Origin of the sequence: Shewanella cutis (assembly GCF_022410515.1) — a bacterium.
Lineage (GTDB): Bacteria > Pseudomonadota > Gammaproteobacteria > Enterobacterales > Shewanellaceae > Shewanella > Shewanella cutis.
In genome coordinates this window covers 1-50,482 of record NZ_JACSDI010000025.1, presented here as the reverse complement: position 1 = coordinate 50,482, position 50,482 = coordinate 1, and the positions used below count along the sequence as shown (strand labels likewise).

Sequence of the window (50,482 nt, the reverse complement as noted above, 5' to 3'; positions counted from 1 at the left end):
CTTCAGCTTTCGCGTTACCGCTCAGCGGGTCAGGGCTGCGTATTATACGCATTTCCCGTGTCGCGTCAAGGCGTTTTTGCAAACTTCTTGGCGCTTTCGAATCAACTGCACATTTTGCATTTGATTCGCACTGAAACCGCGTTAGCTTTCGCTGTCTGCCGTGTCAGTGGATGCGCATTATAGGCAGCTGAACTTTTTGTGCAAGCGCTTTTTGCAGGTTTTTATGATTATTTTTCAAATAGATTTTTACACCCAAGCTAAGCACAACCTACACACTTGTTATACCCAAAGTTATCCACAAACGCTGAATTTATGTGCAAAATAAATCTAACTACCAGCCTTTATTGAGTAAACGAGTGAGCACTACTGATGAAGAAGGGGTAAATGAGGAGTTCTATATTATCAAGCAAGATGAGGACAATTGGTGTTAGCCGCTACTTTATACTTATTGAGATATAAAGTAGCGTAACGCGATGCACTTATATGTACCTATATATGTGCTTATATAGGTACTTAACTTGCGCTCCACAGAAGCTGTCCACAATCGGTAAGATCGTACCCTCCTAAAAGGGCCGCCATTTGCCGCGTATGTCCACTACTTAACATAGTAAACAACTGTTGAAGTTGCCTACGGAAGTAAATACTTTGCGGCATAACAAAGTCGAAGGACTCCTTTATCAGTGGAACAAAACTTAAACCACTTTCTAAAGCAACTGACTGACAACCAAAACCAATATCGGCATCTCCGCGAGCAATATAGCCAGCGAGCTCGCGCTCGCTATAAGCAGTGAGCACAACATTGAGCTGATCTAAACGTGCCCCTTGCTTTAATAACCACTGTTCTAGATGTTGCTGACTCCCCGCACCACCTTGGCGACTCACCCAGCGCCACGGCAAGGTGAGGACTTTATCCTCTTCTTGGCATCCGTGGTGCATATCGGGACGCATGATCAAGCCTTGTTGACGGGAGTAACCATGGACCATTATCCATTGTTGATGATTGTTATAACCTTTAAGCAGCGCCGGATGACGGATATTTCTATCTTCCATACTTCCCCAATGCAAAGTGCACACGTCAGCATAGCCCTTTGCCAATAACTCCAACCCCAAACGTGAACCAGTGGCACTGTAGCTGATTAGCTCGCGACTACCGACCTGCGCCATTAAGCGAGCCACTAACATAGATAGCAAGGGATCATCACTACCGGTGATCAATAGTCGGTCAGTTAACATGCCACTGTGGCAGGAATCCATCACCCAACGATCAATCAGTACCTTAGGGAATAACCATTTACCTGTGATCTTAGTTGCTGGCAAAATCCGGTCGTTCGCCATCGCGTAGACTTTCTTCTCATTAAGATCCAAATACTCAGCAACCTGCTTAGCGCTCATGTAAATCAATTCACTTGCGGATGTCATCTTTTACCCTTGTATTCCTATCTTTTATGAGTCCAATCGTTACCATTATTAAGGTTGTTATTTGCTTGGACTGGTATTCACATCAAATTCGAGATTTTCACTACCGTGATAGACCAAAAAGTGGCGTCCTTTCGCTCGGGCAATAATGGTAATGCCAAGATTTTGCGCAAGCTCTAAACCCATTTGCGTCACACCACTACGCGACAGCAATACGGGTATCCCCATTTTGGCGACCTTAATCACCATCTCAGAGGTTAGCCGCCCCGTGGTGTAAAAGATTTTGTTATCACCTCGATCCTGCGCTAACCACATATCACCTGCTAAAGTGTCCACCGCATTATGACGCCCAACATCTTCTACAAAGGCGAGGATTTGGTCGGCCTCACAGACACCGCAGCCGTGAACAGCACCCGCATTTTTGTAGGTATCATTATATTCATTGATGTTTTTGAGCAAACTGTAGAGCGTACTTTGTTTAAGGCTTGGTCTCGGGAGCTGAATATCCTCTAAATCTTGCATAAAACTGCCATAGACTGTCCCTTGTCCACAGCCTGAGGTTACGGTTTTTTCTGATAATTTTTTATCAATATCAGCAGTTTGCTCGCGTGTTAATACCGCGGCAGAATTGACCCCCCAATCAACAATCACTGACTCTAATTGGCTAACATCAGAAATAAATCCTTGATTTTTAAGATAACCAAGCGCTAATGACTCAGGCTTTGCCCCTAATGTCATCAAGGTCACAATAGGGCGCCAGTTAAGGTAAACCGTTAAAGGGCGCTCACAGGCAACATGTTTATCAATCACCTCTCCCGTCTCATCCACCGCTTTGACTGCGATGGTTAACGGTACTTCGGCCTGAGTTTTAACAAAGGTAAAGCTTCGCTTGGGCTGCGAAGGGCTGTCCTTGGGTTGAATCTGCTGAGGAATATTCGAACTGTTATCAGAAATCATACTGTTACCGCTTTACGAGTGATGGTCCCAGCATAGCAATATTTATACCTAGGTATGAAACTCAGGATAAAATGCGTGATCCGTCGCAATCCTAAATATTTCGCTGAGCCGAAATGTCCCAGACAAAATATCCACTCAGACAAAATGTCTCGCTTTTACCCCTATTTTGATGATCCACTTCAAACTAATTCACCCCATTTAATGGCATCAATATTGCAGAGACCTTTTATCACGAGAAGCAGGGGAATAAGAGCTGCGAGCTAAGGTTCCCCTAACGGCTGAAACGGAGAGACAATGCAACATACCACTAGTGTTTGGCCTATGTATGTTTCCCTCAAAAAAGTAGAGAAACAAATAGGCCGTTGGACCTCAGTACAATGGGAAATCGATCATTTGCTTCCCGCAACCCACGAAGCCCCAGAAGGCGCAACCCTAGTACTGCTCGAATTGCATAAGGATGAACGCGCCAGTTACCGCATCAACCTCGACATGGATAATACTATGTTGTTCTTAGTCTGCGATGAGATGGCTGACGGGACTTGGGTACCCGCGTTACTTTCAGCAGATCAAAATGTTGCCGCAGGCTGCCTTGAAGGTAACACTCCAGTTATTAATATACTTATGCCTGAAGCGATCGCCTGCTGGATTGAAGCCTTTATCACCCAATACGGTGAAGTTGAAATCGCTGCTTATCGTCGTAAGCATGTCGATCACCGTAAAAATCAAGGCCCTAGCCACGACCCATTGCGGAGGGACTAATGGCAGATTCAACCCCGAAGGCAAACGGCTTTTTTAGCCGTTGGAGCCAACGTCGTGAGCAAGTGGCAGCTGAAGAGGCGGCAGTAAAAACGCAAACGACGGCAGAGGAACTCACTGAAGACAAGGCAGAAGAAGTCACACAAGAGCCTGTCGCAGTACAAGAATCCCAAGCTTCGCTCACTCGAACTGATGAAGATCCTAATCGCATCCTCACCGCAGAGGATCTCCCCAATCCAGACGAGATTGAGATTGGTGGCAGTTTCGCTAAATTTATGGGTGCAAATGTTGACCCCGCAGCTAAAACAGCAGCGCTACGAGCCTTGTGGAAACAACCTCATTTCAATGAGATAGATGGTCTTTTGGAATATGCGCTCGACTACAGCAATCAGCCTAAGCTGACACCCGAGGTCTCCGCCGAGTTAGCCCAAAAAGTATTCCGCTTTATCACCAAAGACAGTGAAGAGTCAGAAGAAGATCCGACCTCAAGGCCAGAGGATGCGGTGATGAGCGCTGAAAATACAATAGAATCAAAAAACAGTGATGTCGAAAGCCAATTAGCTACCACGCAGATTGCGGACAATTTGGATGGGGAGGCTGATGACCTACCCCAAAATGCACCAGAGCCGTTAGCTCAGATGCAAAAGCCAGTTGTTTAACGTCAGTTTAGCTAATTTTTATGTCCACAACTTTGGTATGTGAATTGCTGTACTAAGGAATAAAACTTAGATAAAAGCAGAAAAGGCAATAACTTAGTGTCACACCACCGCCTAAATCTGCAGTAAAACAGCTTTAAAAGAGCAGCCAAAGTACTGTTCAGGAACGCAATGTGAGCACTCATTTGATGACCAATCAAACCCAGCTTGCGCTAAAACAAGCGCGGCAAAATGTGTTAGCCCAAACGCAGATTTTACAAAATCTGATCCCACCAACAGTGAGTTATACCACTGAAGGAACAGTGCTAATTATCGGCCCAGAAGATCTTGCACGCCTCGCTGCGGACAAATTGTCCACTATGGCGAGTCGAGTGATTTTGGCTAACGAAGCCATTACCAGCCAAGACGAAACACACCTTGAGCGCGTGATGGCAGCGGCGACGGATGTCGAAAGCTACTACAACAAACTCATTGGCATTAAAGGATTTTTAGGTCAATTCCAAGTTAGCGTTGAGCATCAAAATGGCGCCGCGGAACTGAGTCTGGTGGCGATTCGTAAACCGCATTTTGACATGGTACTCGATTTAAGCAGCACCCCTTGCTTAAATCTTGAAATGCTACCACCGGGTTATTTCTATGTCGGCCAAGACGAAGCGAAACTTGCCGAAGCGCTGGAGCAACTGCCTGAACTTGTTGGCAAGTTTGATAAACCTCGTTATGTCAAAATTAATGCGGATCTGTGTGCCCATGACCGCAATGGTATCAACGGTTGTAACCGTTGCCTCAACTTCTGTCCAGCAGATGCAATTAGCAGCGTCGCGAAGAAAATTGAGGTTGATCCTTACCTGTGTCATGGCGCCGGAAGCTGTGCTAGCGCCTGTCCAACGGGAGCCATTAGTTATGACTTACCAACGCCACAGGCTCTGCATTCTTACCTGAATAAAATGATTAGTCGTTACCGCGAACAAGCGCAAACAGCGCCCGTGATCCTATTTCACGACAACGCGGTTGGCGCAGGTTTTATCAACGACGACTTAGCGGGGGATGTATTACCAGTCGCCCTTGAAGAAATCACCGTTGCCAGTATCGACCATTGGTTAGCGGCATTGGCTTGGGGCGCCCGCCAAGTGTTAGTTCTCAATACTGAGGCAACAGCCCCCACGCTTACGCAAATGCTGAAAGGTGAACTTGCCTTAGCAAACAGTATATTAGATGAAATGGGTCAGCCTCAGCGGCTCAGTCTTATCGACCCAAGTATGCTGGCCAATTTAGAACCCGTGCTCGACATTAGCCTCGATTGGCCAGTGATAGTGCCCGGAGCCTTTGCTTCATCCACTAAACGTAACACCTTGTTTGAAGCGATTGACCATCTGAACAGCCAAGCGGGCGAAATCAATACTTGTTTAAGTATCAACAACGTTCCCTACGGCAAAGTCAGTGTCAATGTCGAAAAATGCACTCTCTGTATGTCCTGCGTGGCGATTTGCCCGACCATGGCATTACAAGATGGTGGCGACAAACCTGCACTACACTTTATTGAACAAAACTGTGTGCAGTGTGGCCTATGCGAGTCTGCTTGCCCTGAAAAAGTCATCAGTCTCACGCCACAAATTAACTTTGACAAAGCTGCTCGTCAGCAACAACACACCCTGAAAGAAGAAGCCCCCTTCGAATGTATTCGCTGCGGCTCTCCTTTTGCGACCCAATCTATGGTGCATCGGATGCTGGATATGGTCGGCGCGCACAGTGCATTTTCAACCAATATTGAACGCTTGAAAATGTGCGGCGACTGCCGGGTAAAAGACATGTTTGAAGACATTCTTCAAGATCCTGAAAAGCAACTGCGATAAGAGATCCGCTATGACCGAATCAGTAAGACAAGTATCAGAAAACGATCAGTTGAGAGCCGATATCTATCAACTGTTGGCCGCCCTATTGCGTCGCCATCCTAGCCCAGAGCTGCTGCAATTTTTGGCCAATCTTGAAATCGATGCCAATGAAGACAATGAGATGACCAAGGCTTGGTTATCTCTGCAACTGGCGGCAAAACAGTTCACCAGTGAACAATTAGAGGATGAATATTTTGCGTTATTCCTCGGCGTAGGTTGCGGCGAAATCCTGCCCTATGGCAGTTGGTTTATGACAGGCTCATTAATGGATAAGCCACTGGCTCTGCTGCGCCAAGACTTGATGCAACTCGGTTTTGAGCGCGAAGAAAACGTTAAAGAGCCTGAAGATCATGTGGCTGCGCTGTGCGAAGTCATGGGCATATTGATCCTTGAAGCCCCAGGTTATCGCCAACTGGCATTTTACCAACGCCATATGGGCAGTTGGATCCAGCGCTTCTGTGACAATTTAGCAAAAGCACCAAGCGCCGCCTTTTATGCCACTGTCGCCCAGCTCGCTAAAGCATTTTTCGAAATGGAAGCAGCAGAGTTTGAACAGCTCAGTTTAGATATTCCCGTTAATTGCCCAGGCAGTGCAGAGCTACAGCCTGCCGCGAGTGATGTAAAAAAACAAACGGAATTAATGAACTAACAGGCAGCTTGCGATGAGCATCTGTATGCCTATCGCATATAAGTTTGATAGGCAGAGGTGGACTTAACGTTCACCTCTGCCACAAAAAGGAAGCCTAAGCTTCCACAGTAACCGAGGTGGTTTGGGTACAAATCACCTCACTCAGTAACACAAGGAGACACTATGAAGAAGCAAGCTTCCGACATGGGCCGTCGTCAACTGCTCAAAGCTTTGGCTCTTGGCAGTGCGGCTGGCGCAGTCGCGACGGTGAGTGGCCAAGCATTGGCTGCCACACCCACTGTTGCCCCAAGCGAACCTAAGAGTGACAACTACCGCGAAACCGACCATATCCGTAATTACTATGCGTCGTTGAACAACTAACCAGAGGAGTGTGTGTGATGCGATTAACCCGCAAAACAGACCAAGTTGTCGAGCCTAAAGCGCCCGCCCTCGGTCTCAATCGTCGCCAATTTTTAAAATCCGCAGGTCTTGCCACGGGCGGAATTGCTGCGGCTTCAATGCTTGGCACAGGCATGATGCGTAAAGCAGAAGCTAAAGATATTCCCCACAATGCACCGACTGAAGTCAAACGTACCATTTGTTCTCACTGCGCAGTAGGTTGCGGTGTGTATGCAGAAGTACAAAACGGTGTGTGGACAGGTCAAGAACCCGCTTTCGACCATCCATTCAACCAAGGCGGTCACTGTGCTAAAGGTGCTGCGCTGCGTGAACATGGCCATGGTGAAAAACGCCTGAAATACCCAATGAAGTTAGAAGGCGGTAAGTGGAAGAAGATCTCTTGGGATCAAGCCATCAATGAAGTGGGCGATAAAATGATGGCGATTCGTCAAGAATCAGGTCCAGATTCTATCTACTTCATGGGTAGTGCTAAGTTTTCTAACGAACAGGCTTATTTATATCGCAAATTTGCGGCATTGTGGGGCACTAACAACGTCGACCACTCAGCCCGTATTTGTCACTCTACCACGGTAGCCGGTGTTGCAAACACTTGGGGCTACGGTGCGCAAACCAACTCGATTAACGATATTCGCAACTCTAAGTGCATCATGTTTATTGGGGCAAACCCAAGTGAAGCTCACCCAGTTGCAATGCAACATATTCTGATTGGTAAAGAGCGCGGCGCCAAGATTATTGTCGTCGATCCTCGTTTCACCCGTACTGCAGCGAAATCTGACGAGTACGTGCATATCCGCCCAGGTACTGATATTCCGTTTATCTATGGTCTGTTATGGCACATTTTTGAAAATGGCTGGGAAGATAAAGAATTTATCAAACATCGTGTTTACGGTATGGAACGTATCCGCGAAGAAGTGAAAAAATTTACCCCAGAAGAAGTCGAAAACGTGGTGGGCGTGCCTAAGGCACAAATGTATCGCGTCGCTAAGATGATGGCCGAAACAAAACCCGGCACCATTATTTGGTGTATGGGTGGTACTCAGCACCATATCGGTAACGCGAACACCCGCTCATACTGCATGTTACAATTAGCATTAGGTAATATGGGGGTTTCGGGCGGCGGAACTAACATTTTCCGTGGTCACGACAACGTCCAAGGTGCAACGGACTTTGGTCTATTATTCGACAACTTACCCGGTTACTACGGGTTAACTTCTGGCGCTTGGGCACACTGGGCAAACGTGTGGGATTTGGATCCTAAATGGATTACAAGCCGTTTCGACCAAGGTGAGTACTTAGGTCAAGCACCACAAACCTCAACTGGCATCCCATGCTCTCGCTGGCACGACGGTGTGTTAGAAGATAAAACCAAGATCGCGCAAAAGGATAATATCCGTTTAGCGTTCTTCTGGGGCCAATCTGTCAACACCGAAACCCGCGGCCGCGAAGTGCGCGAAGCGCTGAACAAGTTAGATACGGTGGTGGTGGTCGACCCAATCCCAACCATGGCTGGTGTAATGCACCAACGTAAAGATGGTGTGTATCTGCTACCTGCTGCCACCCAGTTTGAAACCTACGGTTCTATCTCTGCAACCAACCGCTCAGTTCAGTGGCGCTCGAAAGTGATTGAGCCGCTGTTTGAATCACTGCCAGACCACGTGATTATGTGCAAACTCGCTAAAAAAGTGGGTATTGATAAAGAGCTGTTCAAGCATATTAAAGTCAATGGTGAAGAGCCATTGATTGAAGATATTACCCGCGAATTTAACAAAGGGATGTGGACAATCGGCTATACAGGCCAAAGCCCTGAGCGTTTAAAAATGCACCAAGAAAACTGGGGCACTTTTAATGCTGATAGCTTAGAAGCACCAGGCGGCCCAGCCAAAGGTGAAACCTATGGTTTACCTTGGCCATGTTGGGGCACGCCAGAGATGAAACACCCAGGCACCCAAATTCTGTATAACGAAGCCAAGCATGTTAAAGATGGCGGTGGTAACTTCCGTGCTCGTTATGGTGTTGAGCACAATGGCGTAAACATTCTTGCAGAAGGAACTTACTCTAAGGGTAGTGAAATCCAAGATGGTTATCCCGAATTTACCGCTGACATGCTCAAGCAATTGGGATGGTGGGATGATTTAACCGAAGAAGAGAAAAAACACGCCGAAGGCAAAAACTGGAAAACAGATATTTCTGGCGGCATTCAACGTGTTGCAATTAAACACGGCTGTATCCCCTACGGTAACGCGAAAGCACGTTGTATCGTTTGGACATTCCCAGATGATATCCCGCGCCACCGCGAGCCGCTCTACACTCCTCGTCGTGACTTAGTCGCTAAATACCCAACCTACGAAGACCGTATGGTTGCACGTCTACCGACACTTTATAAGTCAATTCAGGACAAGGACTTTGCTAAAGACTTCCCACTGGCGCTCACATCGGGTCGTTTAGTGGAATACGAAGGTGGTGGCGAAGAATCTCGTTCTAACCCTTGGTTAGCTGAGCTACAGCAAGAAATGTTTATCGAAATGAACCCGGCAGACGCTGCTGACCGCGGTATCCGTGACGGTGACAATGTCTTTGTTCATAGCCCTGAAGGCGCCAAGATCACAGTGAAGGCAATGGTGACACCACGGGTTGTTCCGGGTGAATGTTTTATGCCGTACCACTTCGCAGGGGTATTTGAAGGTGAAAGCCTTGCGAAAAACTATCCAGAAGGCACAGTGCCTTACGTGATAGGCGAATCAGCAAACACCATTTTAACTTATGGCTATGACGTTGTGACTCAAATGCAAGAAACGAAGTCCAGCCTCTGCCAAATAAGCAAAGCCTAACCTACTTGATGAGGAGATAAGCCATTATGGCAGTCATGAAATTTCTATGTGACACCAAACGCTGCATCGAGTGTAACGGCTGCGTCACAGCATGTAAAAACGAAAACGACTCTGCACTAGAGTGGGGTATTCAACGTCGCCGCGTGGTGACAATTAACGATGGTCAACCAGGTGAAGCATCCATTTCAGTGGCTTGTATGCACTGTACCGATGCTCCTTGCATGGCCGTATGTCCGGCAGATTGTTTCTACCGTACTGACGATGGCATTGTGCTACACAACAAAGATACCTGTATCGGTTGTGGTTACTGCTTCTATGCCTGTCCGTTTGGTGCACCACAATTTCCGAAGAAAACTGCCTTCGGTAGCCGCGGTAAAATGGATAAGTGTACTTTCTGTGCCGGTGGCCCAGAAGAAACCTTCTCCGAAGCCGAGCATAAGAAATACGGTGCAAACCGTATTGCCGAAGGCAAGCTACCCATGTGTGCAGAGCTTTGTGCAACCAAAGCACTGCTTGCGGGTGACGCGGAAGTGGTATCAAACATCTACCGTCAACGTATGGCCTCTCGAGGCAATCCTAACGTGATTTGGGGCTATAACCCCAAGACCGGTGAGATTAACTAAGCAGAGTGAAGGTTAGGGAGTCATCCCTAACCTCTGGCAAGGAGTGAAAATGTTAAACAAACAGTTAAACAAATCACTGCGCAGTCTGTTTGCTCTGATGGTACTCGTGATGGGATTGGGACTAGGCTCAGTAATGAGCGCAAGCCCAGTACAGGCAAGTGATCAGCAATCGAGCCAACAACAGGCGAAAGCGCAAACCAGCGAAGCCGATCTGTGGCGCGCGGTAAAGTCAGGTGAAACTGGCTACACCACGGCCGAAGGCGTCGAAGCTGGAGTGTTGATTAACGTTGCCGGCAACCAAGGTAAAGAACTGAGAAATCAATATATCACCCCGATTATTGCCCTTGCGGTTACGGGTGTGTTTGGCGTTTTCTTACTGTTTTATCTGGTGAATGGCCCCTCAAAACTCAGCCACGGCTTTTCAGGCAAAATGGTTGTACGTTGGTCAAAAGCGGATTTATGGATCCACTGGATCATGGCAATTAGCTGTCTTGTGCTGATGTTTACCGGCTTAACCATTATGCTCGGTAAGCATGTCGTGCAAGAGTTGCTCGGGCCGAATATCTGGGCACCGCTGATCTATGGCAGTAAAACCGTGCACGACTGGGCTGGCCCTATCTTCATCATGTCGTGGATTGTCTGCGTGGTGAAATGGATGCCACTACAAACCTTTAAAATGTATGATCTTAAATGGTTCTTAGTGGTCGGTGGCTACATCAACTTTGGTCCATTCAAAGGTAAGCACCCTGACAGTGGTTTTGCTAACGCCGGTGAAAAAATGTGGTTCTGGACACTGACCCTATTCGGGTTATTTATCAGTGTTTCAGGCATGATGTTAGTGCTCCCCAGCTTAGACCTGCCCCGTGAAGCCTCAATGGCTGCGCTACTGATCCACTCGATCAGTGCCGTTATCCTGATAGCCTTTACGATTGTGCATATCTGGATGGCGACCGTACTCAGCGAAGGCGGTATGGAATGTATGAAGTCAGGCTATTGTGATGAGAACTGGGCAATCCAGCACCACAATTTGTGGTATGACGAAATCAAAGCCAACGGCAGCTTGCGTTATAAAGACTAACTAAAGCGATATGCTAAACCCGATAAAAACACCTCGCGCTGCGGGGTGTTTTTTTACCCAAAAACAAAAAACACATTATTAACAAGTGATTAATATCTCAATAAAAACAGCACTATTTTGCCATCTCAAACTAATAGCCAAACCATGAGCAAGTTAACGCTTTTGGACATGCGCGCCACCTTCTGTAGCCGCAAACTGTTCTAGATCAAATCCTACTCAATTTTTTCCTACTATATTGCCGTCACGCGCGATGATTAACGGCAAGCAAGATGATTTCATTATCTTTTTCACCTCTAATCTTCACTTTTTGATAACAAGCACCATCTCCTCGAAAAGTCGCGCCGTCCCAAAAACCATAACCCCTATTTCAGGAGTCAGCATGAAGCAACAACCTAGCGATTTATCTCGCCGTTCTTTGCTTAAAGCACTCACCGTTGGCAGCGTAGCCGGCGCAGCAATTGCCGCTACCGGCATCAGTGCAGCCCAAGCCAGCGAGAGCAGCAAGGTAACAACTAAAGAGCCTAAGGGTTACCACGAAACTGCGCACATTATCAGCTATTACGATAGCCTGCGTAGCTAATCTAGGAGAAGTCAGCGATGAAGTTAACTCGCAAGTCCGATGTCGCCCAAGTGGCTAACAAACCGACGTTAGGCATTAGCCGTCGTCAATTTATGAAGCAAGCAGGTATTGCTACAGGTGGTATTGCCGCCGCTTCTCTAATGGGTACTGGCATGATGCGCCGCGCAGAAGCCAAAGATGTGCCACATGATGCTCCAATCGAGATCAAACGTACTATTTGTAGTGCGTGTGCTGTCGGTTGTGGTCTGTATGCCGAAGTTCAAAACGGTGTGTGGACAGGTCAAGAGCCTGCATTCGATCACCCATTCAATGCCGGTGGCCACTGTGCTAAAGGTGCTGCGCTGCGTGAACACGGCCACGGTGAAAAACGCCTGAAATACCCAATGAAATTGGTTGATGGCAAGTGGAAAAAAATCTCTTGGGAAGACGCGATTAACGAAGTGGGCGACCAAATGCTCAACATTCGTAAAGAATCAGGCCCAGACTCTGTATACTTTATGGGTAGTGCTAAGTTCTCTAACGAAGGTTGTTATGCATACCGCAAACTGGCGGCCATGTGGGGCACCAACAACGTCGACCACTCTGCTCGTATTTGTCACTCTACCACGGTAGCTGGTGTTGCTAACACTTGGGGCTACGGTGCGCAAACTAACTCTTTCAACGACATTCAGAATGCCAATGCCATCTTCCTGATCGGTGCAAACCCTGCGGAAGCGCATCCGGTTTCAATGCAACATATTCTGATCGCCAAAGAGAAAAACAACGCGAAAATCATCGTTGTTGATCCACGTTTCTCTCGTACTGCAGCACACTCAGATCTGCACTGCGCGATTCGTCCAGGTACCGATATTCCGTTTATTTACGGTATGTTATGGCACATCTTCGAAAACGGTTGGGAAGACAAGACCTTTATCCAACAACGCGTATTCGAGATGGAAACCATTCGTGCAGAAGTGAAAAAATTCCCACCTAAAGAAGTGGCGAATATCACAGGCGTAAGCGAAGAAGTGGTTTATCAAGCCGCGAAACTGATGGCAGAAAACCGTCCAGGTACCGTTATTTGGTGTATGGGTGGTACTCAGCATCACGTGGGTAACGCTAACACCCGCGCATACTGTATTCTGCAATTAGCCTTAGGCAACATGGGCGTATCTGGCGGCGGTACTAACATTTTCCGTGGTCACGATAACGTTCAAGCAGCAACTGACTTAGGTCTGCTATTTGATAACTTACCAGGTTACTACGGTCTGACTACTGCGGCATGGGAACATTGGACTAACGTGTGGGAACTGGATATGGAGTGGATGAAGAGCCGCTTCGATCACGGAACCTACCTTGGTCGTGAGCCAATGACCACACCTGGTATGCCATGTTCACGCTGGTTTGACGGCGTTCTGCTTGAAAAAGATAAACTGGCACAGAAAGACAATATCCGCATGGCTTTCTTCTGGGGACAATCGGTTAACACTGGCACCCGCCAACGTGATGTCCGCGATGCCTTAGATAAATTAGATACGGTTGTGGTCGTGGATCCATTCCCAACCATCGCAGGTATCATGCACAGCCGTAAAAACGGCGTATACCTGTTACCAGCCTGTACTCAATTTGAAGCCTCTGGCGCAGTATCTAACTCAGGCCGTTCAATTCAGTGGCGTGAGCAGGTGATTCAGCCGCTATTCGAATCTAAAAACGATATCGAAATTATGTACATGCTTGCGAAAAAAGTGGGCATTTCTGAGCAATGGGCTAAGCGCTGGAACATCGCAGGCAATATGCCAGTGGTTGAGGATATCTCTCGCGAAATCAACCGCGGTATGTGGACTATCGGTTACACCGGTCAAAGCCCAGAGCGTATCAAACAGCACACCCAAAACTGGGGTACCTTTAGCAACAAGACGCTTGAAGCTGCAGGTGGTCCATGTAAAGGTGAAACCTATGGCTTACCTTGGCCATGTTGGGGCACACCAGAAGCTAAACACCCTGGTACCCAAATTCTGTATAACCAAGACAAGCACGTTAAAGACGGCGGCGGTAACTTCCGTGCCCGTTACGGCGTTGAATACAATGGTAAAAACCTGCTGGCAGAAGGTACCTTCTCCAAGGGCGCAGAAATCCAAGACGGTTACCCAGAATTCTCTGACAAACTGCTTAAGCAACTCGGTTGGTGGGATGATCTGACTGCAGAAGAAAAAGCGGCTGCAGAAGGTAAAAACTGGAAAACAGATTTGTCAGGCGGCATTGTGCGCGTGGCGATCAAGCACGGTTGTATTCCGTTTGGTAATGCGAAAGCCCGTTGTATTGTTTGGACTTTCCCAGACCAAGCCCCTGTACACCGCGAGCCAATTTATACAGCCCGCCGTGACTTAGTGGCTAAATACCCAACCTATGACGATATGCAAGTACATCGTCTACCAACACTGTATAAGACGCTCCAAGAGAACGACTTAAGCGGTAAATATCCATTAGTCATGACCTCTGGTCGTTTAGTGGAATACGAAGGTGGTGGTGAAGAATCTCGTTCTAACCCATGGCTAGCAGAGCTTCAACAGGAAATGTTCATTGAGATCAACCCTGCTGACGCTGCTGACCGAGCTATCCGCAACGGTGAGTTTGTATGGGTAGAAGGTGCTGAAGGCGGTCGTATCAAGGTACAAGCCATGGTGACGCCACGTGTAGCACCGGGTGTAACCTTTATGCCATACCACTTTGCGGGTGTGATGCACGGTGAAAGTTTAGCGGCTAACTATCCAGAAGGCACTGTGCCTTACGTTATCGGTGAATCCTGTAACACGGCACTGACCTATGGTTATGACCCTGTGACCCAAATGCAGGAAACCAAAGCGTCGCTCTGTCAGATCGTTAAAGCATAAGTGCAGCTTAAGCTAGGAGAATTGCCACTATGGCTACAATGAAATTTTTGTGTGATACCAAGCGCTGCATCGAATGTAACGGTTGTGTCACTGCTTGTAAAAACGAAAACGACTCCGCGCTCGAATGGGGTATCCAACGCCGCCGCGTCGTGACCATCAATGATGGTAAACCCGGTGAAGCGTCAATCTCTGTCGCTTGTATGCATTGTTCAGACGCGCCTTGTATGGCTGTTTGCCCAGCAAACTGCTTCTACAAAACCGAAGATGGCATCGTACTGCACGACAAAGATACCTGTATCGGTTGTGGTTACTGTTTGTATGCCTGTCCTTTTGGCGCACCACAGTTCCCACAAAAAGGGGCCTTTGGTAACCGCGGCAAGATGGACAAATGTACCTTCTGTGCTGGCGGCCCAGAAGAAACTCACTCAGAGGCAGAGCGCCAGAAGTACGGTTCAAACCGTATTGCTGAAGGCAAACTACCAATGTGTGCAGAACTATGTGCCACTAAAGCCCTGCTCGCTGGCGATGCTGAAGTTGTTTCTAACATCTTCCGTGAGCGCGTGGCTTACCGTGGTGCTAAAAACGCGGCTTGGAATTAATTCAGGTCACAGGATCTGTCCACAGACTTAGCTTGGCGCCTGCTGGCAGGCGCCACTAAGTGAGAGAGGATGTATGATGAACAAATGGTTCAAACACATAGGTTTAGCCATAGCACTGCTATTTAGTGCCGTGTGTCTAGCCAATGGTGGTGATGGACAGGCGATCCAACCTCAAGCCGCTGACGCCCAAATTTGGGCACAGCTGAAGGATGGCGCCACGGGATACACTGCCTCCCAAAGTGAGTTCCATGCGCAGCCGATCAATACCTATGATCTGCGCGTACTGGAACTGCGTAGCGACTGGTTAGCGCCCGCTTTAATGGCGGCGCTATTCGGCATGATCATTATCTTTGTCTTATTTATCAAGGTGAACGGCATCTCCAAGCTGCACCATGGTTTTTCAGGCAAGATGGTATATCGCTGGTCTAAGTTTGACGTTTCAATCCACTGGTTAGGTGCAATCCCTTGTTTGTTATTAATTTTAACAGGCTTGGTATTACTTGCTGGACGCTTCTTCTTCCAACCTTGGTTGGGTGAGGGTTTCTGGGCAGGCTTAGTCTATGGTGCCAAACAAGTCCACGACGTGATGGCCATTCCTTTCATGATCGGTTGGGCACTGATGACCGTCCTCTGGGCGAAGAACCAGCTGCCAAAAATGTACGATGTGAAGTGGTTTATGGTCGTTGGTGGTTACATCAACTTTGGTCCATTCAAAGGTAAGCACCCTGACGCAGGTTTTGCTAACGCCGGTGAGAAAATGTGGTTCTGGGCCTTTGCCCTGTTCGGGTTGATCATTTCAGCATCAGGTATGTTGTTACTGTTCCCAAATCTTTTCGAACCAAGCCGCACCTTAAGCTTAATCGCGCTGGTATTGCACTCTGTTAGTGCCATCGTGATCTGCGCTTTCTCTATCGTGCACATCTTTATGGCAACTGTGATGTCAGAAGGTGGTATGGAGTGTATGGTGTCTGGTTATTGTGATGAAAACTGGGCAACCCAACACCACAACCTGTGGTACGACGAAATCAAGGCCAACGGCACGTTACAATATAAAGAGTAACATACTCTGATAAAACAAAACCTCCACAGCAAACTGTGGAGGTTTTTTTATGGGTGGAGATTTTTAGTGCTAACTAAACCAATCGCTTAGAAGCGATACATCACGGAGACACCAATATTTCTTGGGTCAATAATCGCGGCATAACCGTCGGGATAACTGCGGCTTGCGGGTTCATTGACTGTCATTGCTTGCTCATCAAATAAGTTATTCACAAAGCCACTGACTCTCCAGCTATCTGTTTGATAATCAAGACTTACACGCGCAACCACATAATCACCCGCCACTCTAGATTCGGTATTATTGATATCCGCAAAATACTCACCAACATAGTTGCCTGAAAAACCGAAAGAGAACGCATCATTCATCCAATACTTGAATCCGGCATTAGCAGTAATGTGCGGGGCTGAGTTCAACTGATTACCGATAATGTCGCCATAGCTAGGATCGGCTTGTTTGATTTCACTATCGAGTAAACCTACGCCCGAAATAAACTGCCAGTTTTCCGTTAACATGGCGCTGAATTCGGCCTCAACCCCGTAGCTGACAGCTTTATCGATATTGGTAATTTTACGGGCGCTATTAGACGCTTGATAACCATCAAAATCGTTGTAAAAGAGGTTAGCACTTAAGTTAACATCGCCATTGGCAAATACGCTACGACTGCTCAGTTCATAGGTATTTACGAACTCCTCATCGTAATAGTAATACTCGCTTTCCACCAAAGACAGCGCGCCACCGCCAGAGTTATAACCACGACGAACGCTGGCCGCTAAGGTGGTATTATCATTCAGCGCGTATTGCAGCACTAACTTCGGCAGGGTAACGGTATTGGCGTCATCGAGTTTTTCCTCAAGTAGACTACCTTGATAGCGCATGTTGAAGTTACGCAATTGCTCTTCACGCATCACTCGGCCACCGACAGTAACCCAGAGCGAGTCGGCGAGCCCATAGGTGACTTCGCCATAAACGGACGAGGACTCTGTGCTATCGTCACCGCTATAGATTGAGCTACCCGTGCTACCAAAATCTTGGCTACGCTTGAAATAGGCTAATCCCACAAAACCGTTAAAATCCTTATCCTTAAGACCAAAGCTATATTTACCATCCACGGTATAACTCTTGTCCTTCATATCCACATATTGCTGAGCTGTGGCAAGGGCCTCATAGGATTCAAAGCCCCAGTTATAATCCATGTAGGCAACAAGCAGATCGAAGGCTTGCCCTTCTCCAAGCTCATAATCCACTTTTACAGAGTGAGTCGTCGATTTAGTCTCGATATAACGTTGGAAAATTGGCTTAAAAGCCCATGGGTTATCACCAGTAAAATAGTTACGCCCAGAGTCACCCTTTTCATCATTGTATGACAAGCTATAGAGTACTTTCAGATCTTCAATCGCACTCGGCTGCCACAAAAATTTGCCGCGCCAGCGATTAGTAATGAGCTCATTTTGATCAAAGGTGGCGGGATTTGTCGGGTATTCCAAACCTTTATTGTAGGTTTCGCCCGTGACATTTTGGCCACTCACCCTAAATGCCAATTCATCATCAAGGATCGGGCCTGAGAGCATCACTGCGCTGTCGATAAAGTTATCTTGATCGCGATAACCTACGCGAGCCGCGCCCTGCCAATCGAAGGTCGGATCTTCGGTTTTAATAAATACCGTACCGCCAATACTGTTACGGCCATTGATAGTCGATTGCGGGCCACGGAACACCTCAATTTGTTGGATATCCCACAACCCAGTATCACCGGTAAGATCAGCAACAAAAGGCTCCGCCACACCATCGACTAAGGTTGATACCCGCGCACGAGCCCCACCGGTGAAAGAGTTAAATCCTGAGGCCGAACCATTACCTGAAACCCCACGAATATCAGGCACAGAACCTGATAGCACTACCACGTTCGGCACCTCGGATAAGGCACTGGAGGTGGATTGATATTGGCCACTATCGAGAGTTTCCTTGTCGATCACAGAAATTGATGACGTCGTATCCTTAAGGCTACGCTCAATCTTCTCACCATAAACAGTAATTCTTTCAATCGGTTCTGAAGACTCAGCATCCGCAGCGGCATAAGCGGAAGATATTAGTAAACTCGAAACGATTGCGGCAATTGCACTTTTCTTAAACGCCCTGCATTCCATAACAACCTCGACGGCACTCATTGATAAAAAGGTATTAACTAAAAATGCCGACAATCTATATTAAAACAACCTTAATCACAATTGATAATCGATATCATTTACATTTCAAATTATTACTTTGTGATACGACGCATATTCATCAGGAATGGCATAAAAAACATGGGACATTAGGGGGCAAATGCGATGACTTTAGTGACAGATAAAGATAGTCGCAGAGCTTTATGAGTTTTTGGGATTTCCTTCACAATCATCTTTATGACTGTCAATACACTGTAGTATGAACTGTAACTATCAGCATTTTAATTATTAAAATCAATATGATGAAAACATACTGAACTTTAATTACATAACATATGACAACTGTTAGGCTATCCCATGCTAACAGGACACAAACAAAACCTTATAAAACATTAGATTAGCAATTATCACATTAAGAAAGCGCGTTGCAGAACGGTTAGCCAAGGAGCTAAACTAACCACTCATGTAATTCAATTACACCCTTCTTGATTTTATACCCCAGTAGGCCACCATGTTTAACAATGCCAAAACCAGCACATTGACGGCGCTGCCCTCAGTGTTTGCGAGTATTTTATTGATCATTATCGGTATTTCCTCCTATAGGGGTTTTACCGAACTCAATGACACTAATATAAAACTAGTAAACAATACCCAGCTCGCCGAAACCTTCACCAGTGTGCGTGAAGCTTTTTTTGAGTTGCGTTTAGCCACCTTAGTCCATAAAACTGACGCTATCAGCTTGCAGCAGCGCAATGTGCAGCAATTCGTTGCTAAACTCGATGAATTTAATACTGTTTTATGGGGCAAGATGCCAAAACTATCCGCACACTCTTGCCACAAATCGAGCAATATGTGCGTTTATATCAACAGGAGGTCGCTCTTGCCAAACAAACGGGCACTGAGCCTGAGCTCACTCCCGAACGCGCCGCATTGGGGCCAAAGGTCAGCAATCAAATCAATCAATTAGTTAAATTAATTACCCAACGCAATCACGAACTCGGCAAACAAGCAGAAGACAAAGTGAGCTCAACCGAGACCCTGCTGCTCGGACTCATCTTAGTCGCGATTATCGCCTCCCTACTCAGCGCTCTATTTATGAGCAAGCGTTTGGTCAATATCGTTAATCAGATCAAACGTGTTGTAGAGCATCTTGCCGATGGCGATCTTACCCACAAGACTCAGATCAGCGGTAATAACGAACTGTGCGCGTTAGGTGCCGATCTCGACCGAGTGATAGACCACCTGCGCCATATGATTTCTGATATAGCTCAAGCATCTGAGCACATGTCAGACCAAATTAGTCAGCTCAATGTGCAATCAAACGCCAATAGCCATGCATTGCAAACCCACGCCGTTGAAACCGACCAAGTCGTGACGGCCATGACCGAAATGAGCGCAACAGCCCATAACGTTGCTGGTGATGCTGCCTCTGCAGCCCAGTTTACTCAACAAGCGAATGAACAAGCCGATAAGTCGAAAAAAGCCGTGACACAAGCGGCTAGCACCGTAATAGCCCTTGTCGGCAAGGTCGATGTGGCCGCCGTAGCCATAAACGACATGAATGAAAACACCCGTCATATTGCCACTATCTTAAAAGTTATTGGTGATATCGCCGACCAAACCAACCTTCTCGCTCTAAACGCGGCTATTGAAGCCGCCCGCGCAGGTGAACAAGGAAGGGGCTTTGCCGTTGTAGCAGATGAAGTGCGTGCCCTCGCCGCCCGCACTCAAACGAGCACAGCAGAAATTAATCAGATGCTTGAGCGACTGCAAAGCGGCGCCAACTGTGCCGTTAACGCTATGGAGGAGACCAAGCAAAGCTGCCAGCAAGCGGCTGATACCACAACACTGGTAACGGAAAATCTAGAGACACTCACAACATATGTTTTTGATATAAATGGATTAAGTAATCAAATCGCCACCGCCGCCGAAGAACAAAGCGCCGTGACAGAAGAAATTAATCGCAACTTAAGCACCATCCGCGAAATGGTAGATGAACTAAATCAAAGCGGCAAAGCCACCCTCAATAGCGCCACATCCTTGGCCGCCACCAAGGAGCAACTGACAGGCGTGGTCTCACATTTTAAGCTGTAAACTGCATCATTAAATTGGGCTAATATGGCCTAATATCACAAGATATTAGGCCAAACTGTTTAAGATCAATTCATTAAGCCTTAAATAAACATCTAATAGCTTTCTTAAGCACCTATCTATAACCTAACCCATAAAGACTTAGCTGCTACACCAAAGCTATGACCAATATCCTAAAAACAAAGTCGATTTACCTCGCTATAGGCATGCTTATTGGAGTCGTTATTGGCTGTCTATCGCTATGGATAAGCAATTTGTTTATAGCGACAGCATCCATTCTTGGCTGGTTACTCATGGCCGGAGTGCCTTCCGCTAATAGTCACCCACTTCGAAAGTATCCTTCTTTATATTCATCAGCCTATTACCTATAGCTTGGGGAGTTTATACAACGGCCAATTAATCGCGCATTAACAGCCCGGATTTCGATCACAGGATAACTGGATGAGGTGATGACCGCACACCTTGGCAACAAAGTAGAGGCCACAACAGGAATTACTCCAATGCCTCTGTCTGTTTCTGCTGCGCTAAACTCGCCCAATACCCTGCCAACATCGCACCTGAGAGATTATGCCAAATTGAGAAAATGGCGCTGGGGACGGCGGCGAGTGGGCTAAAAAACTCGATAGATAAGGCAGTTGCAAGGCCGGAGTTTTGCAGCCCCACCTCAATCGAAATGGTTTTACACACTGTATGGTTAAAGCCGAGTCCCAAGCCATTATGCAGAAACACCGCGAGTAAAATCACAGGCCCCACCAGGGCAAATTGCCCCGCATTTAAAGCCACAATGATGCTAATTGCCATAACAATCGCCACGATCGAAATCAGCGGTAACGCGGGGGCAAGTTTAGCCACCTGCGGTTTAAAGAAGTGATTCAATACCACACCCACAGTCACTGGGATAAGCACGATTTTAACTAGGCTGAGTAACATATCCATCAACGGAATAGCGACCATCTCACCGATTAAGAGCTGAATAATCAAAGGAGTGAGCACTACCCCCGCTAAAGTGGATAGCGCCGTCATAGTAATAGATAAGGCGACATCGCCCTTAGCCAAATAGCAAATTACATTCGATGCCGTACCGCCCGCTACGCTCCCCACCAGCACCATGCCGATAGTCAGTTCCCTATCGAGCCCTAACAGCAAACTGATCGCGAGGGCGCTTAAGGGCATCAGAGTAAATTGCAAAATTAAGCCCGTGATAACAGCACGTTTCTGCTTGAATGCATTGGCAAAATCTTGTAAATCTAAGGTCAAGCCCATGGATAACATAATCACCACCAGCAGCGGTACTATGCTGGTTTTCAATCCGATAAACCATGCTGGCATGAGGTACGCTATTCCCGCTCCAATTAGAGCAAACAACGGAAACCAGCGGTTGATATTGAACATGACAAAACCTTTTATAAAGCCATTACCGCAGGGATAATGACAGCCAGACTCCTGCTGTACAAGCCAAAGCGTCCACAGACAAAAAACTCCAAGGTTCAAATTTCAATCTTTCGTTTTACTGTTTCAGTTAATCGCTCAAATTCAATAAGAAACAGCCAAAATCTCAGCAGATATGCATCCACAATCACTAAAACATGATCTGCTTAACAAAAAGCTAGTGATTTCCTTGTTAGGAAACCGTAACTTATAACCAGTTCACGTTTTATTTACTCCATTCGAGGTAGTCTAATTACGCTAGGTGGTCGTGAATTACCTAAAGCAATTACGGTGTTTACGGTTAGCACTCTCAGATAGGAATCGTTATGTCTTCAGTTATTCAAACGCTCAATGGCGCTATCGCAACGCCTTATCAAGCGAATATTACCGTCCCTAACTGGATGCTCAGCTCGATGGAACGAGTCATGCAGTATTATGTCGATAAGAATCTTCGCCTCGATACACTCTCCGCCGACATCATGCCCGCACCGGTCGAAGGTAAAAAGTACATGCTTTATGCCCATGTGCCCTTCTGCCATACCTTGTGTTCGTACTGTACCTTCCACCGTTTTATGTTTAAGGAAGACAAGGCGCGCGCTTACTTTATCTCCCTGCGTAAAGAGATGGAGATGGTCAAAGCCTTAGGCTATGACTTTGAATCTATGTACATTGGCGGCGGCACCACCACGGTATTAGAAGATGAACTCGCCCGCACCATTGAACACGCCAAGACGCTATTCCCAAATATTAAAGAAGTGTCCTGCGAGTCAGATCCGCAGCATTTAGACAGCCCAGGCTTTAAGCAACTTAAGGGTTTAGTGGATCGCATGTCTATCGGCGTACAGAGCTTTAACGACGATATTTTAAAAATGACCGACCGCCTCGAAAAATTCGGCACCGGCCAGCAAACCTTCGACAAGATTATGGCAGCTAAAGAGCTGTTCCCCATTATCAACGTCGACCTAATTTTTGGCTTCCGCGGCCAAACCGATGAAGTGATCCAGCACGACTTAGACATGGCCTCACGCCTCGACCCAAGACAGATCACCACCTATCCGCTGATGATTACGCACCAAACGCGTAAGAGTGTTAAAGGCAAGCTCGCCGCACCACAAGCAGATATGGCCAACCAGTACCGCCAAATCTTAAACAGTCTAAATGGTCAATATAATCAGTTGTCTGCATGGGCCTTTGGTAAAGCAAATGACGAAGGTTTTGATGAATATGTAATCGACTACGATGAGTATTTAGGGGTGGGTTCAGGCTCCTTTAGCTTTTTGAATGACACTTTATACGTTAACACCTTCTCGCTACGTAAATACCAAGAGCGGATCGCCGCCGGCAAGATGGGCGTCGAGCAACAGAAGAACTACAGCAAAAAAGATGTGATGCAATATCGCTTCCTGCTGGGAATGTTCTCCGGTCGCCTGTCGCGCAAATATTTCCGCGAAACCTTTGGCGTTAACTTAGACACAGCCCTGTTTAAGGAAATGACCTCGATGAAGCTGATTGGCGCCATCAAGAACGACCCCACCGATCCCGATAATCTGATCATCACAGATAACGGTAAGATGATGGGCCTGTTAATGATGAAAGAGTTCTACGCTGGCATGGATAACGTGCGCGCGCAATTGCGTAAACCGCTCAAACCCTGCGATATGTAAGCAAGAGTAAAACCACTAAAGGCCCTTTATGGGCCTTTTTGTTAAGGTGATTTCGCGCTACTCTTGCCTCGGTTTATTCGCATTCGTGACCAACCCAGTAATAAAGGAGTATTCGTTATGGGTTTTACTGAGCAAGAAAAACAAGCACTACTCGCCGTTAAGGGCGTTGGCCCGACTGTCATTAAACGCTTTGAAGAAATCGGTATTAGCTCACTTGCGCAGTTAGCCGAGCATGAGGTCGAGGATATCGCCAACCTCGTCGCCAGCATGTTGCGCACTACTTGTTGGAAAAACAGCCCGCAGGCACGCAACGCCATTGCCGCGGCCATTGAACTTGCCCGCCGCCAGTAATCTTATTATTTCTAATTCGTTGAGATATTTATGCCATCTTATTTTCGCATCTTAGCTTGCAGTATAACCGCGCCGCTATTTAGCACATCGGTTTTTGCCAACGACAGCAGTTTCGGTGATGCCAATGGTTCAATCACCCTTAAATATCAGCCGCATATCAGTATGGACAAAGAGTCACTCTTTATCAGCGAGGCCGAAATCAGGGTCGATTATGTGTTTACCAACACCAGTTCGCAGGATCTTATCGTCCCTATCGCCTTCCCCATGCCGCCGATGTTTTTTGGCTCCGCCGATCATAGCAGCATCGATAACTTCACCCTTAAAGTGAATGGCAAACCCCAGCCAACCGAGCACAGGCTCGTCGCTCAACTTGCCGATAAAACCGATATTTCTGCCGAGCTTAAAAAACTCGGCTGGGGTGTAGAGGAAGTCGCCTATTTTGCCGAATATGGCGAAGTCCCCAAGGGCAAACCTGCGCTCCCCAGTCAATGGTTGGATGAGGACCAAGAAATCGCCTTTACCCTAAGTGATTACTTTGTGTGGCAGCAAACCTTCCCTGCGGGCCAATCTGTCTCCATCAGCCACAGTTATACGCCGAGCCTCTCAACGGGCATCCCCGATACTGCCAATAGTATTATCGATACTTACACTGAACTTGCCTGTTTAGATGAAAGCACCAAACAAGGTATCAAGAAGCGCAATCTCGTCGTTAAACAAGACGGTGAAGATGTTGAATATGGCGTGGAATGGAGCCACCTTAGCTATATTTTGGTCACGGCCAATAACTGGCAAGGGGCGATTAAGGACTTCAAACTCACTATTAAAAAATCCCAGCCCACTGATCTCATTAGCCTGTGTTTTGATGGCGAGCTTAAAAAAACTGACCCACTCACCTTTGAATTCCAGCAAAAACAGTTCACGCCAAAGCAAGATCTCAGCATCCTGTTTATTCGTAAACCGAATTTTGAATAATCAAAAAAGAAGCCAGCTAGGTGCTGGCTTCTTTATAAATCACTGTTTTTAAGTTAAAAACTATAAGTCATACCTAACCAGTAACGGCGGCCATCTTCAATGTAGCCATATTCTTCTTGAGTGATTTCCTTATCGAAGGCGTTATAAATACCCGCGCTGAACTTAATGCTGTCGTTAACGCGATAGTTGGCCCCTAAATCTAACAGCGTATAGGACGGCGCAATCAAACTACGCGAAGAAGGACCTGTGGTCGGTTGGCTCTCTTCGCCACGGTAGTTAACCCGCAGCCAAGTATTTAAGTTATCTATCGGCTCATAGTTAACCGACAATTGTATTAAATGCTTAGGTAACTGATTCAATGGACTACCTTTGTAGGCACCCGTCTTTTGCTCTGAATCCGTGTAAGTGTAGTTACCTGTTAGAGCTAAGTTACTCAAGATCTTATAGTCGATACTCAGCTCCACCCCTTGAGTGACCGCCTCGTCTATATTCACATAAGTGGTGGGATCGGCGCCAAACTGGTTTGGTCCATCGGTACATTTCGTTGCAGGGCAAGCGACACGGGTGATCTTGTCCTTAAACTCGTTATAGAACACGCCAGCACTGGTGGTGATGGAATCGGTGAGATCGGTGTAAATGCCTAACTCATAGTTCACTGAGGTTTCGGGTTGTAAATCCGGGTTACCGTACATATTGCCGCCTCGGCTCACCTGCCCCCAATCGGGCACGGTTTGCCTCAGGCTCGGCGCCCTAAAGCCCGTCGACACACCGCCTTTTAAGGTAGTGTGTTCGGTCAGCCCCCATACCCCGTAAATCCGTGGGCTGAGGTGGTCACCAAAGTTTTCATCATCATCTAACCGCAGCCCTAAGGTTAAGGCAAAATCATCGACGATACGCCATTCATCCTCTGAGAACACTGACCATTGGCGGCGACTAATATCTTGTAAATCACTAACCTGATTGCCGGTTTCATCGGTGAGATCTTGATAATTGAAGGCAGCGCCAAAGGTTGCCGTATGACTTTCACCTAAGGTGGCAATCACACTGGTTTGAGCATCGGTATTTTTGATTTTCATCTTACGGGATTTGTTATCGTACACTTCGTGCTTGATATAAGTATCCGAGGTGCCAAAGTCCCAACGCCCAGTATGCGATAGCGAAATGGTGCTGTTTTCATACTCAGTTGTCGACGATGCTGGGCAGCCACCACGACCACAACTGGCACCCGGTGCCAATGGCGCAACGGTTTTACCCAAGGTGCTGTCCAGTTCTTGGTTGGCGGTGCCGACTTCCAACATAATGTCATGGTCTTGGTTAGGCGTGAGGGCAAATCTGGCGGTGAGATTATCCGCATCACGACCTCGGTAACCGCCATAGATATTATCTTCTTCACGTTGGGTATATTGGCCGTATAACTGCACGCCGAGCAGATCTTTAATCAAGCCACCGTTCGCAAAAAAGTTGCCTTGATACACATTGCCCGAGGCCGACTTCTCCTGCAAAGTGCTATCGAGGCGCAATTCCCCCTGCCACTCATTGGGGACTTTGCGAGTGATAATGTTGATCACCCCACCAATGGCGTCAGAGCCATAAAGCGATGACATGGGGCCACGAACAATTTCAATCCTATCGATTGCGGCGAGCGGCGGCGTCCAAGCACCTTCCACGCCAGGGCCATCACTGTTGGTGCGGGTCTCGCGGGAAGACTGGCGCTTACCATCAACTAAAATCAGCGTGTACTGGCTACCCATGCCCCGCAAACTAATATCACGCCGGTCTGCGCCACCAGTCACCACCACACCGGGCACTTCTAACATGGCGTCGGTTAAATCACGGTAAAAACGCGTATCGAGATCCTCACGGGTGATCACGCTGATAGAAGCGGGCGCGTCACGCACTTGCTGTTCAAAGCCCGATGCAGTGACGACAATCCTTTCCATCATCTTGTCTAGATCGGGTGCGGTATCTGCAAATGCGTAAGTTGCGGGCAGTAACAATGCAGCAGAAACCACCTGTGCGAGGATCTTTTTACGACGTAACAACATAACCAACGAGTCTCCCTTAACAGCCTTCTAAATGATAATAATTTTCAATACGGCAATGTATCCCTATGTTACAATCAGCTCAAGTTAGACTTTGAGTAATCACTTGTAAGAGTTGCTTAAGAATGAATAGAAATATGGTCAAGGGCATGATCGTGTTTGCCACCATCGCGGAAAAAGGCTCGATGAGTGCAGCGGCAGCACAGCTGAATCTGAGCTCATCGGCGGTGAGCCAACAAGTTGCAAAGCTTGAAATGGATATGGGAATTAGTCTGTTTCACCGTAATACTCGCCATCTGACGCTCACGGAGGCGGGGCATTTATTTTATGACAATTGCATAAAAATCATAAAAATAGTAGAAAGCGCAGAACATCAACTGCACGCATTAAAAGGTACACCTTCAGGAGAGCTTAAAATTGCCGCCCCTGTAGGTTTTGGCGGTGGTTTACTCAGCCAGCCATTAGCGCATTTATTGGCGGCCCATCCGCAGATCAGCCTCAATCTGCAATTGCAGGACGGCCCAATCGATATAGTCAACGAAGGAATCGATCTGGCGATTTGCATCGGCCCCCTTTCGGATTCGAATCTTATCGCTCGTCCGTTGGCGGATTGGCGCATGCTGCTGTGTGCCGCCCCGAGCTGTATTCCCCAGCATCAGCGCCTGCAACATCCTGACGACTTACAAGGGCTCAATCGCATCAGCCACAGTTATGCTAAGCCCGAGTTCTTAACCCATTTACAGACTCAAGAGCGAATCGAGCTTCCAGCCCAGCGTATCAGCGTGAACAATATGCAGACGCTGATCCAACTCACCCTCGATGGATTAGGGTTTGCCGTGCTGCCTGAACCCGAGGTGCATCAATACCTTGCATCGGGGCAGCTGGTGACACTCTTACCCGAGTGGTCACTACGAACTTACAGTGTTTACAGCGTAACATCGGCGCGGGACAAACAACCCGCCAAGGTGAAAGAAGCCATTGCAGCCCTTAGCCAATATTTTAGCCAAATCGATTTTAGCCCGAGCCATTCTCACCTACAGGTGAAACCCGAATCCTCCGAGCTAGCACCAAAATTCATCTCTGGATTAGCTATAGCCATTTAACTCGCTCATCAAGCACGGGTTTTATTTCTATATCGAGCTGGAGTATGCTGCGCTATCCATTGGCTCAACAGTAGTAACGCAATGCAAGATGTGGCCTTAGTGTTAGAGGGCGGCGGCCTGAGGGCAATTTATACTGCCGGCGTGTTAGATGCCTTTTTGCAGCAACAATTGCACTTCCCCTATGTGATTGGTGTATCGGCGGGGGCGATTTATCCCGCTTCTTATGTCTCACGCCAATTTGGCCGCAATTTAAAAATTCAGCAGCAATATCTGCGGGATAAGCGCTACATGGGGCTACGCCACTGGTTAGCCGCGGGGAATTACGTCAATACCGATTTTACCTATAAGCGTATGGCCTATGAGTTACTGCCTTTTGATTTTAAAACCTTTTTAACGAGCGGTACTGAGTTTAAGGTCGGGGCATTTAATTGCCAGACAGGACGGACAGATTTCTTTGGCATGGCCGATTTTCAAGATCACGACAAATTGCTCGACGTGCTTATCGCCTCCTCGAGCCTGCCTTTTATGGCCAATCCCTATCCGATAAACCACCAAACCTACCTCGATGGTGGCATCGCCGCCCCCATTCCGGTAGCGCAGGCGCTGCAAGATGGCTATAAACGCCAGGTGGTGATCCTGACCCAAGATGCAAGCTATCGAAAATCGCCGATGAAGTTCAATTGGTTAGCTCGCAAGTGTTATCAAGCATATCCAGCAGTGGCCGCTGCGCTCAAAGTACGCCACCAACGTTATAACCACTCCCTCGAGGAACTCGCCCAGAGTGTTGCCAGCGGCCAGTCCTTTGTGATCCGCCCTGCTACACCACTTAATCTTTCGCGACTTGACCGTAATATCGATAAAGTGACCGCCGTGTATCACCAAGGCCTAGCCGATGGACAGGCGATTTTGCCCAAGTTACAAGCTTGGCTAAACACTGGGGCAGAAGTTAGTTAGGGAGCGAGGCGCTGACTTTGTTAATAATCAGTTCCCGCAGCCATTTATGGCTGAGGTCGTGCTCGAAATGCTTATGCCACATCAGCAGGTAAGCGCCGGGGATCAGCTTAATGGGTGAAGGTAAATACTTAAGATCAAATGACTTCATCACCGCTAAGGCATAACGGGACGGCGCGCAAAGAATTAAATCGCTTTGCTCACACAGGGCCAGCGCACTCTGGAAGTCGGTCATATTCACCGCAATATCCCGTTTCCGCCCTTGCATTTGCAGCACATCGTCCAGTAACCAATGTTCCAAGCCGCCAAAGGCCACCTGCAACTGGCGATAGCTTAAAAAGGTGTCGAGATTCCACTCCTGCGCTAATGCAGGATGGTCGCGGCGCATCAGGCAAACCGTATAATCCTGCACTAATTCAACATAATTGAGATCGTCCGGAATATGGTTAACATGCATGGGTGAGCGTTCATCCCATTCGCGGCAGCCAATAGCCAAGTCAATATCGCAGCGCAGCAATTTGTCCATAGTATCGAGCCGCCACGTTTGGCAATTGAGACTCACCCCGGGCGCCTGCGCTAAGAGCGAAGGCATAAAATGCGGGAAGGTCAACGAATAGGTGGTTTCGACCAGATGCATTCGAAATTGCCTTTGGCTTAAGGCGGGCTCAAAACTATCGGGCCGAGTAAATTGCGCTAATTGCTGTAAGCATTGGCGTAAGTCGGGCGCCAGCGACAGCGCCTTGGGCGTCGGTTTTAAGCCGTAAGCGGTGCGCTCGAATAAGGGGTCATCAAACACTTCCCGCAGGCGAGTCAATTGCTTGCTCACCGCCGACTGACTTAAGTGCAGCCGCGCCGCCGCGGCCGTTACACTTTGCTCCTCGAGGAGGATTTCCAGTACTGGCAGTAAGTTTAAGTCTAAGTGTTTTAGCATTTAACCCCTCGCTTTTAAGGGACTCCACCTCAAATTTTGCGGCAATTTCATCAGCAGCAGAGACAATAAAATCACTAAAATCCCTGCCCACTGGCGCATATCTAAGGTTTCACCCACAATCAATACGCCTAATGATACGGCAACCACGGGATTGACTAAAGCGACCATGCCCATGATTTCTGGTCCTAAATTTCGCATCGACCACAGCCAAGCCCAATAGGCCACCGCGGTATTGGCAGTAGCTAACCAAATGAGTGAAGGAACCACATTCATACTCGGTATCTGTGGCGGCCCCGCCATAAACCACGCCAGCGGGATCAACATCAATCCCCCCAAGAGTAATTGCCATGCGGTAAGCACTAAAAAATCGCCCACATCCCAGCGCTGCATCCAGCGGGAAGAAAAGGCAATTAAAGTCGTCGCACTCAACATACACAGGACACCAATCGGGTCGAGATCTGCAGATGGATTTAGCAGTAAGATCACCCCAACTAACCCCATCAAACCGAGCAGTAGCCACTTCATCCCCGGACGTTTTTTATCAATCAACCAAGCGAGGATCAAAAAGATTAATGGCAACGTCGCCCCCAGCGTGCCCGCAACGGCACCCGGTAGCCGATAGGCGCCAATAAACAACAGTGCAAAGAAGGCGCCAATATTACAAAACGCCAGCAAGCTTAATTTAGACCACGCCAGCGTCGGCAAACGTGGTCGCAGCATCAGCAGCAATATGCCCGCAGGCAGCGCGCGCCAAACCGCCACCCAGTAGGGCGACATATCCTGTAAGTAAAGACTCACCAGTGCATAAGTGGTCCCCCAAAACACCGGGGCGAGTAACGCAATCACAAACGGCATAATGACTTCTTAAAAAGTATCTTGATATTGAGATATATTACTTTGAGAGAATAAAACAGGCAAGCGCTGAGATAAGGTTAATAGTGAGAAAAGAAAAGGGACTAGCGTTTATGCCGCTGTAGATATGCGCACGCAGAGCTGTGCTTAAGCCTTGTTTGCCGTATAATCGGGCGTCATTTTTTATAGGCGGGCAAGCATGTTCCATATCGCACTCTATGAGCCAGAAATCGCACCCAACACGGGTAATATAATTCGCCTTTGCGCAAACAACGGCAGCCAACTGCATCTAATTGAGCCACTTGGATTTGATTTTGAAGAGAAAAAACTGCGCCGCGCGGGCCTAGACTATGCCGATTTAACCAATGTGACTCGCCATAAAAACTTTGAGGCCTTCCTCGAGGCCATGGCTGGCAAACGCATTATGGCCTGTACTACTAAGGGCAGCCGCCCGCATACTGAACTCAGTTTTGCTAAGGATGACGTGCTGCTATTTGGCCCTGAAACCCGTGGGCTACCTATGCCGATTATTGAGTCGATCCCGACCGAGCAGCGATTACGCATTCCGATGGCAGCCACCAGTCGCAGCCTCAACCTTTCCAATGCCGTGGCGATTATCAGCTACGAAGCCTGGCGTCAGCTTGGGTTTGAAGGCGCAATTTAATACCTAGGAATACTGATTTGGATTAGGCTGTTTTAAAGTTGGACACCCAACCTTAATAGCTGTTTTAAAGTTGGACACCCAACCTTAATAGCGCTGCGGTTAACCTCCGACTATGCTTGACTAAGCATTAAACAAGGAGGTTTGTATGCCGCGCCCTCACCGAACCCAGATATTAATAATTATAATAATGGACACCCTAATATAATAATGGACACCCAGCCTTAATGGCGCAGTAGTCAACCTCCGACTATGCTTTGGTTAAGCATTGAACAAGGAGGTTTGTATGCCACGCCCTCGCAGAACTCAAATAAGCCTTGAAGACACTCCCTATTACCATTGCTGTAGCCGCGTGGTACGGCGTGCATTTTTATGTGGTGATGATACCTATTCGGGTAAAAACTATGACCATCGCCGTGGTTGGGTAGAATCGCTACTGTTTGAACTTGAAGCTGTTTTTGCTATTGATGTGGCAGCATTTGCGGTGATGTCGAATCATCTGCATGTGGTGCTGCGGATGGACATCGAGACGGCAAATCGCTGGACTGACCGCGAAGTGCTTGAGCAGTGGCATAAGTTGTTTAAAGGCGATGAATTAACGCAAAAATTCGTTAAAGGTGAGTTAGTTCAAGCCCATGAGGTCAACAGATTAAAGCACTCAATCGCCCTTTATCGCAGTCGTTTATGTGACATTAGCTGGTTTATGCGCTGCCTCAACGAACCGATTGCAAGACAAGCAAATCAAGAAGATAACTGCACAGGTCGTTTCTGGGAAGGTCGATTCAAATCCCAAGCCCTACTCGATGAAGCCGCGGTATTAGCCTGTATGACCTATGTTGATTTGAATCCGATTAGAGCACAACTCGCTGATACGCCTGAACAATCTGACCATACCAGTATTCAACTACGTATTCGGGCGGCATTAAAAGGTGAGCAACCCATCAATCTCCTGCCTTTTATCGGTAACGAATGTGACAACCAACCCAATGGCATTGTGTTTGCTTTAACGGATTACCTTCAATTGGTGGAAGATACAGGCCGAATTATTCGCAGTGATAAACGTGGATACATCAGTGGAAGTAGCGCCAAGATACTGACAAGATTAAATATCTCCCATGACAATTGGCTCAAGCTGACCACCGAGTTTGGCAAGCTATTTCATGGCCCCGTGGGAACATTGCAAGAACTGACCGATTACTGCGAACACTTAGAAAAGCGACGACGACACTTTGCGTCAAGCTGCCAGCACTTTCACTGCAAGTGACTGCTACTTATATCACTTCAAAAGCCCCCCTTCCAGAACATCTCCCAAGCAGTAAGGGACAATATACCTCGTCTGAAATACACCATTTTTTAATGAATTAGTGCTAATTTTTACCTCAGAAGCTTCCCCTGCGACTTTTGATGGCTCTTTTTTAAACAATGTTAACTTTTATAAGCTGTAGGCAAACGGAAAGTGCATTATGTTGTTGATTTAAAATGGGTGGCTAGATTTATTCTCGAGATTTATTCTCGCGGTTCCGCTTCGCTTCACATTTTAGCCAACTATTACTCACCGCTTAAAGCGGCGTTACCGCATAGAAATATTAATTAGTACCCAATGAGTTAGAGTAAAAAATCTAACAAGGTTTTGTCCGTGCGACCTGAGGTCGTATGAAGCGTTGTTCACCACGACAAGAGTGAACCATCTGTATCACCAGATGACCCTAGGATTCTGAATAAAGCAGCGAATCCGACAATGTAACGAAGCTCTGGCATCAAGCTGGACGGGAACTGAATCGTGAGAGGATGGTCCTCCTGATAACCACAAATTGGGTGAGTGCTAGGGGATCAGTATGATGAACGTATGTGAATCCATGTAAGGTGCGTTATACGATGAAGCAGCGGAAGTGGTTAATACGCTGTGGCCAAAACGGCAATGAGAGTCGGAAAGAGGTTGGACAGTGCTCTTTCGTGATCGATGTACTCTCCGCACTAGAGTGGGCATCTAACCTGATATTTTACGCGACATACGGAACAGGGTAAGCCTGTATATCTCCCTCAGGGGAAAGTAATCTGCGAAGATTACCGATGGGTATGCAGGTAAAGGAGGCTGGAGAAAGCCAAGGCTGCATTGTAATGATGCAGATACAGACTATGTCTGGCACGAAAGTGAGCCCACTTCCAGCTGGTCTCCCGTTGCAAGATGATTTGAAGAACTTTATTAAGGGAAAACGCAAATGATAACTCCATTAGGAGTTAGTGCCTCTCCTAACCGCACCCAGTGGCAATCCATAGATTGGAAGTCCGTTGAGGCGCACGTTTTAAAGCTTCAAATGCGCATTGCAAAAGCAGTCAAAGAGGGAAAACACAGTAAAGCCAAAGCGTTACAGTGGATTCTAACACACTCCCGCTCAGCCAAATTGCTTGCGGTTAAGCGCGTGTATCTAAGTAAAGGCAGTAAAACCCCTGGTGTCGATGGTGTTATCTGGAACACAGATGCTCGCCGAATGACCGCAGTAGAACAACTGAGTCGAAAAGGCTATCGAGCTAAACCACTTCGACGCATTTATATCCCCAAAAAGAACGGTAAATTAAGGCCTCTCGGCATACCCTGCATGGTAGATAGGGCGCAACAGGCGTTACATTTACTTGCTTTGGCGCCGATTGCGGAAACGGTTGCAGATCCTAACAGCTACGGTTTTCGTCCTAATCGCAGCACAGCTGACGCGATTGCACAATGCTTTAAATGTTTGTGCTTTAAGCACTCAGGGTGCTGGGTTTTGGAAGGCGATATTAAAGCGTGCTTCGACAAAATTGGGCATGAATGGTTAATTCAAAACATTCAGATAGATAAACGAATGCTCAAGCAGTGGTTGAACTCAGGTTATATCGATAAGGGCGTGTTCTACCGCACAGCTGAAGGTACGCCACAAGGTGGAGTCATATCTCCAACGCTTATGCTGGTTACTCTTGCAGGCCTAGAAAAGCTTGTTAAGGAATCCGCAAGCAAAACAGGCGATAGAGTCAACTTCATTGGTTATGCCGATGACTTCGTGATAACTGCGACATCGAAAGATGTACTCGTTAAGGAAATAAAGCCACGGCTTATTGAATTTTTGGAAGAAAGAGGATTGACACTTTCTGAAGAGAAAACGCAGATCACTCACATTGATGATGGTTTCCATTTCCTTGGTTTTAATCTCAGGAAATATAAAGGAAAACTGCTCATCAAACCAAGCAAGGACAACGTCCTTTCATTCGTGGGCAATCTGCGCAAACTCATTAAGCAGCATGCAACTTTGCCAGTTAATGACCTTATAAAGTTATTAAATCCCAAACTGCAAGGCTGGGCGAATTATTATCGCCATTGCGTGGCAAAGCGTACTTTTTGTTATCTGAGTCACCAGATATTCTGGTTGCTGTGGCGATGGTCAGTCAGGCGTCATCCGACAAAATCAAAAGACTGGGTCAGGCGAAAATACTTTATGAACAGGACTGGTGGTTGGCAGTTTCATGGATGGCAGAAAATTGCCAACATGGATTGCCACTACAACTTGGTTCAAATAGCTAAAACGCCTATCAAAAGACATGTGAAAATCAGGAGCGAAGCGACACCATTCGATCCTCAATACCAAGATTACTTGGCGAAAAGGAGGTTGAAAAAGGAAAGTCGTTACTCATGGTTTGAGCCTGTTTTAACTGCCATGTAGATTGCTGGGTAACGTAATACGCCTTAGTGGAGGCTTGAGCCGTATGCAGTGAAAGTTGCACGTACGGTTCTTAGGAGGGCGGCTCTTGGTAACAGGTGCCGCCTATCCGACCAAAGCGCCCCCCTGAAGGCTGGCGATTAGCCCTCTTAATAATTGAAGAGGGCATTGCTATTTTAAAGCGAGCAAAAAGATAAGTGGGATATCTAGCCTCGCCGCCCAAGCGTGTTCACTATGCTCGGCACCTTCGAATGTTAAGCTTTGCCAATTCTGACTTGTATAGCCTTTCGCCTTAATGATCTTATCTGCTTGAGCTTGTAATTGTGGATACCAGGCATCTAAAGTGGCCGTTCCATGGTCAAAGTAGAGTTTATGTGTCGAAGGATCGGGGAGTTTTTGCTGCATATAGTTAAAAAATGCAGGCGGAATAGGGTTGTTTTGCTGCTCAAACGTACCTGGCCAGTGAGTTGATAGGCAAGCCGCACCACCGAAAATATGAGGATATTCGCTGATCGCATACAGTGAAATTAATCCGCCCATACTCGATCCCATGACAAAGGTATGGGCAGCATCTGTATAAACAGAGTAATGGCTATCGATATAGGGCTTAAGTTCTGTCACTAGAAATTTAAGATAGCGATCTGAATATACTTGCTGGCTAAATAGCGCTTGGTTTTTAGTGCGTTGTAATTGATAAAGTGCAGTTTGTTGTGCTTGGGACAGATTTTCAAAGGGTTGCTGTGGAAAGTATTCGCTATGGCGATTTTCGCCTGCGTTATCGATTCCAACCACGATAAAAGGTTGAGTTTTTCCTGCTTTGATGAGTCTCGATGCCACCTCATCAATTTGCCACTCCTGTTTGTTCCAACTTGTTGTCGCATCAAATAGCATTTGACCATCATGCATATATAGCACTGCATAACGTTGCTGTTTATCGTAACCCGCGGGTAACCAAATATCGATATTTCGAGGCGGGACAAAGGCCGAAGGGAAACTGGTGAGTCGCTCAATGCTGCCTGCGCTTACTTGCGGTAATTGCGCGTATACATTGAAACTTGAGCTTAGCAGTATAAATAAAATGCTGAGTAATCTCATCATATTGGGTTTTGTTGTGTGATGGTGATTAAGGGCAGCTTAGCGTATTTAATCCTACTTAAAAGTCTGAATACGATTGCAATCAGGCAGGCATGAGAAAGGCCAAAGTGAATAAACGATGTATGGCGGAATGAAAGGCTAAAAATGGTTACTTAATCGAGTTTTATATTGAATTTAACTCTCTTTTTAATGTAAATGACGTGGTATCTTCCGTGGTAAATACAACTGCTACTTAAAGTAACAAACTTAACAGGCGTTTTGCTGGAATACTGATTTGCTTTTTAAGCATTACAACACTAAAAAATACGTTTAGTTTAGGCATATCAAGTGGCGTTATAACGCGTACCGCATTTTTAATGTCATCATCAAATAAAGTGATTTGTGGTGTTAATGCGACAATTTGAGAATGTAATAGGGCGCCTTTTATAGGAGGGAATGAATCGTAATGTAATAATCCCGAAAAGTCTGTTCGATATTTATTAAACAGATCGCCAAATTGTTCGCTAACGCCATAAGGTAAGTTTTTGGGTATGGCGAGTGGGTAGTTTCTAATATCCTCTAGCGTTAAGTGATCTAAATACGTCAACGGATGTCCTACTCTGGTACAAAACACCGCTTCAAAAGAAGGTAAATTAAAGGATTGTATTGCGCTTTCGTGGCCAATAATTTCACCTTCAACATCTGTAATTAGCAGAGTGAGTTCTCCCCTCAGCAGTTTTTCAAGTTGTTGCTGCCAGGTGCCAACCTCTAGATCGATATGAATATCTGGATATTGCTCAAAAAAACGTCCAAGAATGGGGCCAAGAATCGTATTGGCTGGCACTGGGCTTGCGCCGATGGATAAATAACCGCTGCTTTTTCCCTGCATATATTGCAATTCTTTTCGAAGGGTTTCGACATTTTGCAAAATATGCTGACTATGACTAAGAACCAATTCTCCTGCGGGAGTTAAAGAGGTTGATTGGCTTCCCCTAAGCAACAGTTCGGTGCCGAGTAGGTGCTCGAGGCGTTGAATACTTCGGCTTAATGAAGGTTGAGCAAGATTTAATTTTTGGGCTGCTTTTTGGAAATTGCGTTCTTTGGCTAAAATTTGGAAGTTTTTAAGATGCTTAAACTCAATCACAAGTTAATTTGCTAAATAATCACAACATAGTTGCAACATACACTTGTGGTTAAGTATCGACAAGCAGGCTTTAGTGACAATTTGTATCGCGATCTTAAGGGGAGAGGTAAATATCGATTTGTAAGGTTATGTTTTGTTTTATTAATTTTTACGTGGCTAGGGTGTATAGCTTTTTATCATGGAGCGATACGCAAAAAGCATTGGCCTTAAAGTATTGCTGACGGTAACTATTCATTCCGCAAACAACAAATTTGCAACATAACTCTAACAAAAGGAATGAGTAATGAAATTGAAGAAGATCAGCATAATGACCTTTGCGGCGCTATACGCGACCGGAATAGGGACATTAGTTGCCAATCCTTTAGATAGGAACCAAGCTGAGCAGAAACTCATTGGTATCAAGCTGGCACCAGAACAAATATTAGCCAATAAAAATAAACCTACTCATCCGGCGCTGAATCGCGCTGACAGACCTGGCCAAATTGGTATGAACGTCCATCGCGCTGTAAATGGGAGTAGCCATAAGGCGCCATTTACATGGGAAAAGGATATTGATGGAACTCATACCTATATTATTCAATTAATGGATGCCCCGGTTTCACTTTATCAGGGTGATAGACCTGAGTTTGCCGCAACGTCACCCCGTAGCAATCAGCCTGCAATGGGTTCCAATGAGCGTTTTGGGACTATCGATTTAAAGAGCAAAACAGTTAAAAACTACCAAGCTTTTTTAACGCGATCTCAGGATGAAACGGCTAGCCAAATCAAGCGTGTTGCGCCAGATGCTGAAATAAAACGTCGCTTTAATGTGGCACTAAACGGCATGACCATGGTGTTAACCCAAGAACAAGCCGCTGAAGTGGCTAAGTTGCCCAATGTTAAAGTGGTGACTCGGGCGAAGGAATACCAATTATTCACCGATGTTGGCCCTAAGCACATTGGCGCTGATATGATTTGGCAGGGCTCGAGCACTCCCGATGGCGTTGCTATGCGCGGTGAGGGCATCATTGCCGGTATTATCGATACTGGGATTAACTCAGATCACCCCTCTTTTGCCGCAGTCTCGGCAGACGGTTATAAGCACGTAAACCCATTAGGCGAAGGAAAATATCTGGGCGACTGCCAAGAATATCCTTTGATGTGTAACAGTAAGCTTATCGGTGTTCGTTCTTACGATATCATTACCGATACCTATAAAGATCCGATTTTCCAACCCGATCTGCCGCCATGGGAAGTGGATTATAAACGCCCTCCAAACGGTGAAGATTACAACGGCCATGGTTCACACACTGCCAGTACCGTTGCGGGTAACGTGCTCTACAATGTACCCTTTAAACTCAATGGAACTGATGAAAAATCAGATGGTTTTGATACTTCTTTAGTCTTCCCTGAAATTTCAGGCGTTGCCCCAAGAGCCAACATTATTGCCTATCAAGTGTGCTATCCCGGTGGCGGGTCATATGGCGAAACCTACGGTGGTTGTCCTGGCGATGCATTGGTAGCTGCTATTGAAGATGCCATTATCGACGGCGTTGATGTGATTAACTTCTCCATTGGTGGGCTTGAAAATCTGCCTTGGTACGATGCCGTTGAAATGGCGTTTTTAGCTGCGCGTGAATCAGGGATCTCTGTTGCTGCCTCGGCGGGTAACTGGGGACGTTATGGCCCAGGTTATATCGACCATGTATCACCTTGGTTAACATCCGTTGCCGCCAGTACCCATGGACGCCAAATTGAACCTGTTGAAGGTAAAATTACCAATTTTGTCGGTGCTGATGCCCCTGCTGATATCACTGGTTATGCGGTAACGGGTGATATTACTGGCAATTTAGTTGATGCTGCCGCCCATAACGATCCACTCTGTTTGCAACCTTTCCCTGCTGGCACTTTTGATAGTGACGATATTGTCATCTGTAAGCGCGGAGAAAATGGCCGAGTACAGAAAGGCATTAACGTTGCTGCAGGTGGCGCGGGCGGGATTATCCTGTATAACGCCGTTTCGTTTGATGATGGAACTGGCGCGAACAGCCTAAGTTTAAACCCTTTCCCTATCCCTGGAATGCATATTGATGCGGCATCAGGTAATACATTGACCAAATGGGTTGCAGCTACAACCGAGCCTAAGGCCACGATTATTGCTGGCAAGATTATCACCACAGAGCGTGAAGCCGATGTGTTAGCAGACTTTTCCTCCCGTGGCCCTAGCCATACCAACCCCAATGTGATGGTGCCGAACGTATCTGCCCCAGGGGTGGATGTGTTTGCTGCCTACTCAGATGAAATGCCCTTCAATCTGTATCCATCGCCCAGCGATTATGTGGCAATCAGCGGTACATCGATGTCAGGCCCCCATGTTGCAGGTGCATTAGCACTGCTTACTCAGGCGCACCCACAGTGGACGCCTGCGATGATCCAGTCAGCACTGATGACCACCGCCGTGTTAGGTAAAGCCCCAACATACGAGAATCCGCCAAAATTAGTGGATGCGACTTTCTACGATATGGGTAGCGGGGTGATTAACGTTGCCAGAGCCGTAAAAGCGGGTCTGGTGATGGATGAAAACGGTGATAATTATCGCGCTGCCAACCCGATGGAAGGTGGCGATGTGACCGCGTTAAACGTGCCTTATTTAGTCAATGCGGAATGTAAAAGTAGCTGCACTTGGATGCGTACCTTTACTGCTACGACTGACGGTGAGTGGAACGTGAGTGCGACCGAAATCACCACAGAAGGCGCGCCTTTCCTTGAGCTAAGTGTTTATCCGCAAACGATTAAGTTAAAAGCGGGTGAGCAGCAAAGTATTATGGTGACGGCGAAAATCCTCGATGTGACCTCAGTCAACGCTAACTCTTCCTCAAACGAAGTGTTTGGTAAAATTGACCTGAAACCAACGGATGCCAGTTTGCCAGCTCAATACTTACCCGTCATGGCACGTTTTACCGGCTCTAGCTTGCCAGAAATTGTCTCGGGTAAAATCCACCGCGATACCGGCACCATGCTGACACCTGAGTTAATGACCAAAGAAATCAGCGAGCTTAATGTCAAAGTGAGCGGCTTAACGGCTGGTAAAGTCACTGAGCACAAGCTTAGCGCTGCCTATGTGAAGTTCCGCGATCCAGAAACCTTGGCCAATAGCCCTGGGGTTGCATTGCAGTTCTTTGATGTGCCAGAAGGGACTCGCCGCATTGTGTGGGAAGAGGTATCAGCTGATAAATCGGCATCGACGTCGTTAGATATTGGTATGGATCTCAATAATAACGGCAAAGTGGAATGGTATGACGAGGCGATTTGTTACTCTTATACCGATGTTACCGACTATTGCGCGATTAATGATCCAACGCCTGGTCGTTATTGGGTGATGTTAGGCAACTTTAAGCGCCCATGGGGAGACGAAATTGATACCAAAGACAACATTAAAGCGAGTCTTGCGATTATCTCCGACACCGATACTAAGCAACTTAATGTGACTGGGCCTGCCAGTACCAATGGTATCGATCCCTACCAATTACAAATGAACTGGTCTGCCACAGGCAGTAAAGCGGGTGATCGCTTATACGGTTTGGTTGAAGTCGGTAACGGCGCGCAAAACGTAGGTAGCATTGGCAAGATGGCCGTGCATTTAGTACATGAGGGCGATGATGTCAGCATCACGACCAGCCAACAACAGGCCAAAGAAGGCGATGTTGTTGAGGTTAAGATGGTGATGGCACCAAACCTACTCGGATTAGAGCGCGATGTGAATATTGCCTTAACACTGCCTGAAGGTTTGCAATTATTGCCTGACACGCTAAAAGCGAACAGCAATAACCAAGATCTTAAAGCTGGCCTCACTGTTGCTGCGCAGCAAATTACTCTGAAAGCGATGCAACAAGCGAGTAATGCGCAAAAACGTCAATACACCTTTACCACCAGCGAGACCGACGAGAGCTGTCGAATTCCTATCGGTTCAAATCCTTATTATTTGGATTTATTTACCGAGGCTGGCATTCAGTCTGAAACAGCGATTGCTGGTCGGGTGAATGAGACGGTAACTGTGCCATTAAGTGCATTTGGTATTGATCGTATCCCGCTGTATAACAACCCAGAAGAATACTCACACAAAGATACCTTAAGTATTTCTCCTGGTGGCTTTATTCAGCTCGATCAACTACCACTGTTCTGGGCTGCTCACTACCCAATGGAAGAGCAATATTTCCCTGATACAGTGATTGCTCCATTATGGCGCGGAGATGGTATGACCATCCCAGAATATAATATGGATAGCGAAAGCTTTGACGGTGTATCTCTTGCCGTGACAAACGACCGCCGCTACCTGATTGTTGAATGGGACAATATGCGTCAGGAGTTTGCCTTTGGTATTAACCATGATCCTGACTACGATGCGCGTTACAGCTTTGAGCTATTAGCCTCAACACAGCTTAATTTTACCCCAGGTGAACATGAGTTTATTTTTGCCTATGACAAATTAACCGGTAATAAAGCGCATTTAGGTTCAATTGGTTTACATGGTTACCATGGACCACGTGGCACCTTTGGCCCTGCATATGGTTATATTGGCGATGGTTTTGCCTTTAACGATCTGGATAAGAAAATTGCAGAAGGCTTAGTGGTCTGTGCTAACTACACTGGACCTGAAGCGACGGCAATTGAAGTATCATTCTCAGCCCGTGTTGGTGCTAAAGCTGTAGGTCAAGATCTGCAGATTATTGCTAAAAGTGATTACACCGGCAGCAATAGTGTGACCTCTAGCGGAAGCCTCAAAATACCTTCAAACCTGACGATAGGTGCCCTTGGCAATATGTCCGTTGCTGAAAACACCAGCATCAGTTTTGAGGTGCTAGTGCAAGATAAAGAAAATACCGCTAATGGTATCCAAGTGACAGGCGCGCATATCACGTCAGTCGTTAATGGCAACAAAGTCACCATCACACCCGAAAAAGATTGGCACGGTACAACCACTGTCACAGTGAAAGCCTTTGATAAGGTTTATCAAAATGACATGGTGCAAACGAGCTTCAACTTAGTCGTGAACTCTGATGGTGTGGAGCCAACGCCGCCGACTCCACCTACGCCTCCAACGCCTCCGGTAGAAGAGACTAAAGATAGCAGTGGCGGTAGCTTGGGCTGGCTTGCTGTCCTGATGCTTGGATTGATGGCTGTATCACGTCAAAAATGGAATGTTAATAAGTAAACTTCACCTTTAAGTAGTACCTTGTCTTTGGGCCTTCTAACGAAGGCCCTTTTTTTATGCGTCCAAGTGTGGATTGCCATCGGCCATAAATGATGTGTTTATTCCACAATAATTCTTCGTTACAAGCCTGACTATTAAATCTATTAACAATTCTGTGATGTGGGTGTAGTTTAGATAGCTTATAAAAACAACAATAGGTTATCGTTATGACTGTATCCTCGGTATCGCGCGCTTTATCAACATCCTCTGTAGCCACATCCTTTGCACCTTATGCGAGTTCACTCGGTGTGAGTACATCAAAACTGACCAAGAGCTTACTGGCTTCTATCGTCACCTTGATTTTAATGGGTGAAGGGGTAAGTTTTGCCTATGCGGCGCAGCCCGATGCGGCCAAGTTGGCGGCGGGGGTGGAGCAAAAGGTGATCGACTGGCGCCGCGATTTACATCAGCATCCTGAGTTATCTAATCGTGAGTTTCGCACCAGCAAGATTATCGAAAAGCATCTGAAATCCCTCGGATTAGAAGTACAGACGGGCATCGCCCATACAGGCGTTGTTGCTATCTTGAAAGGCGGAAAGTTAAAGGGCGGTAAACTCGGTCCGTTAATTGCGCTCCGCGCGGATATGGATGCCTTGCCCGTGACCGAAGTCGTCGATCTGCCCTTTGCCTCCAAAGCGACGGATACCTATCGCGGTCAAACCGTTGGGGTGATGCATGCCTGCGGTCACGATACCCATGTGGCTATGTTAATGGGCGTGGCCGAGAATTTAGTGAAAGTGAAAGATAGCCTTGCCGGCGATGTGATGTTTATCTTCCAGCCTGCTGAAGAAGGTGCGCCAGATGGTGAAGAGGGCGGCGCTGAACTCATGCTAAAACAAGGGCTATTTGCCAAACGTAAACCCGACCAAGTGTTTGGCATGCATGTGACCTCGAGTATGCCAAGCGGCATGATTGGGGTGCGCAGCGGCCCAGCAATGGCGAGTGAAGATTCCTTTACGATCAAAGTGAAAGGTCGCCAAACCCATGGCTCGCGCCCCTGGAATGGGGTCGACCCAATTGTTGCCGCGGCGCAAATTATTACCAATGTGCAAACTATTGTCAGTCGCCAAGTGGATATAACCAAAGCGCCCGCGGTGGTGAGTTTTGGCGCAGTCAATGGCGGCATTCGCTCAAATATTATTCCCGATGAAGTGGAGCTGATTGGCACCATCCGCACCTTTGATCAGCCTATGCGTGCCGATATTAAGGTGCGCTTGGCCGAAATCGCTGAGTTATCGGCAAAAACCTTAGGCGCCACCGCGACAACCGAAATCCATCAAGGTTATCCCGTGGTGGTAAACAATCCTGAGTTAGTCGCCAATATGCGCCCCGCGCTTGCCAGCGTGGTCGGCGATAAAATGCTGATTGAGCCGGGATTAATCACAGGTGCCGAGGACTTTTCCTTCTATGCTTTGGAGTCTCCTGGGATGTTTTTCTTCCTCGGGGTGACACCAAAGGGCACAGATCCTGAAACGGCGGCCAGTAACCATTCGCCAGCATTTTATGTGGATGAAAGCGCCTTAAAAATTGGCGTTGAAGCCATGACCAAGGTTGCCCTTACGACACTGAAGGCGCAATAAACCGTTTAAGTCTTATTCCGTCAGCTTTTCGGTATAACTTGAGCTTACAAAAAATGGGGCGGGAAGATCTTTTCGCCCTTGATTTGTTAATCAATATGCCCTCTTATGTGAATTTTTACAGCAAGGAGCGAACAAGATGAAGCGCACGCTATCGGCGCTGGTGTTGGCGATGGGACTGTTAAATCCCCTAAGCCAAGCACAGGCCACAACGGCAGAAGACATCAAGAGTTTTACACTCGCCAATGGTATGAAAATCATGGTGCTAGAGGACTCTTCTATTCCCAATGCCAACATGTATCTGTTTTGGAAAGTTGGTTCCCGTAATGAAGTCCCGGGCATTACTGGTATCTCACATTTTTTCGAGCATATGATGTTTAACGGCTCGAAAAAATACGGCCCTAAGATGTTCGACCGTACGATGGAAGCCGCTGGCGGCGCTAACAATGCCTATACCACAGAGGATATGACGGTTTACACCGACTGGTTCCCCGCTAATGCGTTAGAAACTATGTTCGACCTTGAAGCTGACCGTATCGCTAACTTGGATATCAATCCTGAAATGGTGGAAAGCGAGCGTGGCGTAGTGCAGTCGGAGCGTTCGACTGGGCTTGAAAACTCCAACTGGAATACCCTCGAAGGCGAAATTAAAGGCGTAGCGTTTTTAGCGCACCCTTACTCTTGGTCTGTGATTGGTCATGAGTCGGATATCGCCGCGTGGACGCTAGAAGATTTAGTGCAATACCATAAGACCTATTACGCGCCAAACAACGCTGTGGTGGTGATTGCGGGCGATGTGAAGCTTGCCCAAGTAAAAGCCTTGGCCGACAAGTACTTTGCGCCTATTCCTGCGCAAACACCGCCAAAGGCTGTGCGTACCGTGGAGCCGGAGCAAAAGGGTGAGCGCCGAACCTTTGTTCAAAAAGCCTCGGTCAGTACACCTAATGTGATGCTGGCTTACCATATTCCGGCGGCGACTCACACAGATTTTTATACGCTGGATTTATTAAGCTCGATTTTAAGCCAAGGCAATAGCTCGCGTTTATATCAAGCGTTGGTGGATAAGCAAGTGGCTTTAGAAGCGCAAACCTATATGCCAATGTCGGTCGATCCCAATCTCTTTTACGTCATGGGAGTGGCTACGCCAGAGGTGAAAGCATCGACGCTAGAGCGGGCGCTGATTGAACAAATCGATGCCATTGCGACCAATGGCGTTAGCCAGCAAGAATTGGACAAAGTCAAAAATATCAAGTTGATGGATTTTTACCGCACGATGGAAACCATTAATGGCAAGGCTAACACCATCGGCACCTATGAAATGTATTTTGGCAGTTACGATAAATTATTTAATGCGCCAGAGGCCTATAACAAGGTCACACCCGCAGATATCCAACGTGTTGCCCAAACCTATTTACGCAAATCGAATCGCACGGTAGCGGTATTGGCGGCAAATGAGGAGTCCTCTCAATGAAATCGATGGCAATGAAGCTCTCCTTTATAAGATCACCCTTTGTAAGTTCATCCTTGATCAAATCATCTTGGCAGCCCACTAAGTTAATGGTCGCATTGGCTTTAGGGACCAGCTTGGCCTTATCCGGCTGTGCTGCGACGTCAGCGCCCAAACGCGTCGATACCGGCAGCTTTGCCATGCCAAGTTACGACAAGTTAGTGCTAGATAACGGCCTTACCGTGTATTTAATGCCACAGCGCGAAGTGCCGTTGATCACCCTAAACGCGGTCGTGCGTGCTGGGGCGGTAAACGACACCACTGCAGGTATCGCCCAAATGACCGCGCAAGGTTTGCTCCTTGGTGCGGCGGGTAAATCCAAGGCCGAGATTGAGCAGCAAGTGGATTTTCTTGGCGCTAGCCTAGGGGCCGAAGCCGATAAAGAAGGCAGTTATCTGGCCGCTGATTTTATGGCGAAAGATACCGATGTGATGCTTGGCCTATTCAGCGCCGCGCTATTAAACCCCGATTTTGATTCGGCCGAGTTTGACAAGCTTAAGCAGCGCGCCATTGCGGGTTTGCAGCAGGATAAAGAAAGCCCGCGCGCCGTGATTGGTCGCTACTTCGATAAACTGGTGTTCGGTGCCCATCCTTACGGTAATGCCTCATCGGGTAATCGCGAGTCACTTGAGCAAGTCACGGTGTCGCAGCTGCGCGCCTTTCATAAGAGCTACTATCAACCCGCCAATACCGCATTAACTGTGGTGGGGGATTTTGAAGTGGCGGCGATGAAGGTCAAGTTAACCCAGGCTTTTGGCCAGTGGAAAGGCAGCGAAAAACTCGTTCAGCCCGACTTAAACCAAGGTTTACCAAAGTTAACCCAGGCCAAAGTGCTGCTGGTGGATAAGCCCGATGCGATGGAAACCACCTTTGTTATCGGCGGTTTAGGCATTAGCCGTGATAACCCAGACTATGTTGGGCTAACGGTAGTGAACACTATTCTAGGTGGTCGTTTTACCTCTTGGCTGAACGATGAACTGCGGGTGAATGCGGGGCTAACCTATGGCGCGCGCTCCGGCTTTAGTCCTTATACCGACTCGGGCGTGTTTACCATTAGCACCTTCACTAAGACGGAAACCACTCAAGAAGCGATTGATTTAGCCTTGAAAACCTATGCTCGTTTATGGGAGAAAGGTGTCGACCAAGCGACTCTGGATTCGGCTAAGGCCTATGTTAAAGGTCAGTTCCCGCCTAAGTTTGAAACCTCGGGCCAATTGGCAGGACTCTTATCTGGCATGTATCTCTACGGCTTCGATGATAAGTTTATCAACGAGTTCCAAGCGAAAGTGGACGGCTTAACCTTAGAAGAAACCCAAAGGTTAGTGAAAACTTACTTCCCGCAACAGGACTTACAGTTTGTGCTGATCGGCAACGCCAGCAAGATTGCGCCTATCGCGGCCAAGTATGGCCAAGTGCAAACCGTTGATATTAATGCGGTGGTTTTTGGTCAATAACCACTGGCGCTAGCTTTATTTCGCCCAATAAAAAGGTCTGCAGAGTGCAGACCTTTTGTTTTTCTGTTCTAGATTCTAGGTGTTATTGTGCACCTGGCTTAGCGTAATGAGTCATCCAATCCTTCACTTGGTTATACCAGTAGATGGAGTTGTTGGGTTTCATAATCCAATGGTTTTCATCGGGGAAATAAATCATCCGCGATTCAACATTACGAGTTTGCAGGGTGCGGAACAGCTCAAAACCTTGGCCGACGGGCACGCGGTAATCGAGTTGACCATGGCTGACTAAGGTTGGGGTATTAAAGTTCGCCGCAAAGTAATGGGGTGAAATCGCTTTATACAGCTCAGGATTATCCCAGTAGTTACCAAAGCGAGTGCTATGGACGGCAAAGTCGGCCGACATTTGTGCGTACATGTCGTACACCGCAGCATGGATCAGCAGGGCTTTGAAGGGGTGCGGCTGGCCTAAAATAATCGAGGTTAAGTAGCCGCCATAGCTGGCGCCACCGGCAACCATACGATCGCTATCGATCCAGCTTTGTTGCTTAAACCAGTCTGCGGCCTTGAGCACGTCTTCGAGGGATTTGTTTTTCCAATCCGGGTTAATGGCATCGGCAAAGTCTTGTCCAAACCCGCTAGAGCCGTGGAAGTTTGGCCATGCGGTAACATAACCCCAAGAGGCGAAGGTTTGCGCATTCCAGCGGTAGTGGAAACCATCGCTAATGGCATTGTGCGGGCCGCCGTGGATTAACATAAACAGCGGGTACTTTTTGCTGCGGTCGAACCCGGGTGGATAGTGCACCCACATTTGAATGTCTTGGCCTTGGTAACCCTTGTAGGTGACCGACTCATAGGTGCCTAAATCGACATCCTTTAAAATCTCGTCGTTAAATTGCTCTAAACGCTCGGTTTTACCATTGCGTGGGTTGATGCTGACTAAACGCGCTGGATACAAAAAGCTTTGATTGGTCGCAATCAACTGACCATCTTTAGCGATCGCGGGTTGGCTAAAGTCGGTGGCTTGGGTGATGGCCTTGGCCTTACCGCTCTTAGCGTCGATATGGTAAATACGGTTAGTGGCGGCATCATCAATGCTGGCATAGAACCCTTTGCTATCGGGTGTCCAGTTGAAGTCGGACACTGAGCGATCCCAATCCGCGGTAAGCGTGGTGAGTTTGCGGCTGCTCACATCCAGCAGCATCAACCTTGCGGTATCGGCATAAAATCCGGGGATTTTTTGGCGAGTAAAGGCCAAGGTTTTACCATTAGGACTAAAGGATGGATTGATATCTGGTGCGGGGTTTTCTGGAGTGATGTTTTCAGCCTTGCTGCCGCCGATGGTGGCGAGGAACAAGTCTAATTTAGGGTCGACGCGATTATCCGAACCATAGGCGCTAAAGGCGATTAAGCGTTCATCGGGGGAAATATCATAGCTTGAACTGCTTTGGCTAGAACGCGGCAGCTCATGGCCTAGCGGCTGAGTCACGGCTTCGACCGTGCCGCCCGTTGCAGGGATCCTAAACACATGGGCCTGACGGCGCTCATCTAACCAATGATCGAACTGCGAATAGGGCAGCGCATTCCACTGGCGGGCGGAGACTTTATTATCTTTATCTGTCTTGAGCTGGGCTTTCATTTGTTCCCAGTTCTGCTCAGGGAAGATATTGCTAATAAAATACAAATGCTTGCCAACCCACTTGATGCCATTGACGCCAGTGGGAATATCCGTGAGCTTCGCCGCTTCACCCGGACCATCCATAGGTAACAGGTAAATTTGGCCAGCGTCATCATCGTTACGTTCGCTGATAAAAGCCAAGGTTTTACCATCTGGCGAAAATACTGGTTCGCTGACTTTTAAGCCTTTAGCGGTAATCGCACGGTTATGTTTACCTTCACCGTCAAAGCGCCAAAGTTGGGTTGAGCCTTTGTCTTCCTTAAGGTCGTATTCAGTCACAGGCGCAATAATGTGCTCGCCCGTGGAAGACACCACTGGGCTACCTATGCGCTTGAGTTGCCAAAGTAATTCGACTGAGAGCGGTTTGCTTGCTTCTGCAAATGCCGTGCTGAAAGGCATGAGTAAGCTAAGCAGTAAAATGCCTGCCTTTTTCACTAGATGTCTCCTTATCATTCAGAGTGTTATCGTTATTTTTCCCGTTAAACATCACAGTATAGAAACCGAGCATGAAATCAAACTGAGTCTATCGGTGGCAAGAGTGACTTTTATGTAAGTAACTGTAACTGGAGTCGGGTTGTTGAATCGTTTGGAATACTCACCAGGTAATAGAGTGTGAGTGGGGTATTTGTGGCAACGGTGTTTTAACGCTAATGTATTGGAGGATTGAAATAGGACTCGAATATGGCGTTAATCATCCCGCGAAGACTAAGCAAGCTATTGATCAAAAATGTATTGATACTCGCCTTGGGCAGTTTAGTCATCTTTTCTGCTCAAGCTGCTAAGGTAAGCTTTAAGGCGTTTTGCCCGCAAATGGTGGGGCAATGGCAGGGCAATGCAGCTAAGGCGAGTGATGCCCCTAGACAAGTGACGGTCAATGGATTTTGTTCCCATGATCAGCGTCAGTTGATCCTCTCAGTAAGTGTCGGTACGCACGCTCCCTACAGCGAAACCTGGTGGTTTCGCGAACAAGGCGAGCAAGTGCTGTTAACTTATTACGACGGTGTCTCGCAGGAAAAGCAGCAAGTCTTTAGTTTATATCAACAAAATGGCGATTATTCCCTGCTGGGCGAGGGAGTCGTGAATGCACGCGCCGCCTTAATCCAGTTGTTATTCGAAGCTAAAGCGCCCCTGGGCGCATGGCAGTGGACGCAAAATATCCAATATTTAGACGACGATATCGACCGCTATCAGCTCTTTCGTGGGATAGAGATGGCGCCTGTCGCACCATCGAATTAAGCCGACTTATTCATACTCGACAATACGCAACTCACTTTTGGACATTTCCGAGTTAGACTTTTAGCTCGAATGAGTGAGTTTCGAATTAAAATTTCTATGGATTAACGCCAAATTAAGTAGTGAGCAACGCAATAAAAAAGTCACCGCATTGCGCCATAAACACAAAACTCACTGCAAACCAAAACTGCCACGCGTTGCGAATCAGCTTGAATTGTTTGTTATGTAAATGTGTGCACGAAACCATATGCCAAAAATTTGTAAAGTGCTACAGATGAATAGACAGATAAAAAAACTGGGAAAATAAAATCGACAAAGTAGACCCATGCAT

General features: G+C 47.2%; 37 protein-coding genes. 27 read left to right on the top strand and 10 right to left on the bottom strand.

All coding sequences use genetic code 11. The features are described 5' to 3' along the window. Positions 1–183 (top strand): hypothetical protein (locus H9J30_RS20105; RefSeq protein WP_240132609.1); only part of this gene is annotated, 183 nt, incomplete at its 5' end. Between the two features lie 330 nt (positions 184–513). Here the strand turns inward: H9J30_RS20105 and H9J30_RS20100 are convergent. Both H9J30_RS20100 and H9J30_RS20095 read right to left on the bottom strand, forming a co-directional pair. Then, positions 514–1,419: a helix-turn-helix transcriptional regulator gene (locus H9J30_RS20100; protein ID WP_240132608.1), complete on the bottom strand. Its 906-nt coding sequence runs from the start codon at positions 1,417–1,419 to the stop codon at positions 514–516. Between the two features lie 57 nt (positions 1,420–1,476). Then, positions 1,477–2,373 (bottom strand): formate dehydrogenase accessory sulfurtransferase FdhD, encoded by an 897-nt coding sequence (locus tag H9J30_RS20095; protein WP_240132607.1) that lies wholly within the window; start codon positions 2,371–2,373, stop codon positions 1,477–1,479. A gap of 294 nt (positions 2,374–2,667) precedes the next feature. Between H9J30_RS20095 and H9J30_RS20090 the strand changes: the two genes are divergently transcribed. The 12 genes from H9J30_RS20090 to H9J30_RS20035 all read left to right on the top strand — a co-directional run bounded on the left by H9J30_RS20090 (position 2,668) and on the right by H9J30_RS20035 (position 16,360). After that, positions 2,668–3,132: a DUF3305 domain-containing protein gene (locus H9J30_RS20090; protein ID WP_011074123.1), complete on the top strand. Its 465-nt coding sequence runs from the start codon at positions 2,668–2,670 to the stop codon at positions 3,130–3,132. Continuing rightward, the gene (locus H9J30_RS20085; protein WP_240132606.1) at positions 3,132–3,788 is read left to right on the top strand and encodes a DUF3306 domain-containing protein; all 657 of its coding nucleotides are present in this window, start codon (positions 3,132–3,134) and stop codon (positions 3,786–3,788) included. Before H9J30_RS20090 ends, H9J30_RS20085 begins: the two co-directional genes overlap by 1 nt. A 185-nt stretch (positions 3,789–3,973) precedes the next feature. Next, positions 3,974–5,635 (top strand): 4Fe-4S binding protein, encoded by a 1,662-nt coding sequence (locus H9J30_RS20080; protein ID WP_240132614.1) that lies wholly within the window; start codon positions 3,974–3,976, stop codon positions 5,633–5,635. Positions 5,636–5,645: 10 nt separating this feature from the next. Further along, a complete protein-coding gene (locus tag H9J30_RS20075; protein ID WP_240132605.1) occupies positions 5,646–6,323 on the top strand; it encodes a TorD/DmsD family molecular chaperone in 678 nt (225 codons plus the stop codon). A gap of 162 nt (positions 6,324–6,485) precedes the next feature. Beyond that, the gene (locus H9J30_RS20070; protein WP_240132604.1) at positions 6,486–6,683 is read left to right on the top strand and encodes a twin-arginine translocation signal domain-containing protein; all 198 of its coding nucleotides are present in this window, start codon (positions 6,486–6,488) and stop codon (positions 6,681–6,683) included. Between the two features lie 17 nt (positions 6,684–6,700). Beyond that, positions 6,701–9,550 carry a molybdopterin-dependent oxidoreductase gene (locus tag H9J30_RS20065; protein WP_240132613.1) on the top strand — a complete coding sequence of 950 codons (2,850 nt, stop codon included), beginning with the start codon at positions 6,701–6,703 and terminating at the stop codon, positions 9,548–9,550. Positions 9,551–9,576: 26 nt separating this feature from the next. Continuing rightward, positions 9,577–10,173, top strand: coding sequence for a formate dehydrogenase FDH3 subunit beta (gene fdh3B, locus H9J30_RS20060; protein ID WP_011074129.1), 597 nt, complete (start codon positions 9,577–9,579; stop codon positions 10,171–10,173). Between the two features lie 49 nt (positions 10,174–10,222). Further along, positions 10,223–11,251, top strand: a complete 1,029-nt coding sequence (locus H9J30_RS20055) for a formate dehydrogenase subunit gamma (RefSeq protein WP_240132603.1) — start codon at positions 10,223–10,225, stop codon at positions 11,249–11,251. Positions 11,252–11,630: 379 nt separating this feature from the next. Continuing rightward, positions 11,631–11,831: a twin-arginine translocation signal domain-containing protein gene (locus H9J30_RS20050; protein ID WP_011074131.1), complete on the top strand. Its 201-nt coding sequence runs from the start codon at positions 11,631–11,633 to the stop codon at positions 11,829–11,831. A gap of 17 nt (positions 11,832–11,848) precedes the next feature. Beyond that, positions 11,849–14,701 (top strand): molybdopterin-dependent oxidoreductase, encoded by a 2,853-nt coding sequence (locus H9J30_RS20045; protein ID WP_240132602.1) that lies wholly within the window; start codon positions 11,849–11,851, stop codon positions 14,699–14,701. A gap of 29 nt (positions 14,702–14,730) precedes the next feature. Then, positions 14,731–15,300 carry a formate dehydrogenase FDH3 subunit beta gene (fdh3B, locus tag H9J30_RS20040; RefSeq protein WP_011074133.1) on the top strand — a complete coding sequence of 190 codons (570 nt, stop codon included), beginning with the start codon at positions 14,731–14,733 and terminating at the stop codon, positions 15,298–15,300. A 76-nt stretch (positions 15,301–15,376) separates the two neighbouring features. Next, a complete protein-coding gene (locus H9J30_RS20035; protein WP_240132612.1) occupies positions 15,377–16,360 on the top strand; it encodes a formate dehydrogenase subunit gamma in 984 nt (327 codons plus the stop codon). An 86-nt stretch (positions 16,361–16,446) separates the two neighbouring features. On the opposite strand, the gene H9J30_RS20030 is transcribed toward H9J30_RS20035, so the two are convergent. Continuing rightward, entirely contained in the window at positions 16,447–18,504 is a 2,058-nt protein-coding gene (locus H9J30_RS20030; RefSeq protein WP_240132601.1) for a TonB-dependent receptor, read from the bottom strand. Between the two features lie 816 nt (positions 18,505–19,320). On the opposite strand from H9J30_RS20030, the gene H9J30_RS20025 reads away from it, so the two are divergent. Next, positions 19,321–20,616, top strand: coding sequence for a methyl-accepting chemotaxis protein (locus tag H9J30_RS20025; protein ID WP_240132600.1), 1,296 nt, complete (start codon positions 19,321–19,323; stop codon positions 20,614–20,616). A gap of 489 nt (positions 20,617–21,105) precedes the next feature. Here H9J30_RS20025 and H9J30_RS20020 read toward each other — a convergent pair whose 3' ends face one another. Continuing rightward, positions 21,106–22,005, bottom strand: coding sequence for a bile acid:sodium symporter family protein (locus H9J30_RS20020; RefSeq protein ID WP_240132599.1), 900 nt, complete (start codon positions 22,003–22,005; stop codon positions 21,106–21,108). A gap of 362 nt (positions 22,006–22,367) precedes the next feature. On the opposite strand from H9J30_RS20020, the gene H9J30_RS20015 reads away from it, so the two are divergent. From H9J30_RS20015 to H9J30_RS20005, 3 genes are all read left to right on the top strand, one after another. Continuing rightward, complete coding sequence (locus H9J30_RS20015; RefSeq protein WP_133181538.1) at positions 22,368–23,705, top strand: coproporphyrinogen III oxidase family protein; 1,338 nt, start codon at positions 22,368–22,370, stop codon at positions 23,703–23,705. Between the two features lie 117 nt (positions 23,706–23,822). After that, the gene (locus tag H9J30_RS20010; RefSeq protein ID WP_240132598.1) at positions 23,823–24,056 is read left to right on the top strand and encodes a helix-hairpin-helix domain-containing protein; all 234 of its coding nucleotides are present in this window, start codon (positions 23,823–23,825) and stop codon (positions 24,054–24,056) included. Between the two features lie 30 nt (positions 24,057–24,086). Continuing rightward, a complete protein-coding gene (locus H9J30_RS20005) occupies positions 24,087–25,028 on the top strand; it encodes a DUF4424 domain-containing protein (RefSeq protein ID WP_240132597.1) in 942 nt (313 codons plus the stop codon). A 53-nt stretch (positions 25,029–25,081) separates the two neighbouring features. Here H9J30_RS20005 and H9J30_RS20000 read toward each other — a convergent pair whose 3' ends face one another. Then, on the bottom strand, positions 25,082–27,073 hold the full coding sequence (locus H9J30_RS20000; protein WP_240132596.1) for a ligand-gated channel protein: 1,992 nt from the start codon (positions 27,071–27,073) through the stop codon (positions 25,082–25,084). A gap of 122 nt (positions 27,074–27,195) precedes the next feature. Between H9J30_RS20000 and H9J30_RS19995 the strand changes: the two genes are divergently transcribed. Beyond that, positions 27,196–28,173 carry a LysR family transcriptional regulator gene (locus tag H9J30_RS19995; protein ID WP_240132595.1) on the top strand — a complete coding sequence of 326 codons (978 nt, stop codon included), beginning with the start codon at positions 27,196–27,198 and terminating at the stop codon, positions 28,171–28,173. 81 nt (positions 28,174–28,254) lie between these two features. Beyond that, positions 28,255–29,127 (top strand): patatin-like phospholipase family protein, encoded by an 873-nt coding sequence (locus H9J30_RS19990; RefSeq protein WP_240132594.1) that lies wholly within the window; start codon positions 28,255–28,257, stop codon positions 29,125–29,127. Here H9J30_RS19990 and H9J30_RS19985 read toward each other — a convergent pair. After that, the gene (locus H9J30_RS19985; protein ID WP_240132593.1) at positions 29,120–30,055 is read right to left on the bottom strand and encodes a LysR family transcriptional regulator; all 936 of its coding nucleotides are present in this window, start codon (positions 30,053–30,055) and stop codon (positions 29,120–29,122) included. The two genes, H9J30_RS19990 and H9J30_RS19985, sit on opposite strands and share 8 nt — an antisense overlap. Then, positions 30,056–30,910 carry a DMT family transporter gene (locus tag H9J30_RS19980; protein WP_240132592.1) on the bottom strand — a complete coding sequence of 285 codons (855 nt, stop codon included), beginning with the start codon at positions 30,908–30,910 and terminating at the stop codon, positions 30,056–30,058. A 196-nt stretch (positions 30,911–31,106) separates the two neighbouring features. Between H9J30_RS19980 and trmL the strand changes: the two genes are divergently transcribed. The 3 genes from trmL (at position 31,107) to ltrA (ending at position 35,260) form a co-directional block, all read left to right on the top strand. Further along, positions 31,107–31,571 (top strand): tRNA (uridine(34)/cytosine(34)/5-carboxymethylaminomethyluridine(34)-2'-O)-methyltransferase TrmL, encoded by a 465-nt coding sequence (trmL, locus tag H9J30_RS19975; RefSeq protein WP_144345271.1) that lies wholly within the window; start codon positions 31,107–31,109, stop codon positions 31,569–31,571. A gap of 283 nt (positions 31,572–31,854) precedes the next feature. Continuing rightward, on the top strand, positions 31,855–32,832 hold the full coding sequence (locus H9J30_RS19970) for a transposase (protein ID WP_240132591.1): 978 nt from the start codon (positions 31,855–31,857) through the stop codon (positions 32,830–32,832). Positions 32,833–33,787: 955 nt separating this feature from the next. After that, positions 33,788–35,260, top strand: coding sequence for a group II intron reverse transcriptase/maturase (gene ltrA / locus H9J30_RS19965; RefSeq protein ID WP_025007953.1), 1,473 nt, complete (start codon positions 33,788–33,790; stop codon positions 35,258–35,260). A gap of 168 nt (positions 35,261–35,428) precedes the next feature. On the opposite strand, the gene H9J30_RS19960 is transcribed toward ltrA, so the two are convergent. Both H9J30_RS19960 and H9J30_RS19955 read right to left on the bottom strand, forming a co-directional pair. Continuing rightward, positions 35,429–36,355 carry an alpha/beta hydrolase gene (locus H9J30_RS19960; protein ID WP_427915943.1) on the bottom strand — a complete coding sequence of 309 codons (927 nt, stop codon included), beginning with the start codon at positions 36,353–36,355 and terminating at the stop codon, positions 35,429–35,431. 229 nt (positions 36,356–36,584) lie between these two features. After that, a complete protein-coding gene (locus H9J30_RS19955) occupies positions 36,585–37,475 on the bottom strand; it encodes a LysR family transcriptional regulator (RefSeq protein WP_011074154.1) in 891 nt (296 codons plus the stop codon). A gap of 283 nt (positions 37,476–37,758) precedes the next feature. Between H9J30_RS19955 and H9J30_RS21670 the strand changes: the two genes are divergently transcribed. From H9J30_RS21670 to H9J30_RS19925, 4 genes are all read left to right on the top strand, one after another. Next, entirely contained in the window at positions 37,759–42,666 is a 4,908-nt protein-coding gene (locus tag H9J30_RS21670; protein ID WP_275679686.1) for a S8 family serine peptidase, read from the top strand. A 206-nt stretch (positions 42,667–42,872) separates the two neighbouring features. Next, positions 42,873–44,285 carry an amidohydrolase gene (locus H9J30_RS19935; RefSeq protein ID WP_240132590.1) on the top strand — a complete coding sequence of 471 codons (1,413 nt, stop codon included), beginning with the start codon at positions 42,873–42,875 and terminating at the stop codon, positions 44,283–44,285. A 136-nt stretch (positions 44,286–44,421) separates the two neighbouring features. Continuing rightward, positions 44,422–45,753: a M16 family metallopeptidase gene (locus tag H9J30_RS19930; RefSeq protein ID WP_240132589.1), complete on the top strand. Its 1,332-nt coding sequence runs from the start codon at positions 44,422–44,424 to the stop codon at positions 45,751–45,753. Further along, positions 45,750–47,243, top strand: a complete 1,494-nt coding sequence (locus tag H9J30_RS19925) for a M16 family metallopeptidase (RefSeq protein ID WP_427915942.1) — start codon at positions 45,750–45,752, stop codon at positions 47,241–47,243. Before H9J30_RS19930 ends, H9J30_RS19925 begins: the two co-directional genes overlap by 4 nt. A gap of 82 nt (positions 47,244–47,325) precedes the next feature. Here the strand turns inward: H9J30_RS19925 and H9J30_RS19920 are convergent, their stop codons facing one another. Beyond that, a complete protein-coding gene (locus tag H9J30_RS19920; RefSeq protein WP_240132588.1) occupies positions 47,326–49,353 on the bottom strand; it encodes a S9 family peptidase in 2,028 nt (675 codons plus the stop codon). Positions 49,354–49,599: 246 nt separating this feature from the next. On the opposite strand from H9J30_RS19920, the gene H9J30_RS19915 reads away from it, so the two are divergent. After that, positions 49,600–50,154, top strand: a complete 555-nt coding sequence (locus H9J30_RS19915; RefSeq protein ID WP_240132587.1) for a hypothetical protein — start codon at positions 49,600–49,602, stop codon at positions 50,152–50,154. The last annotated feature ends 328 nt before the right edge of the window (positions 50,155–50,482 follow it).

What these genes read in the sequence shown, in the direction of transcription:
- H9J30_RS20100 (WP_240132608.1), bottom strand. Translation starts at nt 1,419, where the DNA reads ATGACATCCGCAAGTGAATTGATTTACATGAGCGCTAAGCAGGTTGCT.
- H9J30_RS20095 (WP_240132607.1), bottom strand. Translation starts at nt 2,373, where the DNA reads ATGATTTCTGATAACAGTTCGAATATTCCTCAGCAGATTCAACCCAAG.
- H9J30_RS20090 (WP_011074123.1), top strand. Translation starts at nt 2,668, where the DNA reads ATGCAACATACCACTAGTGTTTGGCCTATGTATGTTTCCCTCAAAAAA.
- H9J30_RS20085 (WP_240132606.1), top strand. Translation starts at nt 3,132, where the DNA reads ATGGCAGATTCAACCCCGAAGGCAAACGGCTTTTTTAGCCGTTGGAGC.
- H9J30_RS20080 (WP_240132614.1), top strand. Translation starts at nt 3,974, where the DNA reads ATGACCAATCAAACCCAGCTTGCGCTAAAACAAGCGCGGCAAAATGTG.
- H9J30_RS20075 (WP_240132605.1), top strand. Translation starts at nt 5,646, where the DNA reads ATGACCGAATCAGTAAGACAAGTATCAGAAAACGATCAGTTGAGAGCC.
- H9J30_RS20070 (WP_240132604.1), top strand. Translation starts at nt 6,486, where the DNA reads ATGAAGAAGCAAGCTTCCGACATGGGCCGTCGTCAACTGCTCAAAGCT.
- H9J30_RS20065 (WP_240132613.1), top strand. Translation starts at nt 6,701, where the DNA reads ATGCGATTAACCCGCAAAACAGACCAAGTTGTCGAGCCTAAAGCGCCC.
- fdh3B (WP_011074129.1), top strand. Translation starts at nt 9,577, where the DNA reads ATGGCAGTCATGAAATTTCTATGTGACACCAAACGCTGCATCGAGTGT.
- H9J30_RS20055 (WP_240132603.1), top strand. Translation starts at nt 10,223, where the DNA reads ATGTTAAACAAACAGTTAAACAAATCACTGCGCAGTCTGTTTGCTCTG.
- H9J30_RS20050 (WP_011074131.1), top strand. Translation starts at nt 11,631, where the DNA reads ATGAAGCAACAACCTAGCGATTTATCTCGCCGTTCTTTGCTTAAAGCA.
- H9J30_RS20045 (WP_240132602.1), top strand. Translation starts at nt 11,849, where the DNA reads ATGAAGTTAACTCGCAAGTCCGATGTCGCCCAAGTGGCTAACAAACCG.
- fdh3B (WP_011074133.1), top strand. Translation starts at nt 14,731, where the DNA reads ATGGCTACAATGAAATTTTTGTGTGATACCAAGCGCTGCATCGAATGT.
- H9J30_RS20035 (WP_240132612.1), top strand. Translation starts at nt 15,377, where the DNA reads ATGAACAAATGGTTCAAACACATAGGTTTAGCCATAGCACTGCTATTT.
- H9J30_RS20030 (WP_240132601.1), bottom strand. Translation starts at nt 18,504, where the DNA reads ATGGAATGCAGGGCGTTTAAGAAAAGTGCAATTGCCGCAATCGTTTCG.
- H9J30_RS20025 (WP_240132600.1), top strand. Translation starts at nt 19,321, where the DNA reads ATGGGGCAAGATGCCAAAACTATCCGCACACTCTTGCCACAAATCGAG.
- H9J30_RS20020 (WP_240132599.1), bottom strand. Translation starts at nt 22,005, where the DNA reads ATGTTCAATATCAACCGCTGGTTTCCGTTGTTTGCTCTAATTGGAGCG.
- H9J30_RS20015 (WP_133181538.1), top strand. Translation starts at nt 22,368, where the DNA reads ATGTCTTCAGTTATTCAAACGCTCAATGGCGCTATCGCAACGCCTTAT.
- H9J30_RS20010 (WP_240132598.1), top strand. Translation starts at nt 23,823, where the DNA reads ATGGGTTTTACTGAGCAAGAAAAACAAGCACTACTCGCCGTTAAGGGC.
- H9J30_RS20005 (WP_240132597.1), top strand. Translation starts at nt 24,087, where the DNA reads ATGCCATCTTATTTTCGCATCTTAGCTTGCAGTATAACCGCGCCGCTA.
- H9J30_RS20000 (WP_240132596.1), bottom strand. Translation starts at nt 27,073, where the DNA reads ATGTTGTTACGTCGTAAAAAGATCCTCGCACAGGTGGTTTCTGCTGCA.
- H9J30_RS19995 (WP_240132595.1), top strand. Translation starts at nt 27,196, where the DNA reads ATGAATAGAAATATGGTCAAGGGCATGATCGTGTTTGCCACCATCGCG.
- H9J30_RS19990 (WP_240132594.1), top strand. Translation starts at nt 28,255, where the DNA reads ATGCAAGATGTGGCCTTAGTGTTAGAGGGCGGCGGCCTGAGGGCAATT.
- H9J30_RS19985 (WP_240132593.1), bottom strand. Translation starts at nt 30,055, where the DNA reads ATGCTAAAACACTTAGACTTAAACTTACTGCCAGTACTGGAAATCCTC.
- H9J30_RS19980 (WP_240132592.1), bottom strand. Translation starts at nt 30,910, where the DNA reads ATGCCGTTTGTGATTGCGTTACTCGCCCCGGTGTTTTGGGGGACCACT.
- trmL (WP_144345271.1), top strand. Translation starts at nt 31,107, where the DNA reads ATGTTCCATATCGCACTCTATGAGCCAGAAATCGCACCCAACACGGGT.
- H9J30_RS19970 (WP_240132591.1), top strand. Translation starts at nt 31,855, where the DNA reads ATGCCACGCCCTCGCAGAACTCAAATAAGCCTTGAAGACACTCCCTAT.
- ltrA (WP_025007953.1), top strand. Translation starts at nt 33,788, where the DNA reads ATGATAACTCCATTAGGAGTTAGTGCCTCTCCTAACCGCACCCAGTGG.
- H9J30_RS19960 (WP_427915943.1), bottom strand. Translation starts at nt 36,355, where the DNA reads ATGATGAGATTACTCAGCATTTTATTTATACTGCTAAGCTCAAGTTTC.
- H9J30_RS21670 (WP_275679686.1), top strand. Translation starts at nt 37,759, where the DNA reads ATGAAATTGAAGAAGATCAGCATAATGACCTTTGCGGCGCTATACGCG.
- H9J30_RS19935 (WP_240132590.1), top strand. Translation starts at nt 42,873, where the DNA reads ATGACTGTATCCTCGGTATCGCGCGCTTTATCAACATCCTCTGTAGCC.
- H9J30_RS19930 (WP_240132589.1), top strand. Translation starts at nt 44,422, where the DNA reads ATGAAGCGCACGCTATCGGCGCTGGTGTTGGCGATGGGACTGTTAAAT.
- H9J30_RS19925 (WP_427915942.1), top strand. Translation starts at nt 45,750, where the DNA reads ATGAAATCGATGGCAATGAAGCTCTCCTTTATAAGATCACCCTTTGTA.
- H9J30_RS19915 (WP_240132587.1), top strand. Translation starts at nt 49,600, where the DNA reads ATGGCGTTAATCATCCCGCGAAGACTAAGCAAGCTATTGATCAAAAAT.